The sequence below is a fragment of the Collinsella sp. LCP19S3_D3 genome (genome assembly GCF_052121455.1).
GTDB lineage: Bacteria > Actinomycetota > Coriobacteriia > Coriobacteriales > Coriobacteriaceae > Collinsella.
In genome coordinates, this window is record NZ_JBQKEF010000015.1 from 1 (window position 1) to 48,943 (window position 48,943).

Annotated in this window: 44 protein-coding genes and 1 riboswitch; of the genes, 35 read left to right on the top strand and 9 right to left on the bottom strand. The window is 57.9% G+C overall.

The genetic code is table 11. The features are described from left to right. A partial coding sequence (locus tag ACTQXM_RS06775; protein WP_441537392.1) for an IS110 family transposase occupies positions 1 to 498 on the bottom strand: 498 nt, incomplete at its 3' end. Between the two features lie 496 nt (positions 499 to 994). Between ACTQXM_RS06775 and ACTQXM_RS06780 the strand changes: the two genes are divergently transcribed. From ACTQXM_RS06780 to ACTQXM_RS06805, 6 genes are all read left to right on the top strand, one after another. Then, positions 995 to 1,729 carry an exonuclease domain-containing protein gene (locus tag ACTQXM_RS06780; protein WP_441537393.1) on the top strand — a complete coding sequence of 245 codons (735 nt, stop codon included), beginning with the start codon at positions 995 to 997 and terminating at the stop codon, positions 1,727 to 1,729. Positions 1,730 to 2,028: 299 nt separating this feature from the next. Next, entirely contained in the window at positions 2,029 to 7,344 is a 5,316-nt protein-coding gene (locus ACTQXM_RS06785) for an AAA domain-containing protein (RefSeq protein ID WP_441537394.1), read from the top strand. Between the two features lie 262 nt (positions 7,345 to 7,606). After that, positions 7,607 to 10,885 carry a helicase-related protein gene (locus ACTQXM_RS06790; protein ID WP_441537395.1) on the top strand — a complete coding sequence of 1,093 codons (3,279 nt, stop codon included), beginning with the start codon at positions 7,607 to 7,609 and terminating at the stop codon, positions 10,883 to 10,885. Beyond that, a complete protein-coding gene (locus ACTQXM_RS06795; RefSeq protein WP_441537396.1) occupies positions 10,882 to 11,652 on the top strand; it encodes a DUF4391 domain-containing protein in 771 nt (256 codons plus the stop codon). The genes ACTQXM_RS06790 and ACTQXM_RS06795 overlap by 4 nt, the downstream gene beginning before the upstream one ends. Then, a complete protein-coding gene (locus tag ACTQXM_RS06800) occupies positions 11,645 to 13,510 on the top strand; it encodes a site-specific DNA-methyltransferase (protein ID WP_441537397.1) in 1,866 nt (621 codons plus the stop codon). The genes ACTQXM_RS06795 and ACTQXM_RS06800 overlap by 8 nt, the downstream gene beginning before the upstream one ends. Positions 13,511 to 13,513: 3 nt before the next feature. Further along, positions 13,514 to 16,546 (top strand): restriction endonuclease, encoded by a 3,033-nt coding sequence (locus ACTQXM_RS06805; protein ID WP_427717663.1) that lies wholly within the window; start codon positions 13,514 to 13,516, stop codon positions 16,544 to 16,546. Positions 16,547 to 16,753: 207 nt separating this feature from the next. On the opposite strand, the gene ACTQXM_RS06810 is transcribed toward ACTQXM_RS06805, so the two are convergent. The 5 genes from ACTQXM_RS06810 to ACTQXM_RS06830 all read right to left on the bottom strand — a co-directional run bounded on the left by ACTQXM_RS06810 (position 16,754) and on the right by ACTQXM_RS06830 (position 20,871). Next, positions 16,754 to 18,088 carry a hypothetical protein gene (locus ACTQXM_RS06810; RefSeq protein WP_427717665.1) on the bottom strand — a complete coding sequence of 445 codons (1,335 nt, stop codon included), beginning with the start codon at positions 18,086 to 18,088 and terminating at the stop codon, positions 16,754 to 16,756. A 10-nt stretch (positions 18,089 to 18,098) separates the two neighbouring features. Further along, positions 18,099 to 18,404: a hypothetical protein gene (locus ACTQXM_RS06815; RefSeq protein WP_427717667.1), complete on the bottom strand. Its 306-nt coding sequence runs from the start codon at positions 18,402 to 18,404 to the stop codon at positions 18,099 to 18,101. Positions 18,405 to 18,619: 215 nt separating this feature from the next. Beyond that, positions 18,620 to 19,042, bottom strand: a complete 423-nt coding sequence (locus ACTQXM_RS06820) for a hypothetical protein (RefSeq protein ID WP_441537398.1) — start codon at positions 19,040 to 19,042, stop codon at positions 18,620 to 18,622. Between the two features lie 8 nt (positions 19,043 to 19,050). Then, positions 19,051 to 19,141, bottom strand: a riboswitch (SAM riboswitch). A 265-nt stretch (positions 19,142 to 19,406) separates the two neighbouring features. After that, positions 19,407 to 20,096: a hypothetical protein gene (locus ACTQXM_RS06825; RefSeq protein ID WP_441537399.1), complete on the bottom strand. Its 690-nt coding sequence runs from the start codon at positions 20,094 to 20,096 to the stop codon at positions 19,407 to 19,409. Between the two features lie 121 nt (positions 20,097 to 20,217). Next, positions 20,218 to 20,871: a helix-turn-helix transcriptional regulator gene (locus ACTQXM_RS06830; protein ID WP_441537400.1), complete on the bottom strand. Its 654-nt coding sequence runs from the start codon at positions 20,869 to 20,871 to the stop codon at positions 20,218 to 20,220. A 267-nt stretch (positions 20,872 to 21,138) separates the two neighbouring features. On the opposite strand from ACTQXM_RS06830, the gene ACTQXM_RS06835 reads away from it, so the two are divergent. Beyond that, positions 21,139 to 21,729 (top strand): nucleotidyltransferase family protein, encoded by a 591-nt coding sequence (locus ACTQXM_RS06835; RefSeq protein ID WP_441049181.1) that lies wholly within the window; start codon positions 21,139 to 21,141, stop codon positions 21,727 to 21,729. Positions 21,730 to 21,842: 113 nt separating this feature from the next. On the opposite strand, the gene yqeC is transcribed toward ACTQXM_RS06835, so the two are convergent. Further along, positions 21,843 to 22,580 carry a selenium cofactor biosynthesis protein YqeC gene (gene yqeC / locus ACTQXM_RS06840; RefSeq protein ID WP_441537401.1) on the bottom strand — a complete coding sequence of 246 codons (738 nt, stop codon included), beginning with the start codon at positions 22,578 to 22,580 and terminating at the stop codon, positions 21,843 to 21,845. A gap of 102 nt (positions 22,581 to 22,682) precedes the next feature. Between yqeC and yqeB the strand changes: the two genes are divergently transcribed. From yqeB to ACTQXM_RS06960, 24 genes are all read left to right on the top strand, one after another. Next, entirely contained in the window at positions 22,683 to 23,477 is a 795-nt protein-coding gene (gene yqeB, locus ACTQXM_RS06845; RefSeq protein WP_441537402.1) for a selenium-dependent molybdenum cofactor biosynthesis protein YqeB, read from the top strand. A 9-nt stretch (positions 23,478 to 23,486) separates the two neighbouring features. Beyond that, positions 23,487 to 24,530 carry an XdhC family protein gene (locus tag ACTQXM_RS06850; protein WP_441537403.1) on the top strand — a complete coding sequence of 348 codons (1,044 nt, stop codon included), beginning with the start codon at positions 23,487 to 23,489 and terminating at the stop codon, positions 24,528 to 24,530. A gap of 298 nt (positions 24,531 to 24,828) precedes the next feature. Beyond that, complete coding sequence (locus ACTQXM_RS06855; RefSeq protein ID WP_441015023.1) at positions 24,829 to 26,142, top strand: uracil-xanthine permease family protein; 1,314 nt, start codon at positions 24,829 to 24,831, stop codon at positions 26,140 to 26,142. A 307-nt stretch (positions 26,143 to 26,449) separates the two neighbouring features. Then, complete coding sequence (gene rplE, locus ACTQXM_RS06860; RefSeq protein ID WP_154516073.1) at positions 26,450 to 27,007, top strand: 50S ribosomal protein L5; 558 nt, start codon at positions 26,450 to 26,452, stop codon at positions 27,005 to 27,007. 79 nt (positions 27,008 to 27,086) lie between these two features. Beyond that, the gene (locus tag ACTQXM_RS06865) at positions 27,087 to 27,272 is read left to right on the top strand and encodes a type Z 30S ribosomal protein S14 (protein WP_022094280.1); all 186 of its coding nucleotides are present in this window, start codon (positions 27,087 to 27,089) and stop codon (positions 27,270 to 27,272) included. 119 nt (positions 27,273 to 27,391) lie between these two features. Further along, on the top strand, positions 27,392 to 27,790 hold the full coding sequence (gene rpsH, locus ACTQXM_RS06870; RefSeq protein WP_006235262.1) for a 30S ribosomal protein S8: 399 nt from the start codon (positions 27,392 to 27,394) through the stop codon (positions 27,788 to 27,790). Between the two features lie 33 nt (positions 27,791 to 27,823). Beyond that, positions 27,824 to 28,360 carry a 50S ribosomal protein L6 gene (gene rplF, locus ACTQXM_RS06875; protein ID WP_370450587.1) on the top strand — a complete coding sequence of 179 codons (537 nt, stop codon included), beginning with the start codon at positions 27,824 to 27,826 and terminating at the stop codon, positions 28,358 to 28,360. Positions 28,361 to 28,435: 75 nt separating this feature from the next. Then, entirely contained in the window at positions 28,436 to 28,804 is a 369-nt protein-coding gene (rplR, locus tag ACTQXM_RS06880) for a 50S ribosomal protein L18 (protein ID WP_118270231.1), read from the top strand. A gap of 14 nt (positions 28,805 to 28,818) precedes the next feature. After that, a complete protein-coding gene (gene rpsE / locus ACTQXM_RS06885) occupies positions 28,819 to 29,343 on the top strand; it encodes a 30S ribosomal protein S5 (RefSeq protein ID WP_154516070.1) in 525 nt (174 codons plus the stop codon). A 2-nt stretch (positions 29,344 to 29,345) separates the two neighbouring features. After that, on the top strand, positions 29,346 to 29,528 hold the full coding sequence (rpmD, locus tag ACTQXM_RS06890; protein ID WP_154516067.1) for a 50S ribosomal protein L30: 183 nt from the start codon (positions 29,346 to 29,348) through the stop codon (positions 29,526 to 29,528). 3 nt (positions 29,529 to 29,531) lie between these two features. Continuing rightward, positions 29,532 to 29,981 carry a 50S ribosomal protein L15 gene (gene rplO / locus ACTQXM_RS06895; protein ID WP_006235267.1) on the top strand — a complete coding sequence of 150 codons (450 nt, stop codon included), beginning with the start codon at positions 29,532 to 29,534 and terminating at the stop codon, positions 29,979 to 29,981. After that, the gene (secY, locus tag ACTQXM_RS06900; protein ID WP_370450586.1) at positions 29,975 to 31,261 is read left to right on the top strand and encodes a preprotein translocase subunit SecY; all 1,287 of its coding nucleotides are present in this window, start codon (positions 29,975 to 29,977) and stop codon (positions 31,259 to 31,261) included. Before rplO ends, secY begins: the two co-directional genes overlap by 7 nt. An 18-nt stretch (positions 31,262 to 31,279) precedes the next feature. After that, positions 31,280 to 31,906, top strand: coding sequence for an adenylate kinase (locus ACTQXM_RS06905; RefSeq protein ID WP_154516064.1), 627 nt, complete (start codon positions 31,280 to 31,282; stop codon positions 31,904 to 31,906). Then, entirely contained in the window at positions 31,903 to 32,691 is a 789-nt protein-coding gene (gene map / locus ACTQXM_RS06910; RefSeq protein WP_329738298.1) for a type I methionyl aminopeptidase, read from the top strand. The genes ACTQXM_RS06905 and map overlap by 4 nt, the downstream gene beginning before the upstream one ends. Positions 32,692 to 32,923: 232 nt before the next feature. Further along, positions 32,924 to 33,142 carry a translation initiation factor IF-1 gene (infA, locus tag ACTQXM_RS06915; protein ID WP_035137443.1) on the top strand — a complete coding sequence of 73 codons (219 nt, stop codon included), beginning with the start codon at positions 32,924 to 32,926 and terminating at the stop codon, positions 33,140 to 33,142. Positions 33,143 to 33,292: 150 nt separating this feature from the next. Next, positions 33,293 to 33,406 carry a 50S ribosomal protein L36 gene (gene rpmJ, locus ACTQXM_RS06920; RefSeq protein ID WP_006363204.1) on the top strand — a complete coding sequence of 38 codons (114 nt, stop codon included), beginning with the start codon at positions 33,293 to 33,295 and terminating at the stop codon, positions 33,404 to 33,406. A gap of 14 nt (positions 33,407 to 33,420) precedes the next feature. Beyond that, a complete protein-coding gene (gene rpsM / locus ACTQXM_RS06925; RefSeq protein ID WP_154516058.1) occupies positions 33,421 to 33,795 on the top strand; it encodes a 30S ribosomal protein S13 in 375 nt (124 codons plus the stop codon). Between the two features lie 14 nt (positions 33,796 to 33,809). After that, entirely contained in the window at positions 33,810 to 34,214 is a 405-nt protein-coding gene (gene rpsK / locus ACTQXM_RS06930; protein ID WP_006235274.1) for a 30S ribosomal protein S11, read from the top strand. Between the two features lie 19 nt (positions 34,215 to 34,233). Continuing rightward, positions 34,234 to 34,830 (top strand): 30S ribosomal protein S4, encoded by a 597-nt coding sequence (gene rpsD, locus ACTQXM_RS06935; protein ID WP_441537404.1) that lies wholly within the window; start codon positions 34,234 to 34,236, stop codon positions 34,828 to 34,830. Positions 34,831 to 34,862: 32 nt separating this feature from the next. Further along, entirely contained in the window at positions 34,863 to 35,804 is a 942-nt protein-coding gene (locus ACTQXM_RS06940; RefSeq protein ID WP_154516055.1) for a DNA-directed RNA polymerase subunit alpha, read from the top strand. Positions 35,805 to 35,834: 30 nt separating this feature from the next. Beyond that, complete coding sequence (gene rplQ, locus ACTQXM_RS06945) at positions 35,835 to 36,317, top strand: 50S ribosomal protein L17 (protein ID WP_271742473.1); 483 nt, start codon at positions 35,835 to 35,837, stop codon at positions 36,315 to 36,317. Between the two features lie 92 nt (positions 36,318 to 36,409). Then, positions 36,410 to 37,234 (top strand): tRNA pseudouridine(38-40) synthase TruA, encoded by an 825-nt coding sequence (gene truA, locus ACTQXM_RS06950; protein ID WP_441537405.1) that lies wholly within the window; start codon positions 36,410 to 36,412, stop codon positions 37,232 to 37,234. 146 nt (positions 37,235 to 37,380) lie between these two features. Then, on the top strand, positions 37,381 to 38,430 hold the full coding sequence (locus ACTQXM_RS06955) for a glycosyltransferase (RefSeq protein WP_441537406.1): 1,050 nt from the start codon (positions 37,381 to 37,383) through the stop codon (positions 38,428 to 38,430). 132 nt (positions 38,431 to 38,562) lie between these two features. Continuing rightward, positions 38,563 to 39,000, top strand: a complete 438-nt coding sequence (locus tag ACTQXM_RS06960; protein WP_154516043.1) for an arginine repressor — start codon at positions 38,563 to 38,565, stop codon at positions 38,998 to 39,000. 172 nt (positions 39,001 to 39,172) lie between these two features. On the opposite strand, the gene ACTQXM_RS06965 is transcribed toward ACTQXM_RS06960, so the two are convergent. Beyond that, positions 39,173 to 41,353: a transglycosylase domain-containing protein gene (locus ACTQXM_RS06965; RefSeq protein ID WP_441537407.1), complete on the bottom strand. Its 2,181-nt coding sequence runs from the start codon at positions 41,351 to 41,353 to the stop codon at positions 39,173 to 39,175. Positions 41,354 to 41,513: 160 nt separating this feature from the next. Between ACTQXM_RS06965 and ACTQXM_RS06970 the strand changes: the two genes are divergently transcribed. The 4 genes from ACTQXM_RS06970 to ACTQXM_RS06985 all read left to right on the top strand — a co-directional run bounded on the left by ACTQXM_RS06970 (position 41,514) and on the right by ACTQXM_RS06985 (position 47,875). Beyond that, the gene (locus ACTQXM_RS06970) at positions 41,514 to 43,472 is read left to right on the top strand and encodes a U32 family peptidase (protein WP_441537408.1); all 1,959 of its coding nucleotides are present in this window, start codon (positions 41,514 to 41,516) and stop codon (positions 43,470 to 43,472) included. A 96-nt stretch (positions 43,473 to 43,568) separates the two neighbouring features. Beyond that, a complete protein-coding gene (gene tyrS / locus ACTQXM_RS06975) occupies positions 43,569 to 44,780 on the top strand; it encodes a tyrosine--tRNA ligase (protein ID WP_117848934.1) in 1,212 nt (403 codons plus the stop codon). 273 nt (positions 44,781 to 45,053) lie between these two features. Then, positions 45,054 to 46,874 carry an adenine deaminase gene (locus tag ACTQXM_RS06980; protein WP_441044634.1) on the top strand — a complete coding sequence of 607 codons (1,821 nt, stop codon included), beginning with the start codon at positions 45,054 to 45,056 and terminating at the stop codon, positions 46,872 to 46,874. Between the two features lie 206 nt (positions 46,875 to 47,080). After that, positions 47,081 to 47,875, top strand: coding sequence for a Cof-type HAD-IIB family hydrolase (locus ACTQXM_RS06985; RefSeq protein WP_427794984.1), 795 nt, complete (start codon positions 47,081 to 47,083; stop codon positions 47,873 to 47,875). 118 nt (positions 47,876 to 47,993) lie between these two features. Here ACTQXM_RS06985 and ACTQXM_RS06990 read toward each other — a convergent pair whose 3' ends face one another. Further along, positions 47,994 to 48,857, bottom strand: a complete 864-nt coding sequence (locus tag ACTQXM_RS06990; RefSeq protein ID WP_441049197.1) for a Cof-type HAD-IIB family hydrolase — start codon at positions 48,855 to 48,857, stop codon at positions 47,994 to 47,996. Between the last annotated feature and the right edge of the window lie 86 nt (positions 48,858 to 48,943).

Sequence of the window (48,943 nt, forward strand, 5' to 3'; positions counted from 1 at the left end):
TCCCCTCCTCGTCCCGTCGGCGTTGCGCTCGTCCCAGACGTGGCCCAGCCTGATCAGGAACATGTTGAGGCGCTGCCTGGCGCGGCGGCACTCCGCCGTGGCGTCGTCGAGGGCGCGGTCGAGGTCCCGGGCGGCCTCGACGGCCGCATCGGGCAGCGGGACCTCCACGATGTTGTGGGTGGCGAGCATGCGGGCGATGAACTCGGCGTCGCGCCGGTCGTTCTTGCGGCGCGCGTCCGCCGCCGGCCTCTGCATCTTGGAGACGGCGGCCACGGCGCAGTCGAGGCCGAGCGCGCGCAGCTCGCGCGCCATGTGGAAGCCGGTGGGGCCGCTCTCGTAGCAGGCCCTGGGCTCCTCGAACCCGAGGGCCCACTCCGCGATCTCGGCGGCGTCCGTCCCGAAGTCACGGTGCACCACCTCGCCGGTGAAGGGGTTGAACGCCGCGGCGGCGACCGATCGCGCGTGGACGTCCAGGCCGATGGAGGTAACATGGGGCATGGGAAGCCTCCTCCCCGCAGGTGCGGTAAGGGCTACCGCACGGGCCGATACTCAAAGCCCATTGTGGCATCCCGAGCCCGCGGAAAGAAGCTGCGCCGCGGGGGAGGCGACCCAAATGGCTTTCTCATATCGTCTTTTGCTTCGTACGCTGCTTAAGTGCCTCGGAAAGTCCGATAAGCGCGGTGAGGAGCGAGACCAAAGCGGTCAGGAGCTTCACGAAATCAATCAGATCGGTCATGGGCATCACCTCCCGTCGCATGGAGGGCGCTGCCCGGCACATGGAACTGCCGTCAACAATAACCAGTCTATCAAACTGCAGTCATAAATACGAATATATGTTCGCTCATAACAGCGACGTGGCCATCTCAAAGCGCGGCTTTACGCAAAGGTGCCGGGTGGCCGCGCTGGGCGCTTCCATGTCCGCACGGGCGCCTATCCTTACGGCAATGTAGCCGCCTATGTAGCAAGCGGCAGGCAACGGAGAAAGGCCCTAACCGTGTCAGCTGAAAAGACGCCGGGTATCTCGGCTATCGATACGACGAACTTTGCGCGACAGATCGTGCTGGACTTTGAGTTTGCGCCGGTGCCAAAGCAGCGCCAGCGCCGTGGACTGCGCAATGAGATTATCGAGGTCGGCGCCGTCAAGCTCGACTATCACGGCAATGTTATGGGCGAGTTCTCGCAGTTTGTGCAGACGGAATTTACCGAAGGCGTTGCGTTTCCCGTTCGCGAGCTCACAGGGATATCGGCCGTGGACACCGCGATGGCCGATCCGCTCTACATGGTGATCAAAAGGCTCAGCGATTGGATCGGTCGATACTCCGCCCAGATAGTTTGCTGGAGCGGGACGGACCGTCGACAGCTTTTGGCCGAGTGCCAGGCAAAGCGCATCGATCTTTCCGCATTTCCTACGGACTGGGCCGACCTGCAGGCGTTTTACACTTCGATCATGGACGTGGGCAGCCATGGGCGCGTTTCGTTGGGCGACGCGGCAACGTGGTTCGGCATCGAGTTCGACGAGTCGACGGGCCATGCCCACAGCGCCCTAGCCGATGCGCGCGTGACCGCCAAGCTGCTCAAGCAGGTGATGGACGGGGACTACCACGTGAGCCCGCGCGCCCAGGAAGTCCGCCAGCGGTGGGGGATGGGCGAGCGAGCCCAGACGCGCCTTTCCAGCAAGTGCCCCGAGCTGGGCGACCTGCTGCTGAAGCTGAAGGCGGAGGGGAGGTAGGGGCGTTGTCGGTCCTCGCAACCGAAGCCCATTTGATAAATTGTCCTCATGCGAAAAAGCTATAAGTCAATGGCCCCGGGAATGACCCCTGATTCAAGTCACCGGGGCTCATTTTATATTGATATGAGATTGTAGCGATTCATATGCGTGCGATGCATTCCGTTGAGTTAGAGGGCCCTACTGATAACTAGGCATGCAAACGCACGCTTGTCGATTTAATGCCAATATCGCCAGGTTTTCCGCGTAAGCTAGTAACATATTGTGCTGGCCGAGATAGATGACTGCGCGGATGGTGTCAAATGGGTTCTGATCTCAATAACTTATCGGTTGTAGATAAGGCAGAGGCCCTTTTTGGATACTTGGAAGAGTTCTCCAAGATTAGGATGAAGATCGTTCGCAACGTAAGCGATTACGCTTCGGACTGCATTGATTTGGAGAGCTTGCCAACAGATAACGGATGGATCGAGGTGCGATTTCGCGATTCCGCTAATAACGATGGTCCGATTTTGAGTGTCGCTAAACCGGAGTTCAAAACGTGCCCGCAGCCTCCGGATGAGATCGCGCCGTGGATTGCAAGCGGATGGGAAAGCTATAAGAACCAGATAGGGTTCAAGTTTCCACCCGAGGAGCTTGCGGAGGCAAATGAAGAAGCGCCTCAAGATCTATTTATGTCCGATCCCGCTAGAGCTCAACTGCTTGAGGAATGGGGTGGCGAGCGAGACAAATGGGTCACATACCAAACTAAGGCGACAGAAGCCTCTGGGGTGTATGAGCGCCTGTTTAAAATGAAAGAAAAACTCAAGAGCGACCCCGATAAACTCGAGGTTGTTGCCGCATCGATGAACGTTCGGCTTTCCGAAGACAAGAGGGTGGATCACCCAGTCTTTACGCGGAACATGAGGATTCAGCTCGATGCGGAAAAGGGAATCATTTCCGTTGAAGACGTCGATTCCGACACGTTGATTCAAAAGGACCTGCTGTCTCAGTCTCAGAATCTGACGATGAGCAAGATTAGTGAGGCGGAACAGAGGCTCGACGAGGAAGAAGTGCATCCGCTTGATCGTGATGCAATTGCCCGTGAAGCCAAACTGCTCGTGAATCAGCTATCGCCCAAGTCTCGTTATTTTGACCGCGCTGATGCTGCGCGAGACCAAGAAGCCGATATAGACGTTCGACCCGGTTTCTATTTAATCTTTAGGCAGCGCCCTGATGGAACCGCGGGCGCTATCGGCAGAATTGTAAAAACGATTGATGAGACTCAGCGCGTCCCTGCGTTCTTAAACGGCCTTCTTGGCGAGTTTACGCACGATGAAACCACTCCGGTCCTTGAGGATTTATCGGACGGGTCTACGGTTTCTCGGCGCTTGGCGGAGGCAAACGGAGAAGACGACGAGATTCTATTGGCGAAACCTGCCAACCGTGCGCAGTTAGAGATTGCCAAGCGAATCGAGCAAGATGACGCCGTTCTCGTTCAGGGCCCTCCGGGTACCGGTAAAACCCATACGATTGCAAACCTGATGGGAAGCTTTTTGGCACAAGGCAAAAGGGTGCTTGTAACGAGCTATACCTCAAAGGCTTTGACGGTTCTTGCCGACAAGATGCCTCCTGAGCTCAGAAGCCTTTGTGTGTCTTCGCTGGCATCTAACGGCAAGGACGCTCGTGATTCGGTAGAAGCAATCGTCAACCATCTCGGCGAGCATTCGATAAGTGAACTGAATAAATCCGTGCAGGAATTATCTTGTCAGCGAGAAGAGATACTGGTTGATCTTGCAAAGGCGCGCAAATCCGCCTTTGTTGAACGAGAGGCCGAGAACAAACAGTTTGATCTGGGGAATGAAACCCTCACTCCGCATGATGCCGCGCAATTTGTTGCGAAGAATAAGGAAGAGCTGGACGACATTATTCCCGGCCAGGTGAAGCTGTTAGCGCAGCTTGATATTTCGATTGTCGAGGAGCTTTACCAAAGCAACGGCATTGCCTCTGCAGAAGATGAGGCAGAGGCGATCTGTCTACAGGATGTCGACTGGATGGCTTTGCTCCCCAAGCCAGACGTCTATGCACAGGAGTTTGAGAAATATAACCAAGCCAGTTCTTTGGCGGACGAGCTGATTCGTCGCCACGGTTGGGAACTATGCGACGATGGGGGAACGGTGGAGATTGGATCGGCTGTTCTTCCCGTTTTGGACGATGAGTCCGAAGCATTCGGCACGGTGAAGAACCTCGTAATGCACGGAGCTCTGAGCGAGGAGTGGCAGCGAGGGGTCGCTGCGAGATCCTTGAGGGGCGAGGGCGAGAAAACGATCTGGTATCGTCTCTGCGATGAGGTTCAGTTGCTTGAACAGCAGGCTTCGTCATATCGAAGCAAGTGGTTTCCGAGGCAGGTTGCGCTTGGTGACAACGGCGATTATCAACAACTGCGCGCGCTTGTAAGCGGGTACAAAGAGTACCTAGCTAAAACGGGCCTGCGAAAGTTGCTTTCTTCGGTCAAGAGCTTGCCCGATGGTGTGGCGGTCAACGGGGCACAGGCGGCTTCGCCCGAGGACTGCGATGCCATCCTGGATTACATAGAGCTTATGGACAAGCGACACGCTTGCGCCATTCAATGGGATGCGCTTATGGGAACCGTTGGCGTGAGCTGCTTTGCAGAGTTGGATAGCAGTGAGCCCGAGCACGTGGCATTTCGATATGTTGAGGGTATTAAGGCGGCCCTTGCGTGGAAAGCCGAGTGCATTGACAAGCTGTTTGACGCATTGGACTCAAACGGTATCTCTCATGAAGCGTTCTTTGACTGCCCTTCCATGATTTCCGAAAAGGAGGTCGTGGCCAAAACCTTGCAAGCACTGGAAACGGATCTCACGGATTACCTTAAGTTGTGTGTCGCACTCAAAAAAATAAGGGCGATTAAGGCATGGGCAGAGGACGTTTTGAAGAGAATCGAAGACGCTTCGGCCAAGCACTGTGAGACCGCTGTCGCATTGAGCGACTGCATCGTGCAGCTTCGCCCAGCTGGGGATTTCGGCGAAGCGGTTGACCCCGAACTCGGCTTGGTGCAAACATACCGCGATCAGTACAATCGTCTACAGTGGCTGTGCGAAATAAGGGCGGCAGTTAAGCGCCGACATGAGCAACTGAATCAGTTGTCGCAAATTGCTCCGGGATGGGCACAAGCCGTTCGTGAGCGCGAGGGCGTTCACGGGGCTACGAGCGTTCCGCGGGATATCGAACGAGCATGGAAATACAAGCAGTGCCAGGCAATTGTTGAGTATGCCGATCGTGCAAACTCTTCCAATCCCCAGAAGGAAATTTCTGAGCTGGGCAAACGCTATCGTGACATAACGGCAAAATTGGCAGGCATGATGGCGTGGCTCAAGATTCACAAGGACCTTGAGAGCAATACAGAGCTCAAGGTCGCGCTGAACGGCTGGAAGCAGACGGTCGCGCGAATTGGCAAGGGAACGGGCAAGAATGCATCGCGGCATCGCTCGAAGGCCCGTGCTCTCATGGCGAAATGTCAGCGGGCTGTGCCGGCATGGATTATGCCGATTGGCCAAGCGCTTGACTCTTTTGACCCCGCCAACAATCTGTTTGATATCGTAATCATCGACGAGGCAAGCCAGGCCGACATGACCGCCCTGGCTATTACATATCTTGCAAAAAAGGTAATTGTTGTTGGTGATGACAAACAGGTAAGCCCTCTTTCTGTCGGTGCAAAGGAATCCACTGCCGAAGGATTGGCTGCTTCATATATCGAGGGAAAGGGAATTCCCAACGCCCATCTGTATCGAGCAAGATACTCGCTTTACGAAATTGCCCAGCAGGGCTTTTCGCCCATCATGCTTACCGAGCACTTTAGGTGCGTGCCGGATATCATCGGCTTTAGCAATGGGCTATCGTACGGTGGAAAAATCAAGGCGCTGAGAGACGCCGATGCGGGTGGATTGATGCCGGCGTTGGTTCCCTTTCGCGTCAAAAGCGGCATGCGCTCGGGCAAGGCGAAGATTAACCAGCAAGAGGCCAAAGCCGCAGTTGCGATTATCCGTGCCTGTCTTGAGCAGCCAGAATATGAGAACAAGACATTTGGCGTTTTGTCCTTGCTGGGAGAAGAGCAGGCTGACTTGATTCGAAACGAACTGCTTAAAGAGATGGATCCCGCTGAGTTTGAAAAACATGAGATTATTTGCGGCAACGCTGCGGGTTTCCAGGGCGATGAACGCGATGTCATGATTCTAAGCATGGTTGACAGCAACGAATCCGAGACTCCCTTGCGCTTTATGGGGACGGGCTCGGATGACGCATACAAGAAGCGCTACAACGTTGCTGCGAGCCGCGCGAAAGACCAGATGTGGCTTGTATATTCGCTTGATCCAGTTCGTGATTTAAAGAGTGGCGACCTGCGTAGGCAGCTAATTGAGTACATGCTCGACCCGCATACGTTTGACACTCAGATTGAGGAGACGCAAGAAAAAGCCGAGTCTGATTTTGAGTTGCAGGTGTGCACTGAGCTTTCCAAGCGCGGTTATCAATATGAGCAGCAAAAGGAAGTCGGAAGCTACCGCATTGATATTGTCGTGCAAAGCGACCATCACAACGTTGCTATCGAATGCGACGGCGATCGTTGGCATTCAACCGAGGGGCAAATTATCGCGGACATGGAGCGACAGACGATTCTGGAACGTGTGGGATGGGATTTCATCCGTATTCGAGGTAGTGAATTCTACAGCGATCGGGATGCAACGATGGATCGAGTTGTAGCCGAACTCGCTATTTACGACATTAAGCCAGGCCAGCAGCTCCCCACGGTTGCCCGTGACACCAGCGAACTTCTCGAGCGAGTGCTCGAGGCGGTTCGTGACAATTTCGATGACGAAGTGGACGAGAACACACTCGAGTCCACGGTTGCTCGAGATTCGGCCATCGCAGCCGCTCTTCAAGAACAGGAGCCGCCGCGCGAGCCGGATATGCTATCGAAAGATGATGGCGCTAAGGAAGCGCATGCCAAGGCGGATGACTTTGCTGTTGCGGCTGGCTGCTCGGATGTGATCGAGAATGACGACGCAAGCGGCCAGTGCGAGCAGGTGGACGAACAACGTGGACAGACAATAACTGAGGATTCGCGTCAGGAGATGCTTCTGCTCGCACTCGAACGGGCAGGGCATCGGTTCTATGAAACCGAGCAGGCGGACGTCTTTTGGGTGCTTGGGGACTTATCAATGCGGGCGTCAATAAAGGACATCTGTTCTTCGTTTGATTACAGTTGCGTTTACAACTTTGGGGACACCGGCGCGAACACTGGTCTTTCCGGATGGATTTTGTACCCTAAGGGTAAGCGGGCTAGCATTGCACATGCGCTGCAATCAGAAGCGCTTACGCTGCAATCAGAAGCACTTAAATGGCATAAAGGAAACGATTGCGGGGATGCTTTGCTTGCTGAGTTGAACTCTCTGGGCCTCACCTGTATTGATAAGCGAAGCAAACACGGTGCGCTATGGGTCATTGACGATCCGGTGTTTAAGGAAAAGCGCCTCGGCATCGAGGCAAAATATAAAGTGAGGTTCAAATACAGCAAACAAGGGTCAAGGTCGACATCGTCCCGACCTGCGTGGTACACAAAATAACGAAGCATTCACGAAGTACATGAACGGTGTCTATTAATTGCACAACAAATAATTGAGGTCGTAGAGATAACCCGCTTGCCGAAAATGTCCTGACGCTCCTCTATAGTTGGGAGACAATGGATAAAGTTTTAGCAAGGGGCCTCTGCGTCCTGAGACGATAGCAATTAAACCTGGAGTGTACTTCGTGGATATACCTGCGGATAAACTTCGGGGGGGGGGCGCTTCGAAGCAGGCGTCCCCTCTCGGTCAATAATGAAATAGCTTGGCACGCCGTCTTAAGGACGGTGTGCTGATGGAGTTTCTCGATAACGTCGGACGCAATCGTCTGGGAGACGCACTCGCTAAATCCATCGATGAGGGCGCCAAGCTCTCAATCATCAGCAGTTACTTTACGGTCTTTGCTTTCTCTGAGCTCAAAGAAGAGCTGGAGAAGCTTGACTCAGTGCGTTTTCTCTTTAGCGAACCTACGTTCGTTAAGCGCATGGCCACCGATAAGGATCCACGCCAGTTTGCCATATCGCAATGCTCGCGCGAGCGTGGCGTGGGCGGCTTGGGTCTCGAGCTCACGCTGCGCAACAATCTCAATCAACGCGCCATTGCCCGTGAGTGCGCCGAATGGGTGCGCGCTAAGTGCGAGTTTCAATCTGCCAAGATGAACGGGGCAATTCAGCCCGGAGGCACCTATATAGTCGAGAACCCCAATGGCGACGACCATGCTTTCATGGGTGCCGCCGCTGACTTTACCCAGGAAGGACTTGGTTACGAGCGCCGCCCCAACACCGTAATGGGCGTAAGCCACTACGAGGGCGCGACGGAAACTGCCGGCCTAAAGGCGATGTTTGAGTCCGTCTGGGATAAGCCTGCGATGGTCGCCGATGTTACCGATGAGGTGGCGGCGCAGGTAGGCACGCTCTATCGTGAGAATCCGCCCGAGTTCGTTTATTTCCTTACGCTTTACCACTTGTTCCGCGATTACCTTTCCGACGAAGATAACGATTTGAGGCCCGGCCTTAAGTTTGAGGAGTCCGTTGTCTGGAACAAGCTCTACGACTTCCAAAAGGACGCCGTGGTGGGCGCCATCCGAAAGCTCGAGAAGTACAAGGGCTGCATCATTGCGGACAGCGTTGGTTTGGGTAAGACCTATGAGGCACTCGCCGTTATTAAATACTACCAGGAACGCAATGACCGCATTCTGGTACTGGCACCTAAACGCTTGCGCGATAACTGGACGCTGTGGACGCAAGATAACGATGACCGCAACCCGTTGGCGGACGATCGTCTTAACTACACCGTACTCAATCACACCGATCTGTCCCGTTATGCGGGCATGAGCGGCGATGTCGACCTGGAGCACCTACGCTGGGGCCACTATGACCTGCTGGTGATCGATGAGAGCCATAACTTCCGTAACAAGAGCACGGATTCCGAGAAAAAGGACCGTTACACACGCCTCATTGAGGATGTGATTAAGAGTGGACGGCGCACCAAGGTGCTGATGCTCTCGGCTACGCCTGTGAACAATCGCCTGCTGGATCTGCGCAACCAGATTGAGCTCATCACCGAGGGCGATGATGCGTATCTGGCGGATACTGATGGTATTGAGTCGATTACTCAGGTGTGCCGTACAGCACAAGCGCGCTTCAACGAGTGGAGCAAGCTCGACGATGCCGAGCGCACCACCGAGAGCTTCGTCAACGCCGTCAACGCCGATTACTTTAAGCTGCTCGACGTGCTTACCATCGCGCGCAGCCGCAAGCATATCTCTAAGTACTATGGCGCCGCTTCGGGTACGTTCCCGCAGCGTCGCAAGCCCCTCTCTATTACCACGCCAATCGATTTGGCGGGGGAGCTTCCTCCTATCGCTGAGCTCAATGACATGATCGCTCAGCTCACGTTTGCGCAGTATCAGTTGCTTTCTTATGTACGCAGCGATAAGCGTCGTAAGTACGAGGATCGTTACGGCGACACCTGGGGCAAGGACTTTGAGAGCCAGGTCCACCGTACGGGTGCTGTTGCCAACCTTATGCGCGTAAACGTGCTCAAGCGAATGGAATCTTCGGTTAACAGTTTCCGAATCACGCTCTCGCGCATCCTGGTGGGATGCGAGGAGCTTCGCGCGCGGCTCGATGACCCTGCGGCCATGGGAGCGGGAAGCTATGATGCGGCGGGCATCGAGGATGGCATGGACGACGATGATGCCGAGGAAATCGAGCGCGGTGGCAAGGTGCGCGTCGACCTGCGCGATGTCGATGCCTTGCGTCTGGGCAGCGATCTGGACTTTGATATCACCGTGCTGCGCCGCCTACTCGACTATGCCAATGCCGTAACGCCTGAGCGCGATGCTAAGTTGGATGAGCTCTACAAGTTCATAGTCGATAAGGTCAATAACCCCTACAACCCCGGCAACCGCAAAGTGCTCGTATTCACGGCGTTTGGGGACACGGCGGACTATCTATTTGAGCAGCTATCGCCTCGTCTTAAGAACGAGCTCGGCCTTGAGTGTGCCGAGGTTGCCGGAAGCGCAAATCGCACTTACTCGCTTAAGTTGCGCCGAACCACCTTCGAGAACATCCTGGCGTACTTTAGTCCGCGCTCCAAGGAGCTGCCCGAGGCGTCTCTCGCTGCAGGCGAAATCGATGTTGTCTTTGCCACGGACTGCATCTCCGAGGGCCAAAATCTTCAGGACTGCGACTGTCTCGTCAACTATGACATTCACTGGAATCCGGTACGCATTATCCAGCGCTTTGGTCGTATCGACCGTTTGGGCTCCACCAACACGCAAATTCAGTTGGTGGACTTTTGGCCCGACATTGCGCTCGATGAGTACATTCAGCTCGAGAGTCGCGTAAAGGGTCGTATGGCCTTGCTCGACGCCTCGGCCACCGGCGAGGAGAACGTGCTGGAGTCCAAAGCAACGGGCGAGATGAACGACCTTAAGTATCGTCGCCAGCAACTTCAGCAGCTCAAGAGCGAGGTGCTGGATCTGGAGGATATTTCAGGCGGCATCTCGATCACCGACTTCGCTTTCGATGATTTTCGTGTTGAATTGCAGCGCTACGAAAAGGAACACCCGGGTCTTTTAGAAAACTCGCCGGCTGGTATGCATGCGGTGGCGCGCATTCCCGATGAACTGCGTGATTCCGTGGCGCCGGGCGTGGTGTTCTGTTTGGCGCAAAACGATGAGAATGCGAACCCCAAGGACACGAATCCTACCTTCCCGTATTACGTGGTGTACGTATCGGCCGACGGCGATGTGATGACCAAACATACACAGCCCAAGCATGCGCTCGATATGATGCGCGCCTGTTGCGCGGGCGAATCTGAGCCAATTGCGGAGCTGTGTCGCGACTTTAACCGCGAGACGCGCGACGGCGAGCGTATGGGCGCTTACACCGAGCTTTTGGACAAAGTGGTTGCCACCATTAGCGGCGTGCAACAGGACAAGGGCATTGAGAGCCTGTTCTCGCTGGGCGAAGTGGGAACGGGCACGAGCCTTGGCTTCGACGATTACTCGCTGATCAGTTTTGCGGTGTTGCGATGAGAGGTTTTGACTGGAACGACGTGTTCTGTTTGCCCGATGCCGCTCTGGCGGGTGACAGGCGTATCCCCAAGACGGTGCTCACGCGCCAAGCTCAGCTTACAAAGACCGAGCAGAAAGTGCTCGATCGTGTAGCTGCGCTTATGCACTTTGCCACCGTGCAAAAGTCCACGACGCGCATCGCACCTGTTCAAGATGATGAACACGATATTCAAAGCGTGCTCATCCTTCGATGCGAGCTGTCTCGTGGGGCGGCTTATGCCGAGGTGGCAAGGCTCGTCCACAAGTGTTTTCCCAATCCAACGGTGATTCTGTTTGGCGGCGAGGACGAGGCTTGCATTTCGCTGGCAACGACGCGTAAGAGCCTTGCTGAGCAGGGCGCCATGGTGATTGATGACGTTGAGTCAACGGGGGCATTCGATCTTGGTGACACACGGTATGCACCGTTTTTGGATGCACTCGCGTTTGATCGATTGCCACAGGTGAATCTTCTGGTCTATCTGCGCAGCATTGCCTGGGCAGTGCGACTTTCACGCGTGGTTCCGTCTCTAGGATTCTTTCCGACGTGCGCGGAACAGGATTATGAGCGTCTGGAGGGGTTGGTGGCGCGGAGAGATGTGCTCGCTTCGCAAGTTGAGGATACCAAGCGGCGCCGTCGCGATCGGGAATTGACCCTGAATGAATCTGCGCACCTACGCATGGACCTCAAAAAGCTGGAAAAGGAGCTCGGTCAGACGACCGACGAGATAAAGGAGATCTGTAATGGCTGAGATCGAGAAGATGAACCTCGAGTCCGAAGACCTCGTGGAAGACCGCCTGGCGCAGCTCAAAGAGTTGATGCCCGAGGTATTTACTGAGAGCGGTATCGACTTTGATAAGCTGCGCTTGGAGCTTGGTGACGAGGTCGACGAGGGCCGGGAGCGCTACGCCTTTACCTGGCCTGGCAAGATGGACGCCATTCGTCAGTCGCAAACGCCGAGCACTGCCACGTTGCGCCCTTGCGTTGAGAAGAGCCGTGGCCGCGATGGCGAGGACGGCAGCTTTGACTCTGACAACATCTATATCGAAGGCGATAATCTTGAGGTGCTGAAACTGCTGCAGAGCGGCTATCACGGCAAGGTCAAGATGATCTATATCGATCCACCCTATAACACTGGTAAGGATTTCGTCTACAAAGACAAGTTCGGCGACACGATCGAAAACTACAAGAAGCAGGCAGGGTTGGCCAACCAGTCCAACGCCGATACGAGCGGTCGCTACCACAGCGACTGGTGCTCGATGATGTATCCCCGGCTGAGACTCGCCCGTGAACTTCTAACCGAAGATGGTGTCATCTTTATTAGCATCGATGACAATGAGGACCGCAATTTACGCATCATTTGCGATGAGGTATTCGGGGAGACTAATTTCCTAGCTCAGGTTGTATGGGAAAGAGCTTATTCTCCTATCAATTTAATGAAGCATTTTTCTCCGTCTCATGACTACGTTCTTTGCTATGCAAAGAACGTAGAAATTGCGATTTGCAACGGTATCGCAAGAAGCGATGAAGCGAATAATCGATATGCAAACCCAGACAACGATCCGCGGGGTGTTTGGAAAGCGAGCGATTTGTCAGTTGGCCCCGCAGTTGAAGAGAACATTTACGAGATTAAGACGCCCTCTGGGCGTCTTGTAAAGCCTCCAGCTGGGCGCAGCTGGAGGCTTTCCCGAACTGCGTTTCGGGAAAGGCTCCAGGACAATCGAATATGGTTTGGTCCAAAAGGGGATAACGTTCCCGCTATGAAACGCTTTCTCTCTGAATTGCGCAAGACCGGCGTTACTCCGATGACGATTTGGAAATACGAGGAAGTCGATCATTCTCAGGCCGCCACTCAAAAACTAGCAAAGATGTTTGACGGTAAGAAATACTTTGACTACCCAAAGCCGGTTAAGCTGCTAGAAAGATGTCTTGAACTGTATACGACCCAAGATTGCATCGTTGTTGACTTTTTCTCGGGTTCTGCGACTACTGCACATGCAGCTATGAATTTAAATACTAAAGATGGCGGTAATCGTAAGTACATCATGGTTCAGCTTCCTGAACCAAATTGCTCAAGCCGCGATGCCTTCAAGGACGGCTATGCCACCCTTTGCGATATCGGTGAAGAGCGCATCCGTCGTGCAGGCGATAAGATCAAGGCCGAGATTGAAGATGCCAACGTTCAGCTTAAACTTGGCGAGGAGTCTAAGAAGCTGCCTGACATCGGTTTCCGCGTGTTTTCGCTCGATAATTCTGGCATCGAAAAGCCCCAACCCGGGCAGCTTGTCCTTGACGTGGTCAAGCCCGACCGTTCCGATATGGATATCGTCTTTGAGATGATGCTCAAATGGGGACTCGAACTCACGCTTCCCGTCGAGAAGGAGGAAGTTGCCGGCTATCCCGTATATTCTGTCGCTTGTGGCGAGCTTGTGTGCTGTCTGGCGGACGGCCTTACCATGGAAGCGCTCGATGCTATTGCCGACATGGAGCCGCGCCGTGTGCTCATGCGCGACTCGATCCTTACCGATACGCTCAAGCTCAATGCCGTCCAGGCGTTTAGGCGTGTGGAGGAACGGGCCGGTTACGAGGTACAGCTGAGGACGGTGTAACGCATGGCTTTGGAAATAAAATATTCCGCTGATCAGGAGCACCAGGTCGAGGCCGTCAACGCCGTCTGTGATTTGTTTCGAGGCCAGGAGTTTATGGACTCTGACTTCGTTGCGGAGATGGGTACCGGCATTCTGGAGGGACAGGTTACTCAGGTGGGCCATGCCAACGGCCTTCGGCTCTCGGCGGCCCAGCTCGAGCGTAACCTGCATGTGATCCAAGAAGGTAACGCGCTCGCTCCGTCGAGCGTTGCTACTGACGGGCATCTGCGCGATTTTACCGTCGAAATGGAAACCGGTACGGGCAAGACCTATGTCTATATTCGCACTATCTACGAGCTCAATCGTCGCTATGGGCTGACCAAGTTCATTATCGTGGTGCCGAGTGTCGCCATTCGCGAGGGCGTTAAGAAGAGCTTCGAGAGCACCAAGAAGCACTTCGACATGCTCTATGACAAGGCACCGCTCGAGTGCTTCGTCTATGACTCCAAAGACATGGGGCCGGTGGGTAGCTTTGCCACCTCGAGCTCCATCCAAGTGATGATCATTAATATCGGTGCCTTCGACAAAGATAACGACTTCGATGACGATGAGATCGCCGGGCCCACCGGTGGTCGGGATAAGCGTAACCTGTTCCACCGTCCGAGCGAAAGGCTCATCGGTGGACAAAGTCCGCGCGAGCTTGTAAGCTCATGCAATCCTATCGTCATAATCGACGAGCCGCAGAGCGTTGACTCTACAGCTAAACGCAAAAAGGCTATCCGAAGCCTGAATCCGCTGTTCGTGTTGCGTTATTCGGCAACCCACAAGGAGGCATATAACAAGGTTTATCGCTTGACGCCTGTCGACGCCTTTCAACGCGGACTGGTCAAGGGCATCACCGTCGATTCGGTGCTCTCGCAGGAGGACCTGAATGGCTCGTATGTGAGGCTTGAGTCTACAAAGATTGCCTCGCCCATTACGGCTAAGCTGACAATTGATGTGCGCCAGAAGGATGGTTCTCAGAAGCGCAAAAAGGTAAACGTCAAGACGGGTGACAACCTGTTTAACAAGAGCGGCGAGAATGCCGACTATGAGGCCGGCTGGATTGTGAATAACATCTCCGCCGCTGCTGGCGACGAATGGGTCGAGTTCCAGAACGGCGAACACATCGAGCTTGGTCAGGCCGTTGGTGATGTTGCGGCCGAAGCTATCAAGCGCGCGCAAATCAAGAGCACCATCGAGGACCATCTGCAGCGTCAGCTCGAGCTTGCCCCGCGCGGCATCAAGGTACTTTCGCTGTTCTTTATCGACAAGGTTGAGAAGTACCGCCTGTATGATCCGGTGCGAAACGGCGAGTATGCGCAGATGTTCGAGGAGGAATATACCGCAGCGGTGAATTCGCCCAAGTGGCGCAAGCGCTATGCCGAAGCTGGCGTGAAATTGGATACGGATGCTACTGCGGTACATTCGGGCTACTTCTCGCAGGACGGCAAGGGGCATCTTAAGAATACGTCCGACGCGGCGTCCTCGGCTGCTGACATCTCGACCTTCGAGACTATCATGCGTGATAAGGAGACGCTACTTTCCTTCCCTGCGGACGGCGATGACGACGAGACGCGCGCAAAGAAACGTATCCAGTTTATCTGGAGCCACTCCGCCCTTAAGGAGGGCTGGGATAACCCTAACGTGTTCCAGATCTGCACGCTGGTGGAGACCAAGGACAAGCTGACTAAGCGCCAAAAGATCGGTCGCGGTCTTCGTTTGTGCGTAGATCAGAATGGTGAGCGCTGCTATGACGAAGGCGTGAACGTACTGACTGTCATCGCAAACGAGAGCTATGACTCGTTTGCCAATGGCTTGCAGTCTGAGTTTGAGGAGGATGGCTACAAGTTTGGCATTCTCACCGCTGAGTCTTTCTCGAATGTCGTGGTGGAACGCGAGGACGGAACCGAGGAGCTCTTGGGCTTCCAGAAGTCTAAGGCCGTCTTCGACTCGTTTAAGGACCAGGGGCTCATCGATGATAAGGGCAAGATTACACCCGAGCTCAAGCAGGCGGCCGAGCAGGGTAGTGTCCCTGTTCCCGAGGGTCTGGAAAACGTTAAGACCGAGGTTGAGCGCATTATCCTCAAGAAGGCTCAGAAGCTGCAGATTCGCGACAAGGCCAAAGAGGTTGAGGTTAAGCTCTGCAAGGATGTGACTGCCAACCCTGCTTTCCAGGAGCTTTGGGAGCGCATTCGCAAACGCACACGCTTTGAGGTCGATGTGGACTCCGACAAGCTGGTCGAGGACGCGTGCGAGGAGATTGCCAAGATGCCTGAGGTGAAGGCGCCTGAAATCCTGAGCACGCGTGCGGATCTGACCGTAGATACAGCTGGAGTGAATGCCGAGGCGCGCTCGACCGCGCTCGTGCGAACGGCGGGTCGCGCAGTGTATGACTTGCCCGATCCTATCGCGGAGCTGCAGGATGCCGTCGGTCTTACCCGTGCTACCATCAAGCGCATTCTTGAGGGTTGTGGCCGCTATGACGAGTTTGCTCTCAATCCCGCGTTGTTCCTAGCCCAGGTGGCTTCTAAGGTGAACAAGGTTAAGGCCGTGGCAATTGCCAAGGGCATTAAGTACACCAAGCTGCCCGAGGAAGATTGGTACACGATGAAAGATTTGGACCCTGGTGATCTTAAGGCCTATGTTGGCCAGAACGCTTGGGAGTCCGCGCACCACAAGAGTCTATACAACTACGTTGTCTACGACTCGTCGTCGGTTGAGAAGCCGTTTGCCGTTGAACTTGATCAGGCCGAGGAGATCAAGGTGTTTGCCAAGCTGCCGAGCAGCTTTAAGATCGATACGCCGTTAGGAGCCTACAACCCCGATTGGGCCTACGTGCAAGAGATCGAGGGCGAACATCGCGTGTATTTTGTTACCGAGACTAAGGGCGGCGGAAACAACGATATCCATACGCGCCCGACCGAGCAGGGTAAGATCAATTGTGCCGAGAAGCACTTCGAAGCCATTTGGGAACCTGACTTCTTCTACAACGTAAAGACGACATATCGCTCGTAAGTATTGAGGGGGCGCTGAAGAACCATCTTCAACGCCCCCCCCTATCGTGGACGTTCGGTTGTGATTTCAAGTTTCGCTCGCACCATTGCAATCTTGTGTGCGTAGTATCAGGAAGAAGGCTAGACTGCGAGGGGCATCGGTCTTATGCGGCTAATGGGCTGGAAGGGCTTTCGGCATGAATGGGACGGGAGGGTTCAACTTCTAGTTTTAAGCGAAGATGAACTCAAAATCCTCCATATCCTCAAGCCTCTCTTCGGATGATTTCGCAATCTCCTGCAGCTCGAGATCAAGTGCTTGCATGATGTGCTTGTGTCTGAGATTGGGCTTCTTCACCAAAGACCACTTCAGCTGCCCCATGGCGTAAACGGCGAAGGTAGCCATCTCAGGGTAGCTGAGCTCCATTGGATTCTTCGAGAAGTATATCCTGCCAGCATCGATACCCGCGGCAACTGAATGTGCCAGGAACAGCATGGTGGCGAGCTTAGGATGTTTCTCCCTGTTCTTGGAGAACGGGATGGACTCCTTCACGCTATGCCCCTCATGGATTCGTTTGGAGAAGTATGAGGCTCGCACCGCGATCTCGGCGAGCATGGTGGGGATGCTCTGTGCGCAGAAGTGTTCGAAGTCGTAGCCTTCGTAGTACATGCCTTGGACAATCTCAGCGACTGTTTGCTTCTCTGTCCCAAGTTCGCCAAACTGCATAATATTGAACAGCCCCATGAGGGGCGCCGGGAGACCCATGGCGGTGTTCACATCGGTTTTGAGATGGATGAACTGCCTGATGAGGGCTTCGGCAACGGTCGATGCCTTGCGATCTGTGTATCTGCCAATTTGTTGAACTACTACGTTGCCGGTCTTGTCGACGGTGGTAATGGTTCCGTTGAGGATGTCTCCCACGCCCACTACAAAACCCAGCAGCGGGTCATGGCCTAGCGAGTAGAGCCTGTGCATCGTAGGGTATAGTCCTTCAACCCACGTTTCGGTAAAGCCGGCATTATATTGTGCGTCATACGGGACCTTTGCTACGGGCGTTGCGGAGAGCTTCTTCATTTCGTCTTCGGGAAGCCATTTCTTAAACTGGTCGCGGACGTAGTTCTCAAGGGGCTGTGCTCGTAAGCCCTGTTCATGAGTTCTAGCGGGAACGCCGACTAGGAACATGTCCACTGCGGCAGCTAGAATTCCCGACATCACTGCAATGCCGATGTCAAACTTGTCAAGGCGATGCTGTGCGGCGAATTCCTCATTTAGAGCGGCGAGTTTGCTGTCAACTTCGTCACAGTCTGACTGTGTCAGGAGGCTGTCGAGTCTATCGTCTTCCGAAACGGATTTGTTCGCTTGTGTTGCCATATCATTCCAGGTTGGAACGACAATGAGTGACGATGTGTATTCCTCGGCCCCAGTTTCATCCTCGGGAGTGAGGCTATCTTCCACATTTGTCTCTTCGAGAAGCTCGGCATTTGCCACGAGTGTAGCGATGCGATTCTCATGATCTAGGAGGATCTCTTCGATTTCCCTATGCGGGCCCTTCTTTTTCCTAAACATGGGAGATCTCTCAATCTAGTTCCTCGGCGTTTTTCGAAAGCGATTCCTTCTGTATCTCGAGCTTTCTGATTTTTGTTTCGAGTTCTCGTATCTTTCTTTTATCTCTGAAACTTTTCTTCTGTATTGACTCAAGCGCTATGAGTTTGGCTTCTTGCTTCCTGATTATTTTTTGAAGCTTCGAAAACTCTTTCTCTGCTTCGTGCTTCTCTAGGCTTTTTCCGAGGAAGAGGCCCGCAGCAAGGGTGCCAAGTGGTGTGACGATCCTCTTCCAGTTCTTGCTCAGGAACTGGAGTGCTTTATTGAAAAATGATCCCATCGACTCGCTCCCTGGCAATGACTGAATCCGTTTACACATTTTACCTTGAACCCTGTGCCACTGACTCAGTTGCCGGCTCATTGGGGGCGATCGATGGCGATCGGTGAGTGTTCGGCGGTTTGGATATACTTGCAGAGCTCACGTGGAGTGGATTGCTTTCAGCTTAATTGGTGAGGCGGCGGCGCCGACAGTTCGATAACGCCACCGCTCTGTCTCTAAACCCCCGCAACCCCACGCGCGGCACTCAGCAGCTCGTACTCCCTCTGGCTCCACTGACGCAGCCCGGCCGCGCGCAGGGCATCTCGGCACAGGTCCAAAAACACCTTAGCGCCCTCGCAGAAGCACTCGCGGGCAAAGGCGCCGGATCCGTCCGCAACGCATGTGCCGTCGGCGAACAGCTTCCAGCTGGATGGCTCGCGCGAGTCGTCTCCGAGCAGCTTGATCTGCAGTACGTGCGGGTCGCCGGCGGCGCAGAGCTCTTCCTCGAGCTTCTGTACCGTAAAGCGCATCTGGTGGGAGAGGCTGTTCTTGACCATGGCCGAGGCATAGCCGTTCGGCTCGTCTAGAAGATGCATTCGTTTTGGCTTGGCTGCCAGGTTGTGGAAGTTGCGCTCACTGCGCACGGAGAAATTGTCCATACGGATTCCTTTCATCGATGTTGGCAGGGCCACCGTGCCTCTTGGCCGGTTGGCGTCGGGATCGTGGAGCCAACTCTCTACCCCGACTCTGGATAAAACGCGCCCGCTCCTTGCGGGCACGATGGAGTCTATCAGCGCACGCGGACACAAATCAAGCGTCGCCTGCGAAATGATGTGCAGACGGCGCTTGATTACGCGGCAATTATTCGGCCAACATTCGGAAAAGTGTCGAAATCAGCCGTAAGAAAGTACGGAAAAGTGTCGAATCTGACGGTCTCAACATCTGGAAAAGTGTAACCGGATAACAAAACAGCACGTAGAAGCTGGTGCTACATATGGACGTTTCAGCCGCCCTCAGCCCTCGCTACTCGCCCCCGTCGTTGGGGTCGCCCTTGAGGTTGTTGACGTCGAGGTAGTCGTTGCTCTCGTCCTCTTTTTGCTGCGTTGCCGATTCGGACTCGACGGGGCTGCGGAACAGCTGGAATCCCTCAAACGCAATGACGCCAAGCAGCACCACGACGATCGCTATAAAGATAATCTTTGCTACTGGATTGAAATCCAAAAAGCGCGGCGCCTCTTCTGCGGCGTAGTAGTCGCCATAATAATCGTCGTTATCAGTGTGGCTATCGGTGTATGAGGACGTGGGTATAGCTTGCGCATGGTCGTCCGGCTCGTATTCGGAAGCGGACGCGGCGACAAGCGGATTTACCGGCTCGCCGAGCGTCGGCGCGCCGGCAGATGTTTCGTCCAGATCGGCATCAGCCCAGGAATCGAAGGCAAACTGACGGGTCGCAAAGTCGTCGAGATCTGCAACGGGCGGTTCGGGCGCAAGATGCTGCGCCGCGGCGATAAACGATGCCGTCTCGGAAGGATCGCCTGCCGAATGGGTTCCGTCGCCCATGAGCTCGTCGGCGGTCCAGGGGCGATCGCTCATCACGTCGTCGAGGCTCAACGCAAACAGATCGTCTTCGCCCTCGTCAAACGCGCGTTTCGCATGCCTGGCGGCAGAAGCGAAGCCTCCGTGGCCGTTGCGCGATGCGTTGCTCGACCCCATATTGTTCCATCCTTTCGAACTGTCTCGTCCTTCGATTATATGGAACTTGCCTTGCGGCCGAGTCTTGGATTCGTGCATTCCAGAACTCACGCCCAAAAGGGGAGGGGCGCAGGCGCGCTGACTATTTGTCGCCGGCGGCAGCCTTTGCCTCGTTGAGGTAGCTATAGAAGCTGTACTTAGAGATGCCAAAGAACTCGCAGGCACGCTCGCTCGACTTGGAAATGAGGAAGGCGCCGCGACGATCGAGGTAGCCAATGGCGCGAATGCGCTCATCCTTGGTCATAAGGGCTGCGGGCTTGCCCACGTATTGCTCGCACTCGCGCAGCAGATCTTCGAGCAAGTCGCCGATGGTTTTGGTAATGGGCTCGGGCTCGGTGAAGCCCGTGCCGTCGGTGCCGGTAAAGGCATCGAGCGAGCGCTCAAAAGCTTTCATGAGCGTAATGTCAAAGTTAATGCCCAAAATGCCGACGGGCTTGCCCTCGTCGTTGCGGATAAAGATGGTCGAGGACTTAAGCAGCTTGCCATCGGCGGTTTTGGTGAGGTATGGCTCGCGGTCGTGCACGTCGGTGGTGTCCTCGTGCATGGACTCAAACACAATATGGCTGGGACCGTCACCCAGTTTGCGTCCGCTTACATGGCCGTTTTCGATCACTACGATGGAGTGGTCCACGTCCTCGGTCTCCAGATCGTGGACGACGACTTCGCAGTTAGGGCCAAACTGGAGCGCCAGGCCGTGTGCAAGGCGCTTATAAAACTCAATCTGTGCGGGGGTCATCGGTGCCTTCCTAAAAATTAGTTTGGGCACACTTTGCCATAAACCCCACTTGTTCGCAAATAACGAAAGTGCCGCTGCGTTATGAGCGAAACACCGCCCGTTGGTTCCAGGCCTAAAGCCGGGTTGAGGTAAACCATGTAAAGGGGGCGCTCTGCCAACCGGCGGGGTGCCCTCTTTTTGCATCGTGGGCGTGCGGGATAAGCGCTTTCGATGTAGATGCCCCGCGACGCGCGTTATGGGTACGATGGCTTCAGGGGAGGTATCGCCATGAAACTTGGTTGCGTCATTATGGCTTCGGGCGAGGGCAAGCGGTTTGGCTCTAACAAGATGCTTGCCGATATCTATGGCGAGCCGCTGATTGCCCGGACCATCGATTCGGTTCCCCGGGGCTTTGACGTTGTGGTTTCGACGCGTTGGCCCGAGGTTGCTCAGATTTGCGAGGACAAGCATTGCCCGTGCGCGCTGCACGAGGGCGAGCTGCGCAGCGAAAGCGTCCGTGCGGGCCTTTCGTGGGGAGTCGATCACAACTGGAAAGGTTGCCTCTTTTTGCCGGGCGACCAGCCGCTCGTGAGTTCGGATTCCTTTGAGGCACTCGCCGGTGCTTTTAAGGCCAACGGCGGTGTCGCGCCCGTGCGTCTTGCCCTGAACGGCGAGCCGGCCTCTCCGGTGCTGTTCCCCGCGAGTTTCTTTCCTAACCTTATGGGGCTTAAGGGCAAGGACGGCGGATCGTCGCTGCTGCGCGGCCGTGCCGATATCCAGTTGGTCGAGGCACGTGCCTACGAGCTGTGGGATGTCGACACCGCCAAGGGCCAGCGCCGCGTCTCAGAACACGTTGCGGCCTGCTACGTGCCCCGCTAGCAGGGGGTGCCGCCAGGGTAGCTAATTTGGGACGGGGCTCTTTTAGCTACCCTGCCTACCTGATGATTTTTCTCTCAACATGGGGTAGCTAAAAGAGCCCCGTCCCAAATTAGCTACCCCTGGAGGCTGGTGGCGACGACGGGGCGGCCGAGGGCAGCCTCAAAGCGGTCGGCCATCGTGGGGTCGCTGAGCGCGTCGACTTGGTTGAGTATGACGTGCGCGGCGTCGAGCCTCAGCGCCTGCATCTCGGCATTGAGCACCTGGGCGACGCGCTCGGGCGTGGCGGTATCGGTGAGCTCGCAGCCGCAACGCTCGCAAAAGAGCTCGGGGCGGTGGACGGCTTCGTTGATGGGCTTGCCGAGCCCCGAGGCGCCGACGATCCAGACGATGTTGGCCGTGCCAGAGGGAATCACCGGCTCCCAGGCGGCGTGGGCTTTGAGCGGGAGCCGCTTGCTGCCGTCCGCCTCGGCCAAGACGTAGTTAAAGCGCTGTGCCAGCTCGCCGAGCGGCTCGGCGGGGGCGGAGAGCTTGCCCGTCTCGGGATCCAAGACACCTGCTTGGCAGATGCTTCCCCGCGCAAGGCCCGCGCAGGCCTCGCAGGTGCAACCGGGGACATGTGCGGCGCCCGGCTTCCAAGGTACGGCGTCCAGGCGACGACCCGTCCCGTCCCATGGCACGCCGGCGACGGGAAACATGTGCGTGGTGGTGCAGAGGAGCACGCGGCCGCCCGCGCGCATAAGCTCAAGGCCGAGCGTCTTTAGCAAGGTCGACTTGCCACCGCTGCCGATAATCGCGGTAATGCCCGGCTCGAGCTTGAGCGCGGAGGCAAGGTTTCCGCTCGTCGTTTCCATCTGTTCACCGCCGTATAAAACTGTGATAATAAATAATCATCAGAGTAGCGGTCGAACCGCTTTTGCTCTGCTCAAACCGTAGCACAGGGAGGTGCCCCGGAAATGCTCGTTTATGTTCGCGGCGCCGGCGATATCGCCACGGGCGTCGCCGCCCGCTTGGTGCGCGCCGGCGTGTCGGTTGTCATGGCCGATATCGCGGTCCCCACGTGCATCCGTCGCACGATCAGTTTTTGCGAGGCCATTCGCCTGGGCGAGGTTCAGGTTGAGGGCATTCGCGCTCGCTTGGCGCAGACGCCGGCAGAGGCGCTTGCAATTACCCAGGCCGGAGATGTCGCCGTTGTGGTGGATCCCCAGGCCAAGATGCTCGGCGAACTTAAGCCCGCTGCTGTGGTCGACGCGATCCTGGCTAAGCGCAACTTGGGCACCACGCGCGATATGGCGCCTGTCGTCATCGCCGTAGGACCGGGCTTTACCGCGCCGGTCGATTGCGATGCCGTGGTCGAGACCATGCGCGGTCATTTTCTCGGCCGCGTCATCACCCAGGGCTCGCCCCAGCCCAATACGGGCGTGCCGGGTGTCATCGCCGGGTATGGCAAGGAGCGCGTTATCCACAGCCTCGCCGCCGGTGTGTTTAGGTCCGACCGCGTGATCGGCGACATCGTGAGTGCCGGTGATGTGATTGGGTATGCGGGCGATGCGCCCATGGTCACGCAGATTGACGGCTGCTTGCGCGGCCTTTTGGCCGACGGCGTTCTGGTGACCGAGGGCTTTAAATGTGCCGACGTCGACCCGCGCGGCGATGCCAGCTATATCAACTATATTTCGGACAAGGCGACGTCGGTCGGCGGCGGCGTACTCGAGGCGCTCGCCATGTTCACCGACGTTTTTAGGGGATAGGAAGCGACGATGGAAAAGCTCGATGTGGTGAATGCTGCGCTTGGCGCTCTGAAGGCCGGTAAGACGTGCGAGCTGGTGGTAGTGGCCGGCACGGCAGGGTCATCGCCGCGCGGCGTGGGCGCCTGGATGGCCGTCTTTGCCGATGGCAGCCAAGCGGGCACCATCGGTGGCGGTAAGATTGAGCTCCTTGCGCTGGACGAGGCGCGCGAGCTGCTGGCCGCAGGGCAATCGCGTCTGGTCCGCTACACCATGGGCGGCGAGAACTCCGATACCGGCATGATCTGCGGCGGAGCCATCTGCCTGTGTTATCTGCACCTGGATGTATCGCAAGCGCCGTTGTTCCAGTCGGTTGCCGACGTCTTGGCGTATCGACGCATCGGCGACTTCGTCATCGACTTTGAACCGTTTATCGCAAGCGCGCTCGAAAGCGACGCTGCCGAATACCATGGCGAGGAGTCGCGCCGCACCATTGTGGGCTGCCCCGGGCTTTCGCTGACGGAAGAGGGGAGTAAGGTCACCTACACCAACGCCGCCTCCGAGATTCCCCCGGCGCACATCGAGACGCTTTGCCCCGAGGGCCTGACATACATCTTTGGCTGCGGGCACGTGGGCGCCGCGACGGCGCGCGTGCTCACGGCGGCGGGCTTTGCCGTCGTGGCTTGCGACGATCGCCCCGGCACGTTGACACGCGAATGGGTACCCGGCGTCTACGACCGTCGTCTGGTCGACTACAAGAACCTGGACGAGTTATGCCCCATCGGTCCGCGCGATCTGGTAGTCGTCGCCACGGCGGGCCACAAGTCCGATATCGATGTGGTGATTCAGGCCTTGCGCGCCAAGCCCGCCTATTTGGGTTGCCTGGGTTCGCGCCGCAAGACGGCCTTTGTGCGGGCTCGCTTGGAGCAGGAGGGCTTTACGCAGGACCAGATCGACGAGCTGCACCTGCCGATCGGCGTTGCCATTCAGGCCGAGGATCCCGAAGAGATCGCCATCTCCATCGCCGCCGAGATGATCCATCTGCGTCGCACCAAGCTCGTCCCCCGCAAGCGCTAGTCGCATCCCAGGGGTAGCTAATTTGGGACGGGGCTCTTTTAGCTACCCTGCCTGCTCGATGATTTTTCTGGGACGGGGATTTAAAAATCATTAGGTACGCAATGATTTTTAAATCCCCGTCCCAGAAAAATCATCTCGAGGCGTTCGCTCACTGTTGGGTAGCTAAAAGAGCCCCGTCCCAAATTAGCTACCCCAGCCCTCTGCCGCATGCGGGTCAAAATGCTACCTGTGCCATATGCCCTATAATGTCCGCCCGTTGGGCGGCATAGGGCCGCTGCCTAGGGTATGGGAGGCGCAAATGGCAGAGTCGGTGGCAGGGGACGCCCTGTTCGAGCGTACGGGAAAAGTTTCGTTTGTGCAGGTATTGCCCCATGCACTGCAGCATGTGCTGGCGGCATTCGCGGGTATCGTTACGCCCGCTATCATCATCGCGTCGGTCTGCGGCTTTACCCCTCAAGAGGAAGCCGCCGTCATTCAGGCGTCGCTGGTCCTCTCGGCGCTTGACATTTTCCTTCAACAGTTCCCCATAAAAGGCATCGTCGGCTCGGGCCTGCCCATCGTGATGGGCGCGAGCTTTACCTTCGTGCCGGCACTTAAAGCGGTCGGTCTTGAGCTTGGTTTTGAGGCCGTGCTGGGCGCTCAAGTTATCGGCGGCGCGCTCGTCGTACTCTTCGGTCTTTTGTTTAAGCGCGTGAGCTTTCTGTTCCCAGCTCCGGTGCTCGGTACCGTCATCTTTGTCATTGGCCTGTCGCTGTGCCCGGTTGCCGTGGCGTCCATGGCAGGCGGGGAGGGCGCGGCCGATTTTGGCAGCGTCACCAACTGGACCGTCGCGCTCGTGACGTTTGTCGTCACCTTTATGGTCGGTAACTACGGCAAGGGCGCGCTCAAGCTGGGCAGCATCCTGGCCGGTATCTGCGCAGGTTTTGTCGTTGCGGCGGTGTTGGGCATGGTCGACTTATCGGCTGTCGCGACTGCAAGTTGGTTTGCCCCACCGGCGTTTGGCGCCCATCGTCTGGTGTTCGATCCAGCGGCGTGCGCCGTGGTGGGCGTTGTGGCCATCGTGAACGCCGTGCAGGTTATGGGAGAGTTTGCCGCCGTGTCCTCTGCTGCGCTCGATACCCCCGCGACCGATAGTCAGATCTCGGGCGGATTGATCGCCAATGGTCTCGTCGGTATGCTCTCGGGCTTTTTGGGCGGCGTCCCCACGGCAACCTTTGGCCAGAATGTGGGCATCATCGCCGAGAACAAGGTCGTCAACCGTATGGTCTTTACGCTCGCCGCCGCCATTCTGCTCGTCGCGGGCCTGCTGCCCAAGTGCGCGGCAGTGCTCACGTCCATTCCGCAGCCGGTGATCGGCGGCGCCACCATTGGCGTGTTCGCAACCATCGGCATGAACGGTGTGGTCATGTTTTCCCGCCACGGCCTGTCTCAGCGCGATACCACGCTCATGGGTCTCTCTATCGCCTTTGGCACGGGCATTGAGCGCACGGCCGGCGCGCTTGCCGGCGCTGGATTCCCCGCATGGGTCGACACCGTCTTTGGCGGATCCTCCATTGCCGTCGCCGCACTTGTCGCCGTCGTCCTCAACCTGGTCCTGCCTCGCCAAAAATAACGCCCCATATATGAGTTGCGGTGAAATACGGATTGTTTAAGCCTGTTAGGCCGCCAAACAGTCCCTATTTCACCGCAACTGTTTTTTGGGACCCATTTGTGCGGGGGAGTTGTGGAGTTGTGCAGGCAGACGATGTTTTTCTGGAAATACGCACCCAATGCGCGTATAGTACCGATTGTTTTGTCGGCTCCTGCTGCGTCGAGTCCAAACCGCGAAATGCCATGAGCGGCGCGGATGCAGTCAGGAGGCACGAGGACAACCCACCGTGGCCACGCCCCGTGCTTAAAACCCCAAGAAGGAGTGAACAATGGCAGAAGAGAAGTATGTGCCGCGTCTGAAGGCCAAGTACAACAACGAGGTCAAGCAGCAGCTTCAGGACAAGTTCCAGTACGAGAACGTCATGATGATCCCCAAGTTTGAGAAGATCGTCGTGAACATGGGTGTCGGCGAGGCCGCTACCGATTCCAAGGCCATCGACGGTGCCGTGCGCGACCTGCGCGCCATCACCGGCCAGCAGCCGATGATCACCCGTGCCCGCAAGTCCATCGCTACCTTCCGCCTGCGCGCTGGTATGCCGATCGGCTGCAAGGTTACCCTGCGTGGCGACCGCATGTGGGAGTTCTTCGATCGTCTGACCTCCGTCGCTATCCCCCGTATCCGCGACTTCCGCGGCATCTCCGCCAAGAGCTTCGACGGCCGTGGTAACTTCTCCATGGGCGTCACCGAGCAGCTCATCTTCCCCGAGATCGACTTTGACTCCGTCGATCATCAGCGTGGTATGGACATCACTTTCGTGACCACCGCCAACACCGATGAGGAGGCCAAGGCCCTTCTGGACGCCTTTGGTTTCCCGTTCAAGAAATAGGTTCACCTGCCCTATAAGCGCCGTTCCCACAAGGGGGCGGCGCTTGGGGCGAACAATACTCTATGTGAGGAGGATATAAGTGGCTAAGACATCGATGATCGTCAAGTGCAATCGCAAGCAGAAGTTCTCTACTCGTGAGTACACGCGCTGCCAGCGCTGCGGCCGTCCGCACTCTGTGTACCGCAAGTTCGGCCTGTGCCGTGTCTGCTTCCGCGAGCTTGCACTCAAGGGCGAGCTTCCCGGCGTTAAGAAGGCCAGCTGGTAAGTCACTACCAGCGTTTCAAGCATCCGTTTGGAACAGGGAAAACGTGCTAGTTAGGCTTTGCCGTTAAGGGCGGCGAAGAACCAAGAGCACGTGTTCATCAAGAACGAAGGAGAATCTGTATGAACCTTACAGACCCGATCGCAGATATGCTTACGCGCATTCGTAACGCTAACTCTGTGAACAAGGCCACGGTCTCCATGCCGAGCAGCAAGAAGCTCGTCGAGATCGCTCGTGTTCTGCACGAGGAGGGCTACATCGAGGGCTACGATGTCGAGGACACCGTTCCCCAGAAGACTCTGCACATCACGCTTAAGTATGGTCCCAAGAAGGCTAAGGTCATCAACGGCATCCGCCGCATTTCCAAGCCGGGCCTGCGTAAGTACACCGGCGTTGCCGACATGCCCCGCGTCCGCGGTGGCCTTGGTACCGCCATTATTTCCACCAGCCATGGCGTCATGACCGACCGCGATGCTCGCAAGCACAACGTCGGCGGCGAGATCATCGCTTACGTCTGGTAATTCGCTCGGTAGGTAGAAGGAAAGGAGATCACCGTGTCTCGTATCGGTAATAAGCCTGTCCAGATTCCCGCCGGAGTCGAAGTGGCAGTCAACGGCAACAACGTTGTCGTCAAGGGCCCCAAGGGCCAGCTCGAGCTCGATGTCTATGAGAAGCTCGCTATCAACATCGAGGACAACGTCCTCACCGTTTCCCGTCCCGACGACGAGCGTGAGACCCGTGCCCGCCACGGCCTCACCCGCGCCCTCATCCACAACATGGTTGTTGGCGTTTCCGAGGGCTTCGAGAAGAAGCTCGAGCTCGCCGGCGTCGGTTACCGCGTGCAGCAGAAGGGCAAGAACCTCGAGTTCTCCCTGGGCTTCTCGCACCCCGTGATCGTCGAGGCTCCCGAGGGTATCACCTTCGAGGTTCCCGACAACACCCACGTGAACGTCAAGGGTATCAACAAGCAGCAGGTCGGTCAGATCGCCGCTGAGATTCGCGGCCATCGTCCTCCCGAGCCTTACAAGGGCAAGGGTATCCACTACGTTGGCGAGCACATCCGCCGCAAGCTGGGTAAGGCCGCCAAGTAGTCGTAACCGACTCACTCGCATAAGACCAGCACCCCGTTAGGTGCTGGCAAGATCAACCTTTTTAGGAGTTTACGTATGAACAAGCATAAGGCGAAGCTGGAAGGCCTCAAGCGTCGTCAGCGTCGTGTTCGCGGCAAGATCTCGGGTACCGCCGAGCGTCCGCGTCTTCGCGTGACCCGTACTAACGCCAACATCTATGCCCAGATTATCGACGACAGCAAGGGCTCCAGCCTGACGCTCGTCTCTGCCTCGACCCTCGAGGCCGAGTTCAAGGGCACCCACACCTCGAACAAGGAGGCTGCGGAGAAGGTCGGTCAGCTCGTTGGCAAGCGTGCCATCGAGGCCGGCATCACCAAGGTCGCCTTCGATCGCGGTGGCCGTATCTACCATGGCCGCGTCAAGGCCCTCGCCGACGGTGCTCGTGCCGCCGGTCTCGAGTTCTAGGAGGTATGTAGCACATGGCTCGTAATCAGAAGCAGCAGCGCGAGGCCTCCGAGTTCGAGGAGCGCGTCGTTTACATCAACCGCGTGTCGAAGACCGTCAAGGGCGGTCGTCGCATGAGCCTCGTCGCTCTCGTCGTCGTTGGCGATGGCAAGGGCAACGTCGGCGTTGGCATGGGCAAGTCCGCTGAGGTGCCCATGGCTATCTCCAAGGCGTCTCTCGATGCCAAGAAGAACATGTTCCACGTGCCGGTGACCGAAGAGGGCACCATTCCGCACGAGGTTATCGGCCACTTTGGTGCCGGCCGCATCATCATCAAGCCCGCTGTCGAGGGTACCGGCGTTATCGCCGGCGGCGCTGTGCGTCCCCTCTTTGAGCTTGCTGGCATCAAGAACGTCCTGTCCAAGTCCCTCGGTACCGACAACGGCCTCAACATCATCAAGGCTGCCGTCGAGGGCCTCAAGGAGCTCTCCAGCCCTGAGGACGTCGCGGCTCGCCGTGGCCTGACGGTCTCCGAGATGTTCGTCGGTAAGGAGAACTAAGCATGGCTGACACCATCAAGATCAAGCAGGTCCGCAGCACCAACGGTTGCAAGCAGGACCAGGTCCGTACTGTCCGTGCCCTCGGTCTCCACAGGATCCGCGAGGTTCGCGAGATTACTGACAACGAGTCCGTCCGCGGCATGATCTTCAAGGTCAAGCACCTTGTCGAGATTGTAGAGGAGTAGCAAATGCAGCTTCACGATCTTACTCCCGCGCCCGGTTCCACCAAGAACCGCAAGCGCGTTGGCCGTGGCAATTCTTCGGGTCACGGCACCACTTCTGGCCGCGGCCAGAAGGGCCAGGGCTCTCGCTCTGGCGGCACCAAGGGTGCCGGCTTCGAGGGTGGCCAGACTCCGCTGGCTATGCGCCTGCCCAAGCTTCCGGGCTTCCGCAACCCCCGTCGTATCGAGTACACCGCTGTTAACGTTGAGCGTCTCGAGCGTAAGTTCGAGGATGGCGCTGTGATCGACGGTGCCGCTCTTAAGGCCGCTCGCATCACCAAGAGCGAGTTCGAGCCCGTCAAGGTGCTCGGCAATGGTGAGCTTACCAAGAAGTTCACGGTCAAGGTCGACAAGGTCAGCGCTTCTGCGCAGGCCAAGATCGAGGCCGCCGGCGGAAAGGTCGAGCTGCCGTGCTAAATGGTCTTAAGAATGCTTTCCGCATCAAAGAACTGCGCGAAAAGATTCTTTTTACCATAGCTATGCTCGTCGTGTACCGCATTGGTGCGCACGTTCCTGTGCCCGGCATTCCCTTCCAGGGGATGCTGGGCCTTTTCTCGACCGATAACAATTCGGTCGCCGCAGGTGCTATGGCCCTCCTGAATCTTTTCTCTGGCGGCGCGTTGAGCTATGTGTCGGTGTTTTCGCTGGGCATCATGCCCTACATCACCAGCTCGATCATCCTCCAGATGCTCCAGGCCGTTGTGCCTTCCCTGCATGAGCTTGCCCGCGAGGGCGAGGTCGGTCAGACCAAGATTACGCAGTATTCGCGTTACCTCACCCTGGCTCTGGCAATCCTCAACTCCGTGGGCTACCTCTTCCTCTTTAAGAGCTTCGGCATCAGCTTTAATGGCGCCGCCGCTCCCGAGATCATCTTCGACCTCATGATCGTCGGCACGCTCACCGCGGGCGCCATGCTGATCATGTGGATTGGTGAGCTCATTACCCAGCGCGGTATCGGCAATGGCATGTCGCTGATCATCTTTGCGAACATCATGGCCGGTCTGCCGCAGGCGATCTTCTCCAGCACCGAGGGCAATGGCGGTGGCATCATCACTATGGTGATCATCTGCGCCATCATCCTGCTGGTTATCCCGCTGATCGTTTTCCTTGAGCGCGGCCAGCGCCGCATTCCTGTCTCCTACGCTAAGCGCGTCGTGGGCCGTCGCATGATGGGTGGCCAGACCACCTACCTGCCCATCAAGGTCAACACCGCGGGTGTCGTGCCGATCATCTTCGCTTCGGCGCTGCTGTACTTCCCGGCTCAGGTTGCCGTGTTCTTCCCCGGCATCGGCTGGATTCAGGCAGTTGCCTCTGCGCTTTCGACCGGTTGGCTCAACTGGGTGCTTAACGTTGTCCTCATCGTGTTCTTCGCGTACTTCTACACCTCCATGGTGTTCAATCCCGATGACACGGCCGACAACCTTAAGAAGCAGGGCGGCTTTATTCCGGGCGTTCGTCCGGGTAGGGCTACCGCGGCCTACATCAAGAACGCGCTCAACAAGATTACGCTTCCCAGCGCTGTCTTTTTGGCGCTCATCGCCATCGTGCCTTCGATCATCTTCTCCTTCACGGGCAATCAGCTGATCCAGGCATTTGGCGGCACGTCCATCCTCATCATGGTCGGCGTCGTGCTCGACACGGTCGACAAGCTCGAAGGCCAGATCAAGATGTATGATTACGATGGATTCTTTAAATAGGCTAGAGGAGGATTGCTCATGAACCTCGTATTGCTCGGAGCTCCGGGTGCCGGTAAGGGCACCGTTGCACAGGAGCTCGTCGCCGAGTTTGGCGTCGCCCACATCTCCACGGGCGACCTGCTGCGTGCTGCCGTCAAGGGTGGCACCGAGCTTGGTATTCAGGCTAAGAAGTACATGGACGCTGGCGAGCTCGTTCCCGACCAGCTCGTGATCGACCTTGTCAAGGAGCGCCTTGCCGCCGATGACGCCCAGCAGGGCTTCATCCTCGACGGCTTCCCGCGCAACACCGCCCAGGCTGTGACGCTCGATTCCGAGCTCTCCACCATGGGTCGCGAGATCGACTGCGCCCTTCTGGTCGACGTTGCCCCCGAGGTCATCATCGATCGTCTGTCTTCGCGTCGCACCTGCCGCGCCTGCGGTTACACCGGCACTGCTGCCGATGTTACCTGCCCCAAATGCGGCGGCGAGATGTATCAGCGCGACGACGATAAGCCCGAGACCATCAAGAACCGTCTCGACGTCTACGAGAAGTCCACGAGCCCGCTTGTCGATTACTATCGTGGCCAGGGTCTGCTCAAGTCGGTCAACGGTGACCAGGCTCGCGAGACCGTATACGGGGATGTCAAAGAGGCCCTCGGTCTATGATTAAGATTAAGTCTGCAACGCAAATCGAGCAGATGAAGAAGGCAGGAGCGCTATCTAAGATGGCGCTCCGCCACGTTGGAGCCATGGTGCGTCCCGGCGTTTCGACTTTTGAGCTCGATCAGCTCGCGGAGCAGATTATCCGCATGCATGGCGGCACCCCGGCCTTTAAGGGTTACGGCGGGTTCCCGGGGACCATTTGCGCATCGATCAACGATGCCGTGGTCCACGGTATTCCCAACCCCGATATGATCCTGCGCGATGGCGATATCATCTCTATCGATACGGGAGCCGTTGTCGACGGTTGGGTTGGCGATAACGCATGGACGTTTTTCGTCGGCACCCCTACGCCCGAGGCCAAGGCCCTGTGCGAGGTCACGCGCGATTGCCTTAAGGCTGCCATTGAGCAGGCTGTTCCCGGTAACCATATCGGGGATGTTGGTTATGCCGTCCAGTCTCTCGCCGAGTCTCACGGTTATGGCGTGCTTCGTGACTATGTGGGTCATGGCATTGGCCGCGTGATGCACGAGGACCCCAACGTTCCTAACTATGGAAAGAAGGGGAGGGGCGTTCGCCTCCAGGCCGGTATGGTCATTGCCATCGAGCCGATGGTAACGATGGGTTCCAACCATGTGAGCACGGGCTCCGACGGTTGGATCGTCACCACCAACGACCACCTGCCCGCCGCGCACTACGAGAACACCGTCGCCATCACCAATGACGGTCCGGTGATTCTCACCACCGATGCGCAAGGATCCTGGTGTTCGCTCCAAGGCGGAGAAATGTAAAAGTCGCCGCCCCCTGATGCCCAACCTCGCCTTTCAATTTCGAAGGCATGACCCCAAGGTCTATGCCTTCTCATTTCAAGGCGATCTTGGGTACCAGGGAACGGCTTTGTTTTACATTTCAAATGTAATAAGTTCACCGTAGTTGTGGAGCCATTACGAAGTTATTACGATGCGTGTATACGTGTTGTAGAATACTCAATCGCTGTCGTTTTCTAGAGAAAGATGATTGCTTGTGAAGAAGGAAGACGCAATTGAGCTCGAGGGTACGGTAAAGGAACCGTTGCCTAATGCCATGTTTAAGGTCGAGCTCGAGAACGGTCATTCGGTTCTGTGCAACATTTCTGGCAAGATTCGAATGAATTACATCCGTATTCTCCCCGGTGACAGGGTTGTCGTGGAGCTTTCCCCGTACGACCTGACCCGCGGCCGCATCACCTATCGCTACAAATAGCGGCACGCATACACACACTCTATTTCCGACTGCAGGCTTAGCTCAACCTACGGTCGGATTGTGTGTGAAGACCAGCCATAGTTTTAAACGCCTGCGGCTGGGCGAGTAGATAGTAGGGAAGTAGTTTGAGCGCTACCGAAAGGAAGAACGATGAAGGTACGTCCTTCGGTCAAGAAGATGTGCGATAAGTGCAAAATCATTAGGCGCCATGGCAAGGTCCTCGTCATTTGCGAGAACCCCCGTCATAAGCAGCGTCAGGGTTAAGAGAGGAGACTACGTTGGCCCGTATTAATGGTGTCGACCTCCCGCGTGAGAAGCGCGTTGAGATCGGTCTGACCTACATTTACGGCATCGGCCGCACCACTGCGACGAAAATCTGCGTCGAGTGCAACGTTAACGTGGATACGCGCGTTAAGGACCTCACCGAGGATGAGGTTAACGCCATCCGCGAGTATATCGACAAGAACCAGATCATGGTTGAGGGCGACCTCCGCCGTGAGCGCAACCAGAACGTCAAGCGCCTTATGGACATCGGCTGCAACCGCGGCCTTCGTCACCGCAAGGGCCTCCCGGTCCGCGGCCAGCGCACCCACACTAACGCTCGTACCCGCAAGGGCCCGAAGCGTCAGATCGGTGCTAAGAAGAAGAAATAAGGAGCGCTAGATAGATGGCTACTGCTAAGAAGAACGTTCGCGCTGCCCGTCTGAAGCGCGCGGACCGTAAGAACATTTCCGTGGGCCAGGCTCACATCCGTTCTACGTTCAATAACACGATCGTTTCGATCACCGATCCCCAGGGCAACGTCATTTCCTGGAAGTCGGCTGGCCAGGTGGGCTTCAAGGGCTCCCGTAAGTCCACGCCGTTCGCTGCCCAGATGGCTGCCGAGGCTGCTGCCAAGCAGGCCATGGAGCACGGTATGAAGAAGGTTTCCGTCTTCGTCAAGGGCCCCGGCTCCGGTCGTGAGACCGCCATCCGCTCCCTCCAGGCTGCTGGCCTCGAGGTCTCGAGCATTCAGGACAAGACCCCCATCCCGCACAACGGCTGCCGCCCCAAGAAGCGTCGCCGCGTGTAACTGAAAGGATCGTATCAATATGGCAATCGACAGGACTCCTGTTCTTAAGCGCTGCCGTCAGCTCGGGATCGATCCCGCTGAGCTCGGTTACAGCAGCAAGAAGGAATCTATCCGTCAGCCCAAGCGCCGTCGCAAGGAATCTGAGTACGGCATGCAGCTGCGCGAGAAGCAGAAGGTCAAGTTCATCTATGGCGTTCTGGAGAAGCAGTTCCACGGCTACTTCAACAAGGCCCGTAAGATGAACGGCGTCACCGGTGAGAACCTCATGATCATCCTTGAGTCTCGCCTCGACAACGTTGTTTTTCGTCTTGGCTTCGCTCGCACCCGTAAAGAGGCTCGCCAGTCCGTCCGCCACGGTCACTTCACCGTGAACGGCAAGCGCGTGGACATCCCGTCCTACCGCGTCAAGGCCGGCGACATCGTCGCTGTCGGCGAGAAGTTCCGTGACCTCCTCCCCATCAAGGAGGCTCTGATTTCCTCCGAGCGCTTTGAGGTCCCTGGCTGGCTTGAGGTCGATATCGAGAAGCTGTCTGGTAACGTGCTCGCTCTGCCGACGCGTGAGCAGATCAGCGGTGATATCAACGAGCAGCTCATCGTCGAGCTCTACTCTAAGTAGTCCATCCGGGCTGCTGAGGCTGGAGGTAATACATGTCAGAATTCATTAGGCCTCAGGTTCAGGTCGAAGAGATCAACGAGACGTCTGCTCGTGTCTCCGTCGAGCCGCTCGAGCGCGGTTACGGCGATACGCTGGGCAACTCCTTGCGTCGCGTTCTTCTGTCCTCGCTCGAGGGTGCCGCCGTCGAGGCTATTCAGATCGATGGTGCGCAGCACGAGTTCATGACCATCCCTAACATGGTCGAGGATGTCACTGACATCGTCCTGAATGTCAAGGGTCTTGTCTTCAGGGCTCTCGGCACGACCGACGAGGCGACCGCCACCATCTCGGTTGACGGCCCCTGCGAGGTCACCGGTGCGGACTTCTTTATTCCGTCCGAGTTTGAGTTGGTCAACCCCGAGCAGCACATCGCTACGCTCACCGAGGGTGGCCATCTCACCATGAGCATGCGCATCGGCTATGGCCGCGGCTATGTCTCTGGCGAGGCCAACAAGCGCGACAACGATCCCATCGGTGTGATCCACGTCGACTCGCTGTACTCGCCGGTATCCCGTTGCGCCAAGCTCGTTGAGGCTTGCCGTGTCGGTCAGCACACCGACTACGACCGCCTTGTCCTCGAGATCGAGACCAACGGCTCCATCGCCCCGCGCGACGCCGTGGTCCAGGCCGCCAATATCATCAACCAGCATATGGCTGCCTTTATGAACCTTGCCGAGACCCCCGAGGTCGAGGAGGAGGTTTCGATCTTCGCTCCCGAGGTCACCAACGACAACGCCGAGCTGGACAAGCAGATCGAGGATCTGGACCTTTCTGTCCGTTCCTACAACTGCCTTAAGCGTGCCAGCATTCACTCGGTCCGTCAGCTCGTTGAGTTCTCGGAGAACGATCTTCTGAACATCCGCAACTTCGGTGTTAAGTCGATCGAGGAAGTGAAGGACAAGCTTGAGTCCATGGGCCTGAGCCTGAAGGCTTAATGCTTCGCATATTTGAGGAGAAACTAGACCATGCGTCACAACGTTAAGAAGGGCCTGAAGCTCGGCACCGATGCGAGCCACACCAAGGCCATGAAGAAGAGCCTGGCCAAGGCCCTCTTCGAGAACGACCGCATCAAGACCACCGAGACCCGCGCTAAGGCGCTGCGTTCGGTTGTCGAACCGATCATCACCTGGGCCAAGAAGGGCGACCTGCACTCTCGTCGTCTGGCTATCGCCAAGCTCGGTGATAAGCAGCTCGTTGCCGAGATCTTCGACAAGGCTGCTCAGGGCATGTGGCAGGATCGCAACGGCGGTTACACCCGCATCATGAAGCTCGGTAACCGTAAGGGCGACAACGCTCCCATCGTTATCATGGAGCTCGTCACCGAGCCTTGCACGCCCAAGGCCAAGAAGGCTGCTCCGGCCCCCAAGAAGGCCGCTGCTCCCAAGAAGGTCGAGGCTGTCGAGGAGACCGCTGCCGAGGAGGCTCCTGCTGAGGAGACCGCTGAGTAGACAATTCGTCTGCATAGGCTATATTCGAGGGGTACGTTCGCGTACCCCTCTTTTTTTGTCACGATATCGTTGTTTGTTTGTTGGGAGCGCCCATGACCGCGCCGTCTGATTTCAATTTGACTCCAGAGCTCGATGCCACGTTGGTGTTTCGTGTTGCCTATGACGGCTCGTCCTATAGCGGATTTGCCGAGCAGCCGGGGCAGACGACGGTTGCCGGAGAGCTGCGTCTTGCCATAGAGACGCTCTTGCGCCGTTCAGTCGATTTGACATGTGCCGGGCGCACCGATGCAGGGGTGCATGCGGTGGCCCAATACATCAGCGTGCCCGTTACGGATGCTGAGCTCGCTTTAACGCGCCGCAGGTGGCTGCGAGCTATGGACGCGCTGCTGCCCAAAGATATCGCCGTTAATGAGGTCTACAAGGCCCGTAAGGGCTTTTCTGCGCGTTTCGACGCACGTTCTCGGACCTATACCTACCGCATTGCCGATCGCGATGCGCGTCCGGTGCTATCGCGTGGTGCGGTATGGTGGCATCGTTATCCTTTGGACGTGGATGCGATGGCAGCCGCCTGCCCAGCGCTTTTGGGCGAACAGGACTTTAAGAGCTTTTGTAAGGTCGCTTCTGCCGTGGGCAAGCCAACGCATCGTTGCGTGATGCGTGCCGAGTTTGGCCACGAGGTCGCCTTTGGCGAGGATATCCTCACGTTTACCATCGAGGCCAATGCGTTTTTGCATTCGATGGTGCGCACCATCGTGGGAACGCTCGTCGAGATCGGCATGCATCGCCGCGATCCCGAGTGGATGCGCGAGGTGATTGACGCTTGCGATCGTACTGCTGCGGGTCCCACGGCGCCGGCGTGCGGCCTTACCTTTATGGGCGTAGATTATGACCCCACCGAGCTCGTCGCGCTCGAATAGGTGAGAAGCGAGAGCCATCTAAGTATGCTGCTCGTGTGGGCGAGCCGTGTGCAACATCTGTTCTTGGCGTGCAGCGCATCAGGCGACTCATTGCGTTTATTGCCGGGGTGTACCATGAACGGCAGTTGATTATTGCTGTCGAGAGGATGGATAACTTGCTTCGACGTGGCTCGCTTCCGCGACTTTCGGTGATCCTTGTTGTGGAGGGTTCGCCCAGCTACGCGATGCGTGCACTCGAAAGCGTCCAAAACCAAGACCTCTACGATATGCAGATTGTCGTTGCATGTCGCAACGCTGCGCCGGGCGTTCGTCATTCGCTCGATGTTGCCGCGGGCAGAGATATTCACATCGATTTGATAGACGTTGACGATCCGTCGAGCGGAGCTTGCCTTCGCGAGGGTTTTGCCGCTTCGCGCGGGGCCCACATTATCGCTATGAGCGCCGACGAGTGGTTTGCGCCGCACGCGTTTTTGGCAATGCTCGATGTCGCTTGTGAGACCTCGGCAGATATCGTATTTCCCTCGGTGTCGCTCGATCGCTACGATACGCATCGGGAACGCCATTCTCGTATGTTGGACGCGCAATCCATTGCCCTTGCCGACGATGGAGACCGGGCTTTAGGCCTGGCCAAGCTGGTCGAGAGCGGTCTGGTTTGTCGACATTCCGGCGTGATGTATGAACGCTCCCTGTTTGAGTTGTGTCTTCAGCATGCCGAGTCGTATCGTGCGATCGCCTTTTTGGCGCCTGCCCTTTCGCATGCGGAACGCGTATTTGGGTGCGCCGAAGCTTGTTTCCATACGGCCGCGCCATCGGTTGCGGATTCATTCGACCCCACCATGTTCTCGCGACTTTCCGACGACGCCAAGGCGCTTGAAGAGCTTTGCGTGCCATTTGACGCAATAGATGACGATAACCATCTAAAGCTGGCCTGCCAACGGTTTTACTATGGCCGCTTGGTTGCTTGTATCGAGAATTTGTGCCTGAGCCCCCATGGGGTGTCTTCAATTGAGCGCACGGCACGATTGCGTGATATGCTCAACGACGTGCGGACCCGCCAGATGGCGGTGGCCCTTAAGGGAGAGCGCCGAGACCTTGGGCTTTTGTTTGGGCCGATTGCCAACGTTAAGCCTATGCGCTGCGTTATGTATGCGCATCTGGCTGCTTTTTTGAACAGAACGGGCGCAAGGATAGCCTAGCTGTGTCATATTCGAAAATAATTTGCATAGAATTGTTTCGAAATGCGTTCTTATTCACAAATAGCCTCAAATAGCGCTAAACTATTCAATCACTGATAGATTGTCTTCGCCATCTATGGAGTGAGGTTTTATATGGCTAAAAAACGCAACGGGCGCCAGGATGCCATCAGAGATATCGTGCGCAATAAAGACGTGCGTACGCAGCGCGTGCTGGTGGACGAACTCCGCGCCATGGGCTTTGATTGCACGCAGGCGACGGTTTCGCGTGACATCGCCGATATGGGGCTGCGCAAACTGCCCGAGGGCATCTATGTTCTGGCTGAGGACCTGCACCTGCAGCGCATGGTCTCCGAGCTGGTTACCGGTGTGTTGCGCACCGACAACCTGGTTATGATTAAGGCTCAGCCCGGCACCGCCTCGGGCATTGCCGCGGCTGTCGATGCGGCCGAGCTGCCCGATGTGCTCGGATCGCTTGCCGGCAATGACACGATTTTGGTTATCGCTCAGACTGCCGAGGATGGCGAACGCCTCGAAGCGCTGATTAACAAGCTCAGCGCCGCGCGTAAATAGCTTTACGCGCGTATACAACGCCAGCTAAGACGGTGGAAATACAGGGGCGTCGGTTTTGAGCCGACGCCCTATTTGTGACGGTGCTATCGTGGCATCTCGATTGCGCGCGATATGCCATGTATGTCCCAGCAAAAAGCGCCCGAGCATTTGAGCTGCTCGGGCGCTTTGATATCTACTGACCTGTGGAGGGATCGGGGGTCGGGCTAGGGCTGGGATCGGGGGTCGGGCCAGGGTCGGGGCTGGGGCTGGGATCGGGGCTGGGGCTGGGGTCGGGAGTAGGGGTGGTACTGCCGCCATCGCCTTCGCCGCCGGTGTTACCGCCCTCGTTGCCGCTCCCGCCGGTGGTCTCCGTCTCTTCTTCCTCGTCTTCGTCCTTATCCTCGTCCTCTTCCTTCTTCTTGTTGTTTGTGCCGTAGAACTTCCAGACGTTATTGTTCTTGTACGTGGGAGCCGTTCCGGTCGGGAACTCCTCGCGCTCGGCGCCCGCAAGAACGGTGTTCATGAACTTCTTAAAGACGGGCAGGTTGGTGCTGTCGCCCAGCAGGTCCGAACCGTACTTTTGGATGGGAATCTCGCCTGCGGAATAACCGGTCCACAGGGCGCATGCCAGTTGCGGCGTGTAGCCGCAGAACCACAGGTTGGTGGTGTTGTCAGTGGTGCCCGTCTTGCCGGCATAGGGCTGGTTGACGCTCAGCGCGCCGGCGGCACCCGTGCCGCTGCCCTGCATGACGCCGGATAGAACGTCGGTAACCGCGGCAGCCTCACCTTCGGTGAGCACCCGCGTGGGATTGTCAGTGTGCTGGTACAGAACCGAGCCGGTACGCGAGTCGATCTCGGTGATGGCGATCGGCTGGCGATAATAGCCGCCGTTGGCAAAAGCGGCGTAGGCCGATGCCATCTCGAGCGGTGAGATGGACCCGGTGCCGAGCGTCATGACGGGAACGTCCTCGATATTGTCCTTGGCGGGATCGATGCCGAGCTTTTTGACGAGCGACATGATCTTGTCATTGCCGATGGCTTCGGCCACCTGAATATAGCCGGTGTTGGATGAGTATGCCGTTGCCTGCTTAAGCGTGATGTTGCCATAGCTCTGTTTGCCATAGTTTTGCACCTCGGTCGTGGTGCCCTTGGCCTTGAGTGGCGAGTTGCAGTTGAGAATGACGTTGGGGTTCATGCCGTTTTGGATGGCAGTTGCCAGCGTAAAGGCCTTAAACGTGGAGCCCACGGGGCGCTTTGCCGTAGCGTGGTTCACGTGATTCTCGTCGGCGTTGTAGTCGTAGCCGCCCACCATGCACTTGATGTAGCCGGTCTTGGGGTCAACGACAACCATGCCCATGTCCAGGCCATCGAGCGAAAGCGTGTCGAGCTGTGAGCGCACAGCCTCCTCGGCCACCTGCTGCATGGTGGGGTCGATGGTGGTCTTAACAGTCAGGCCACCCTTAAAGAGTACGTCGGTGGAGAACTCCTGCTCGAGCAGCTGCTTGACGTAGGAGACAAAGTAGGGCTGTGAGTATACGTCGACGCCGCTGCCCGAGATCTCGGTCACGTTGAGGGTGATGGGCTCAGCCTGCGCGGCATCGTGCTCTTCCTGCGTGATGTGGCCCAGGCGCAGCATGTTGTCGAGCACCTTATTGCGGCGGGAAAGCGCCAGGTCGGGATTGACCGTGGGGTCGTACTGTGAAGGCGAGTTGGGCAGACCGATGAGCAGCGCGGCCTCGCTCAGGGTGAGGTCGGAAGCACTCTTGGAGAGGTAGGTCTCGGCGGCGGCCTCGATGCCATAGGCGCCGTGGCCATAGTAAATGGTGTTGAGGTACATCATGAGGATCTCGTCTTTGGAGTACATGTCCTCCATCTTGATGGCGATATAGGCCTCGCGCACCTTACGCTCGATGGTCGAGTCGAACTGCTCCTCCTGCAGGATGGTGTTGCGCACCAGCTGCTGGGTGATGGTCGAGGCTCCTTCGTGGCCGCCGGCAAGGGTTGCCACCGAGGCACGCGCGATGCCCAAGAGGTCGATGCCGCCGTGCTCGTAGAAACGCTCGTCCTCGACGTCGATCGTGCCCTGCAGGACGTACGGGGAGACCTGGTCCTTGGTGATGGACTTGCGGTTTTGGGTATAGAAGCTGGCGATCTTGTTGCCGTTGCAGTCAACAATCTCGGTAGGCTCGCTGACCAGGTAGGCGTTGGCGTCGGTGTAGTCGGGCAGGTCGGACAGCCAGCGGTTGACGTTGCCGATCATGCCGATGCCAAATGCTACGCCCGCGATGAGCAAAAAGCCCAAAAGCGAAAGCAGGATGACGGGCAGAGCGTGCGTCTTAGAGCGACCGTGTCCCTGTCGTTGGCGAGGACCCATATGTTGACCTCCAAGTATGTCGTGCCAGGCGGCGGGTATGCGTCGGGCAGGATGGACATAAGTTATTACACGATAAACCAATCGAGCCGCGCGAAGCCTCGTGTATGCTGGTTGACGGCAATTAACAGAGTGATTGCATACCTTGGTAAGGAGTTTGCCGATGGCGATTTGGGCGACTGAGCCTAGCAGACAATGCGGGAATGGGACGCCAACATCGGGGCTGGCACTGCCCGAGCTGTTGGCTCCGGCTGGCGGGCTCAATCAGATGCTCGCCGCGATCGCGGCAGGTGCCGATGCCATTTATGCCGGGTTGAGCGGATTTAACGCCCGCGTGAGTGCGCACGGGTTTAGTGATGACGAATTTGCGCGCGGGTGTGCCGTGGCGCACGCTCATGGTGCGCGCGTGTACGTGACGCTCAACGTATTCGTGTTCGACGACGAGCTGTCCGAAGCCGTGGCACTGGGGGCACATGCGCATGCGCTGGGCGCCGATGCACTGATCGTGGCAGATGCGGGCCTAGCCCGCGCGCTGCATGCGGCAATTCCGGGGGTCGAGATTCATCTGTCCACCCAAGCGGGTGTCCATAGCAAGGGCGCCGTGCGTTTGGCGGCTGACGAGCTGGGGGTCGAGCGCGTGACGACGGCGCGCGAGCTGACCGTGGCAGAGATTGCGACGCTCTGCGCTACCGGTGTGCCCATCGAGGTGTTCTGCCATGGCGCCATATGCATTGGCTATTCGGGCGCGTGCGAGTTTTCGGCCCTGCGGCGCGGACGGTCGGCGATGCGTGGCGACTGCACGCAGCCGTGCCGCCTGGCATACGATTTGGTGGATGAGGCTGGGGAGAGCGTCGTTGCCGTCGAAGGCGATCGTCTGCTCTGCCCGCGTGACTATCTGGGCATTGCTCATTTACCCGAGCTTGTTGCTGCCGGGGTGGCGTCGCTCAAGATCGAGGGGCGTATGAAGAACCCCGACTACGTCTACAACGTGGTGCGGGCGTGGCGCCGGGCGCTCGATATGCTGCGTGATGGCGCGTGGGATCCCGATGCCGTGCAGGCGCTCGAACGTGAGCTGGGAAGATCGTTTAACCGCGGGTTTACCGACGCGTATCTGCGAGGCCGCTCGGGCGCGGAGCTTATGAGTTTTGAACGCGCGATCAACCAGGGCGTGCGTGTGGGCCGTTTGGTTGCCGTGGGACACGAGGAAGTGACCGTCGAGCTCGATGCCGCCGTGGCGGCGGGCGATACGCTCGAGATCAGGTTTTACCCGGGCGCCGACGCGCGTCCCGATGTACCTAAACGCTGGCCGCAGGTTCCCTGCCCGGTGGATGCCGCGGCGGGGGAGCGCATCGTTGTCCATTGCAAGCGCAAGGTCGACGCGGGCTGCGAAGTGTATCTGATTCGCAGCGCTGGTGTGCTTGAGCAAACGGCGGCGGCGCTGGAGCGCATGCGGGCCGAGGCCGATGCGGCCGTGCTTGCGAAACGCGCTGTCGAGACGCTGCCGTTTGCGGGCGTTCTGATGGATAGCGGAACGCAGCCGGAAGAACCTGCAGAGTCTGTCGCCGCTCGCTTGGTCTTTGCCTGGCAGCTGATGGAGCAGGACCCGAACGAAGAGCTCGACCTGTCCGGTGCGACTGTTGTGCTCGACGAGGTCTGCCGTGTGGGCGATATCGAGCGCACTCGGTCGCTCATGCAGCGCGCCGGCCGCATCGTCTGTCGTAATCTGGGACAAGTGGCGATAGCTCGCGAACTGCGCGTCGTCTTTGACGTGGCAGCGCCGGTGTTCTGTGCGAACCGGGCAACGCTCGCCTGGTTGCGAGGGCTTGGGGCGCAGCGCGTGTTTTTGCCTGCCGAACTTGTCGCTCACGATGCGAAACGCGTTGCCGAGCTTGCCGCCTGTCCTGGCGTCCTGGGCCCCGTCGATACCGATCGTCCCGAGCTTATGGTGTGCGAGCACTGCCTGCTGACCGCCGAGGGCGTCTGTGCCACCGATGCGACGGGACAGGCCTGTTGCCGCGACTGCTTGCGTCGCCGGCAGACGCGCTATCTGGTTGAGCGCGACGGTACACGTTTGCCAGTTGCCATCGACGCATGCGGCAGGACGAGGATTTTCCTGTCGTAGGTGCCGCGTCGCGTCAGTTTGTTATCATATGAGAGTTTATGGACTTCCAGCACCGCCGTTTTCGGCGAGGGTGCTATAGCAAAAGGAGGATACCCAATGCTGTCTGTTGACGAGCAAATGCGTATCATCACCTCGGGCGCCGCGAAGATCGTCCCCGAGGCCGACCTTCGTAAGAAGCTTGAGAAGGGTGAGCCCCTCAACATCAAGCTCGGCGTCGATCCCACCAGTCCCGACCTGCACCTGGGCCACGCCGTGCCCCTGCGCAAGATGCGCCAGTTCCAGGACCTGGGCCATAACGTCACCCTGATCATCGGCAACGGTACCGCGCTGATCGGCGATCCTTCGGGCAAGAACTCCACCCGCCCGCAGCTTTCTCAGGAGCAGATCGAGGCCAACGCCGAGACTTACGTGAGCCAGGCCATGAAGATCTTGGACCCCGAGAAGACCACCATCGTGCACAACGGCGACTGGATCTTGTCGATGGACCTGGCCGGTCTGCTGCAGGTGTGCTCCAAGTTCACCGTCGCCCGCATTCTTGAGCGCGATGACTTTACCAAGCGCTATCAGTCCCAGACGCCGATCGCCCTGCACGAGTTCCTGTATCCCGTGATGCAGGCATACGATTCGGTCATGATCAAGGCTGACGTGGAGATGGGCGGCACCGACCAGCTTTTCAACCTGCTCGCCGGCCGTGAGCTCATGGAGAAGATGGGCATGGAGCCGCAGATCGCGCTCACCATGCCGCTGCTCGAGGGCACCGATGGCGTCCGTAAGATGTCCAAGTCCTATGGCAACTACATCGGTCTGACCGACGCGCCCAAGGATATGTTCGGCAAGACTATGTCCATCCCCGACGAGATGATCGGCAAGTACTACCGCCTGGCGAGCTCGCTCACCCCGGCCGAGGTCGACAAGATCGACGCTGCCCTGGCCGATGGCTCTGCCGATCCCTATGAGCTCAAGCGCGCTCTGGGCCGCGACCTGTGCGACACCTACCACGGCGCCGGTGCCGGCGACGAGGCCCAGGCCGAGTTCGACCGTGTGTTCAAGGAGGGCCAGCTTGCCGACTTCCCCGAGAAGCACGTTGAGCTGACTGTAAACGACGAGGGCCAGATTTACCTTGCCGGCCTGCTCAAGGACCTGGGTCTTTCGGCCAGCGCCGGTCAGGCTCGTCGCGACATTGACGGCGGCGGTGTCAAGATCAACGGCAAGGCCGTGGCTCCCAAGAGCTACAACATCGACCCCAGTGCCCTCAAGCTGGGCGACACCCTTTCCGTGGGCAAGCGCAAGGGCTTTAAGTTGGTCTAACGAGCAAGTTGACCTCACAAGTGCAACAAGGCCGCAGCCGGGATTTCCGACTGCGGCCTTTTTGGCGCTTAGGGATGATCCTTTTGTGCCGGCACTTTGGGACACTCCTTGTCAGTGGTGCAAAGAAGCCTGTCCCCATTGCGCCAAGTGGTGTGTGCCGTTAAGCAGAGGGGCGTATTGCTGGCCCATCGTTTGGGCATACAATGGCTATTGGCTTGCTGCGGTGAAGGTCTGTCCGCTCCGCAGCTTTTTTCTACGGTTAAAGGAGTATGTATGTCCGTTGAGGTCATGAGGTCTGTGATCGATGCCGCCGAGGGCCGCGTGCCCGTCGACACACTGTTTGCCAACGCACAGATCGTTGATGTGTACGGTCAGCGCGTGGCGCCCGGTAGCGTCGCCGTCAAGGACGGCGTGATTGTCGGTGTTCTCTACGATGGTCGAGATGACGCTGCTGGCACGTACGAGGCAGCTGAGGTTATCGACTGTCAGGGTCGCTATCTCGCACCCGGCTTTATCGACGGACATCTGCATATCGAGTCCTCGAACATCCGTCCCGCCGAGTATGCGCGCATGGCGGCGACGCGTGGCACCACCACCGCTATTGCCGACAGCCACGAGATCGCTAACGTTTCCGGCCTAGACGGCCTGCGCTTTATGATTGAGGACGGTTGTCGCGCGCCCATCTCCATCAAGTACATGATGCCTTCGTGCGTGCCCGCACTGCCCGACGAGCAGGCCGGTGCCGTCATCACTGCTGCCGATATGCAGGCGTTTTTTGCCGAGCATCCGGGCGACGTCTTTGGTCTGGGCGAAATGATGAACCTGCCGGGTGTCTTTATGGCCGACCCCGAGACCTGCGCTCGCATCGATGCTGCCAACCAGACACCGTCCAAGCAGGTTGACGGTCATGCTCCGCTTGTTGCCGGCAAGGATCTCAACGCCTATGCCGCGGCGGGTATTATCGCCGACCACGAGTCGACGATTCCCGAGGAAGCGCTCGACAAGCTATCCCGCGGCATGTATGTCATGCTGCGCGAGGGCACCTGCAGCCATGATCTTGCCAACCTGTCGCCTATGCTGCTGGAAAACCCCGCCCGTGCCCGCCGCTGCTGCTTCGCGACCGATGACCGCGCTCCCTCCGATGCACTTTCGACCGGCATGATCGACAATGCCTGCCGCGTGGCTATCGAGGCCGGCATCGACCCGGTGGTCGCCATCTCCATGGCGTCCCTTTCCACGGCCGAGGCCTTTGGCCTGGACCACGGCTGTCGTGACCCGCATGAGCTCCGCGGCGCCATCGCTCCGGGCAAGCGTGCCGACCTGCTGGTGCTCAACGATCTGACGTTTGCCACGGCCCCGCATCGCGTATATGCCGCCGGTGCTCTGGTGGCGCAGGATGGCACCTTTGTGGGCGAGATCGCACCCGAGATGGCTGAGGTTGCAGCCCTTGCCGATGAGCTGCGCGCCTCTGTTAAGCTGCCGAAGCTTTCGCTCGACGTTTTCGACTATGCCTTTAAGCCGGGCGAGGCTGTGATTGACGTGGTGCCGGGTAAGGCCATCACGGGTATGGCTCGCCCCGAGAGCGCCGAGGGCCTGCGCCGCATTATGCTGATTGAGCGCCATGGCCGCGGCGTGTCGCTGCAAGCCGAGGGCGTCGACGGCGACGGCCCCGCTGGCCTGGGCCTGGTCGGCAAGCATATCGGTCGCGGCTGGGTGCGCGGTTTCACCATCACCGGTGGCGCCATTGCCTCCACAATCGGCCACGACTCGCACAACGTGTGCGTGGTGGGCGACAACGCCGCCGATATGATGGCTGCTGTTGAGGCCGTGGGCCAGGGCGGTCACGTGCTGGTGCGCAACGGCGAGGTCGTGGCGCGCATTCCGCTGGCGCTCGGTGGCCTGATGAGCGAGGGCACGGCCGAGGATGTCGCGGCGCAGCACGACGACTTTATGGTCAAGGCGCGCGCCATGGGTATTGAGCCGCCGCTCGACCCCATCATGGGCATCATCTTCCTGCCCCTGCCGGTCATCCCGACGCTCCGCATCCGCCCCGAGGGCATGTTCGACGTCACGACCTTCACCTACGCCGACTAGTCATCGGGGACGTTCTTAAACGACTAGTCGCTGGGGACACTCTTTGGCGTGTCGCCTGACGCCGCGACCGTGGGCTCTCTGGCGCGCGTGAGCTATTTGCCAGGTCTATGTAACGTTTATGACTGCGGGGTCTTATTTGAGCTCCCTTTGGGTACGTTGGAATCGGATACACGTTCGATTCCAGCAAGCCCGAAGGGAGCTTTTCTATGTTTAAGCTGATTGCATCCGATATGGACGGCACGTTGCTTGACGAAAACGGCCAGGTGCCTCCCGAGACCTACGAACTGATTTTGGCGCTACGCGAGCATGGCGTGCATTTTGCCGCATCGTCAGGCCGCCGCTACGATCGCCTGTGCGAGTTCTTTGCGCCCGTTCGCGACAAAATGGACTTTGTCGCAGCTAACGGTGCCCAGGTCTACGCCGACGGCAAAATGGTAGGCCGTGAGGTGTATTCGCACCTGGCGATTCGAAAGCTAGCCCAGGCCGTCGCGACGTTTCCCAATCTGCATCTTGCGCTCTTTGACCGAACCAAGTCCTTCTTGCTCGATGACGAGAGTAAGTTCGTGCGCGAGGTGGATAAGGACCTTCCCAATGCCGAGCGCATTTGGGAGCTGCCCGATCCCAGCGTAAATATCATCAAGGCGAGTATCTTTTGCGATGATGGTGCCGTTATGGACAGCGCTTACGTACTGCAGCGCGAGCTCGGCCAGTTCTTTACCTTTGCGCCTTCGGGCAACGCGTGGATCGATGCCATGCAGCCCGGTGTGTCGAAGGCCTCGGGCATCGCACAGCTCATGGAGCACTATGGCGTCGAACGCGACGAGGTCATGGCTTTTGGCGACTCGATGAACGACTACGAGATCATTCGCTTTGTCGGCACGGGCTGCGCGATGGAAAACGCGCGCCCCGCGCTCAAGGCAGTCGCCGATCGCGTGGTGGGGTGCAACCGCGACCACGCCGTCCAGCAGGAGCTCCGTCGCGTGCTGGAGAGTCTCGCCTAATTCGGCAGATGGGGACAGTCCTTGCAGCGCCCCGCGAAGAGTGCCCCCAACGACTACTGTGACCAGGGTAGCTAAAAAAGCCCCGTCCCAAATTAGCTACCCTGCCGGGTTGCTGCTGCTAGGCGAGGGCGGCCATGATGGTGTGGGCGACGCCGTCGTGGTCGTTGTCGTGTTCGGTGATGGCGTCGGCGGCCTTGCGGTCCTCGGGCTCGGCGTTGATCATGGCCATGCCGTGGCCCGCCGCCTGCAGCATGGGTATGTCGTTGATGTTGTCGCCGAACGCCCAGGCGTCGGCGAGAGGCTCGCCCAGATGCCCACATAGCCAAGCCAATGCCGTTCCCTTGGTGGCGCCCCCGCCCATGACCTCGATATTCATGGCGTACGAACGCGTGACCTCAATGCCTTCGAGTGTGTCGAGCGCCGCCACGATAGCATCGCGGTCGGCTGAGTCGTGCCAGTACATGGCGATGCGTTCGAGCACCTCGACCTCGTCGATTTTGCTGTCGATATCCATGTCGATCGGCGTTCGCGTGCGCTTGAGCGAAGCCGCGATGTGAGGATCTCCGCCGCAGAATTCGTCCAGGCGCGTGTAGAGCGAGCGGGGGAGGAAGCACCGCCCGTCCGCGAAGATATCGAAGGTCACATCGTGGCCGGCGGCAATGCTATGGACGCGGTGGGCGATGGCGCGGTCGAGCGGTCGGCTCAATATGCGCGTGGCGCGTGAGGCATCGGTGGGCACATCCTCGTCGAGCTGCCAGACGCTAGCGCCATTGGCGCAGACTGCGTAGTGCACGGCAGGATGGGCGAGGATGGCCTCAAAGACGCCCGACAGCGGACGCCCCGTGCACGGTACAAACTCAATGCCGCGACGTGCGAGCTCGTCGAGCATCGTCCAGGTGGCGTCGCTCATCTGCTTGTCACTCGTCAACAGTGTTCCATCCATATCGGAAAAAACAAGAGGCTTCGGTAGTTTGTGTGACAAGGGGCTAGCCTAGGCAGCAACGCTCTTCGCTCCCTTCACGCCCTTCTTCCTCGCCTTCACCGGGCGACCCGGGAGCTGGGGCTGGC

Coding starts and splice junctions, on each gene's coding strand:
- rplO (WP_006235267.1), top strand. CDS start 29,532: ATGCAGCTTCACGATCTTACTCCCGCGCCCGGTTCCACCAAGAACCGC.
- ACTQXM_RS06980 (WP_441044634.1), top strand. CDS start 45,054: ATGTCCGTTGAGGTCATGAGGTCTGTGATCGATGCCGCCGAGGGCCGC.
- ACTQXM_RS06825 (WP_441537399.1), bottom strand. CDS start 20,096: ATGGGGTCGAGCAACGCATCGCGCAACGGCCACGGAGGCTTCGCTTCT.
- yqeC (WP_441537401.1), bottom strand. CDS start 22,580: ATGGAAACGACGAGCGGAAACCTTGCCTCCGCGCTCAAGCTCGAGCCG.
- ACTQXM_RS06785 (WP_441537394.1), top strand. CDS start 2,029: ATGGGTTCTGATCTCAATAACTTATCGGTTGTAGATAAGGCAGAGGCC.
- rpsE (WP_154516070.1), top strand. CDS start 28,819: ATGGCTCGTAATCAGAAGCAGCAGCGCGAGGCCTCCGAGTTCGAGGAG.
- ACTQXM_RS06815 (WP_427717667.1), bottom strand. CDS start 18,404: ATGGGATCATTTTTCAATAAAGCACTCCAGTTCCTGAGCAAGAACTGG.
- yqeB (WP_441537402.1), top strand. CDS start 22,683: ATGCTCGTTTATGTTCGCGGCGCCGGCGATATCGCCACGGGCGTCGCC.
- ACTQXM_RS06855 (WP_441015023.1), top strand. CDS start 24,829: ATGGCAGAGTCGGTGGCAGGGGACGCCCTGTTCGAGCGTACGGGAAAA.
- ACTQXM_RS06905 (WP_154516064.1), top strand. CDS start 31,280: ATGAACCTCGTATTGCTCGGAGCTCCGGGTGCCGGTAAGGGCACCGTT.
- ACTQXM_RS06835 (WP_441049181.1), top strand. CDS start 21,139: ATGAAACTTGGTTGCGTCATTATGGCTTCGGGCGAGGGCAAGCGGTTT.
- ACTQXM_RS06965 (WP_441537407.1), bottom strand. CDS start 41,353: ATGGGTCCTCGCCAACGACAGGGACACGGTCGCTCTAAGACGCACGCT.
- ACTQXM_RS06940 (WP_154516055.1), top strand. CDS start 34,863: ATGTCAGAATTCATTAGGCCTCAGGTTCAGGTCGAAGAGATCAACGAG.
- rpmD (WP_154516067.1), top strand. CDS start 29,346: ATGGCTGACACCATCAAGATCAAGCAGGTCCGCAGCACCAACGGTTGC.
- rplQ (WP_271742473.1), top strand. CDS start 35,835: ATGCGTCACAACGTTAAGAAGGGCCTGAAGCTCGGCACCGATGCGAGC.
- rpsK (WP_006235274.1), top strand. CDS start 33,810: ATGGCTACTGCTAAGAAGAACGTTCGCGCTGCCCGTCTGAAGCGCGCG.
- ACTQXM_RS06955 (WP_441537406.1), top strand. CDS start 37,381: ATGGATAACTTGCTTCGACGTGGCTCGCTTCCGCGACTTTCGGTGATC.
- ACTQXM_RS06830 (WP_441537400.1), bottom strand. CDS start 20,871: ATGACCCCCGCACAGATTGAGTTTTATAAGCGCCTTGCACACGGCCTG.
- rplE (WP_154516073.1), top strand. CDS start 26,450: ATGGCAGAAGAGAAGTATGTGCCGCGTCTGAAGGCCAAGTACAACAAC.
- ACTQXM_RS06970 (WP_441537408.1), top strand. CDS start 41,514: ATGGCGATTTGGGCGACTGAGCCTAGCAGACAATGCGGGAATGGGACG.
- tyrS (WP_117848934.1), top strand. CDS start 43,569: ATGCTGTCTGTTGACGAGCAAATGCGTATCATCACCTCGGGCGCCGCG.
- rplR (WP_118270231.1), top strand. CDS start 28,436: ATGAACAAGCATAAGGCGAAGCTGGAAGGCCTCAAGCGTCGTCAGCGT.
- rpmJ (WP_006363204.1), top strand. CDS start 33,293: ATGAAGGTACGTCCTTCGGTCAAGAAGATGTGCGATAAGTGCAAAATC.
- rpsD (WP_441537404.1), top strand. CDS start 34,234: ATGGCAATCGACAGGACTCCTGTTCTTAAGCGCTGCCGTCAGCTCGGG.
- rpsH (WP_006235262.1), top strand. CDS start 27,392: ATGAACCTTACAGACCCGATCGCAGATATGCTTACGCGCATTCGTAAC.
- ACTQXM_RS06820 (WP_441537398.1), bottom strand. CDS start 19,042: ATGGACAATTTCTCCGTGCGCAGTGAGCGCAACTTCCACAACCTGGCA.
- ACTQXM_RS06805 (WP_427717663.1), top strand. CDS start 13,514: ATGGCTTTGGAAATAAAATATTCCGCTGATCAGGAGCACCAGGTCGAG.
- ACTQXM_RS06985 (WP_427794984.1), top strand. CDS start 47,081: ATGTTTAAGCTGATTGCATCCGATATGGACGGCACGTTGCTTGACGAA.
- map (WP_329738298.1), top strand. CDS start 31,903: ATGATTAAGATTAAGTCTGCAACGCAAATCGAGCAGATGAAGAAGGCA.
- truA (WP_441537405.1), top strand. CDS start 36,410: ATGACCGCGCCGTCTGATTTCAATTTGACTCCAGAGCTCGATGCCACG.
- ACTQXM_RS06960 (WP_154516043.1), top strand. CDS start 38,563: ATGGCTAAAAAACGCAACGGGCGCCAGGATGCCATCAGAGATATCGTG.
- ACTQXM_RS06810 (WP_427717665.1), bottom strand. CDS start 18,088: ATGTTTAGGAAAAAGAAGGGCCCGCATAGGGAAATCGAAGAGATCCTC.
- ACTQXM_RS06800 (WP_441537397.1), top strand. CDS start 11,645: ATGGCTGAGATCGAGAAGATGAACCTCGAGTCCGAAGACCTCGTGGAA.
- ACTQXM_RS06850 (WP_441537403.1), top strand. CDS start 23,487: ATGGAAAAGCTCGATGTGGTGAATGCTGCGCTTGGCGCTCTGAAGGCC.
- ACTQXM_RS06795 (WP_441537396.1), top strand. CDS start 10,882: ATGAGAGGTTTTGACTGGAACGACGTGTTCTGTTTGCCCGATGCCGCT.